Annotated in this window: 50 protein-coding genes and 1 tRNA gene (1 of these 51 running past the window's edge); 27 read left to right on the top strand and 24 right to left on the bottom strand. The window is 64.8% G+C overall.

Annotated elements, in window-relative coordinates; all coding sequences use genetic code 11:
* The 3 genes in view from zwf to tkt are tightly spaced (at most 3 nt apart) and all read right to left on the bottom strand, a layout consistent with a single transcriptional unit that may run on beyond the window.
* Window positions 1–666, bottom strand: the 5' portion of a protein-coding gene (zwf, locus tag ACOQFP_RS16935; RefSeq protein ID WP_421584966.1) for a glucose-6-phosphate dehydrogenase. It extends 891 nt beyond the left edge of the window; only the first 666 of its 1,557 coding nucleotides appear in the window; it begins with the start codon at window positions 664–666; its stop codon lies off the left edge, out of view.
* A gap of 3 nt (window positions 667–669) precedes the next feature.
* Entirely contained in the window at window positions 670–1,794 is a 1,125-nt protein-coding gene (gene tal, locus ACOQFP_RS16930; RefSeq protein WP_421584965.1) for a transaldolase, read from the bottom strand.
* Between the two features lie 3 nt (window positions 1,795–1,797).
* Window positions 1,798–3,897, bottom strand: a complete 2,100-nt coding sequence (tkt, locus tag ACOQFP_RS16925; RefSeq protein WP_421584964.1) for a transketolase — start codon at window positions 3,895–3,897, stop codon at window positions 1,798–1,800.
* 414 nt (window positions 3,898–4,311) lie between these two features.
* Here tkt and ACOQFP_RS16920 point away from each other — a divergent pair, with 414 nt between their 5' ends.
* Complete coding sequence (locus ACOQFP_RS16920) at window positions 4,312–5,322, top strand: heme o synthase (protein ID WP_421584963.1); 1,011 nt, start codon at window positions 4,312–4,314, stop codon at window positions 5,320–5,322.
* A gap of 23 nt (window positions 5,323–5,345) precedes the next feature.
* Here ACOQFP_RS16920 and ACOQFP_RS16915 read toward each other — a convergent pair whose 3' ends face one another.
* Complete coding sequence (locus ACOQFP_RS16915) at window positions 5,346–6,311, bottom strand: quinone oxidoreductase family protein (protein WP_421584962.1); 966 nt, start codon at window positions 6,309–6,311, stop codon at window positions 5,346–5,348.
* 135 nt (window positions 6,312–6,446) lie between these two features.
* On the opposite strand from ACOQFP_RS16915, the gene ACOQFP_RS16910 reads away from it, so the two are divergent.
* Entirely contained in the window at window positions 6,447–6,818 is a 372-nt protein-coding gene (locus ACOQFP_RS16910; RefSeq protein ID WP_206488535.1) for a hypothetical protein, read from the top strand.
* 161 nt (window positions 6,819–6,979) lie between these two features.
* On the opposite strand, the gene ACOQFP_RS16905 is transcribed toward ACOQFP_RS16910, so the two are convergent.
* Genes ACOQFP_RS16905 through mptB form a run of 4 tightly spaced genes read right to left on the bottom strand, consistent with a single transcriptional unit; the run spans window position 6,980 to window position 11,416 of the window.
* Entirely contained in the window at window positions 6,980–7,966 is a 987-nt protein-coding gene (locus ACOQFP_RS16905; RefSeq protein ID WP_421584961.1) for a COX15/CtaA family protein, read from the bottom strand.
* A gap of 56 nt (window positions 7,967–8,022) precedes the next feature.
* Window positions 8,023–8,823, bottom strand: a complete 801-nt coding sequence (locus tag ACOQFP_RS16900) for an ABC transporter permease (RefSeq protein ID WP_206488537.1) — start codon at window positions 8,821–8,823, stop codon at window positions 8,023–8,025.
* A complete protein-coding gene (locus tag ACOQFP_RS16895) occupies window positions 8,820–9,764 on the bottom strand; it encodes an ABC transporter ATP-binding protein (protein ID WP_421584960.1) in 945 nt (314 codons plus the stop codon). The genes ACOQFP_RS16900 and ACOQFP_RS16895 overlap by 4 nt, the downstream gene beginning before the upstream one ends.
* The gene (gene mptB / locus ACOQFP_RS16890) at window positions 9,761–11,416 is read right to left on the bottom strand and encodes a polyprenol phosphomannose-dependent alpha 1,6 mannosyltransferase MptB (protein WP_341243378.1); all 1,656 of its coding nucleotides are present in this window, start codon (window positions 11,414–11,416) and stop codon (window positions 9,761–9,763) included. Before mptB ends, ACOQFP_RS16895 begins: the two co-directional genes overlap by 4 nt.
* Window positions 11,417–11,744: 328 nt before the next feature.
* On the opposite strand from mptB, the gene ACOQFP_RS16885 reads away from it, so the two are divergent.
* The 7 genes from ACOQFP_RS16885 to ACOQFP_RS16855 are packed head-to-tail and all read left to right on the top strand — an operon-like array spanning window position 11,745 to window position 18,120.
* A complete protein-coding gene (locus tag ACOQFP_RS16885) occupies window positions 11,745–12,503 on the top strand; it encodes a helix-turn-helix transcriptional regulator (RefSeq protein ID WP_421584970.1) in 759 nt (252 codons plus the stop codon).
* Window positions 12,500–13,945 (top strand): Fe-S cluster assembly protein SufB, encoded by a 1,446-nt coding sequence (sufB, locus tag ACOQFP_RS16880; protein WP_206488539.1) that lies wholly within the window; start codon window positions 12,500–12,502, stop codon window positions 13,943–13,945. Before ACOQFP_RS16885 ends, sufB begins: the two co-directional genes overlap by 4 nt.
* A gap of 24 nt (window positions 13,946–13,969) precedes the next feature.
* Window positions 13,970–15,160 (top strand): Fe-S cluster assembly protein SufD, encoded by a 1,191-nt coding sequence (gene sufD / locus ACOQFP_RS16875; RefSeq protein WP_341243379.1) that lies wholly within the window; start codon window positions 13,970–13,972, stop codon window positions 15,158–15,160.
* A gap of 40 nt (window positions 15,161–15,200) precedes the next feature.
* Entirely contained in the window at window positions 15,201–15,977 is a 777-nt protein-coding gene (sufC, locus tag ACOQFP_RS16870) for a Fe-S cluster assembly ATPase SufC (RefSeq protein WP_206488540.1), read from the top strand.
* A 2-nt stretch (window positions 15,978–15,979) separates the two neighbouring features.
* Complete coding sequence (locus ACOQFP_RS16865; RefSeq protein WP_421584959.1) at window positions 15,980–17,272, top strand: cysteine desulfurase; 1,293 nt, start codon at window positions 15,980–15,982, stop codon at window positions 17,270–17,272.
* Window positions 17,273–17,761, top strand: coding sequence for a Fe-S cluster assembly sulfur transfer protein SufU (sufU, locus tag ACOQFP_RS16860; RefSeq protein ID WP_421584958.1), 489 nt, complete (start codon window positions 17,273–17,275; stop codon window positions 17,759–17,761).
* Window positions 17,758–18,120 carry a metal-sulfur cluster assembly factor gene (locus tag ACOQFP_RS16855; protein ID WP_206488543.1) on the top strand — a complete coding sequence of 121 codons (363 nt, stop codon included), beginning with the start codon at window positions 17,758–17,760 and terminating at the stop codon, window positions 18,118–18,120. The genes sufU and ACOQFP_RS16855 overlap by 4 nt, the downstream gene beginning before the upstream one ends.
* A 41-nt stretch (window positions 18,121–18,161) precedes the next feature.
* On the opposite strand, the gene ACOQFP_RS16850 is transcribed toward ACOQFP_RS16855, so the two are convergent.
* From ACOQFP_RS16850 to ACOQFP_RS16840, 3 genes are read right to left on the bottom strand one after another with little or no spacing between them, the layout of a single operon-like run.
* A complete protein-coding gene (locus tag ACOQFP_RS16850) occupies window positions 18,162–19,124 on the bottom strand; it encodes a Ku protein (protein ID WP_206488544.1) in 963 nt (320 codons plus the stop codon).
* A 52-nt stretch (window positions 19,125–19,176) separates the two neighbouring features.
* A complete protein-coding gene (locus ACOQFP_RS16845) occupies window positions 19,177–20,322 on the bottom strand; it encodes a lycopene cyclase family protein (RefSeq protein ID WP_206488545.1) in 1,146 nt (381 codons plus the stop codon).
* Window positions 20,319–21,104, bottom strand: coding sequence for an SDR family oxidoreductase (locus ACOQFP_RS16840; RefSeq protein WP_341243374.1), 786 nt, complete (start codon window positions 21,102–21,104; stop codon window positions 20,319–20,321). Before ACOQFP_RS16840 ends, ACOQFP_RS16845 begins: the two co-directional genes overlap by 4 nt.
* A 155-nt stretch (window positions 21,105–21,259) precedes the next feature.
* Here ACOQFP_RS16840 and ACOQFP_RS16835 point away from each other — a divergent pair, with 155 nt between their 5' ends.
* A complete protein-coding gene (locus ACOQFP_RS16835) occupies window positions 21,260–22,891 on the top strand; it encodes an ABC-F family ATP-binding cassette domain-containing protein (protein ID WP_206488547.1) in 1,632 nt (543 codons plus the stop codon).
* Window positions 22,892–22,909: 18 nt separating this feature from the next.
* Here ACOQFP_RS16835 and ACOQFP_RS16830 read toward each other — a convergent pair whose 3' ends face one another.
* Together ACOQFP_RS16830 and ACOQFP_RS16825 are read right to left on the bottom strand one after the other, a co-directional pair.
* On the bottom strand, window positions 22,910–23,476 hold the full coding sequence (locus ACOQFP_RS16830) for a TetR/AcrR family transcriptional regulator (RefSeq protein ID WP_206488548.1): 567 nt from the start codon (window positions 23,474–23,476) through the stop codon (window positions 22,910–22,912).
* 114 nt (window positions 23,477–23,590) lie between these two features.
* Window positions 23,591–26,401 carry an aconitate hydratase gene (locus ACOQFP_RS16825; protein ID WP_206488549.1) on the bottom strand — a complete coding sequence of 937 codons (2,811 nt, stop codon included), beginning with the start codon at window positions 26,399–26,401 and terminating at the stop codon, window positions 23,591–23,593.
* 346 nt (window positions 26,402–26,747) lie between these two features.
* Here ACOQFP_RS16825 and ACOQFP_RS16820 point away from each other — a divergent pair, with 346 nt between their 5' ends.
* The 8 genes from ACOQFP_RS16820 to ACOQFP_RS16785 all read left to right on the top strand — a co-directional run bounded on the left by ACOQFP_RS16820 (window position 26,748) and on the right by ACOQFP_RS16785 (window position 35,608).
* Complete coding sequence (locus ACOQFP_RS16820) at window positions 26,748–27,290, top strand: DUF6676 family protein (protein WP_206488550.1); 543 nt, start codon at window positions 26,748–26,750, stop codon at window positions 27,288–27,290.
* 460 nt (window positions 27,291–27,750) lie between these two features.
* On the top strand, window positions 27,751–29,253 hold the full coding sequence (locus ACOQFP_RS16815; protein ID WP_421584957.1) for an NlpC/P60 family protein: 1,503 nt from the start codon (window positions 27,751–27,753) through the stop codon (window positions 29,251–29,253).
* A 258-nt stretch (window positions 29,254–29,511) separates the two neighbouring features.
* Entirely contained in the window at window positions 29,512–30,753 is a 1,242-nt protein-coding gene (locus tag ACOQFP_RS16810) for an AAA family ATPase (protein ID WP_421584969.1), read from the top strand.
* Window positions 30,750–31,748 carry a DUF58 domain-containing protein gene (locus tag ACOQFP_RS16805; RefSeq protein WP_421584956.1) on the top strand — a complete coding sequence of 333 codons (999 nt, stop codon included), beginning with the start codon at window positions 30,750–30,752 and terminating at the stop codon, window positions 31,746–31,748. Before ACOQFP_RS16810 ends, ACOQFP_RS16805 begins: the two co-directional genes overlap by 4 nt.
* The gene (locus ACOQFP_RS16800) at window positions 31,745–32,737 is read left to right on the top strand and encodes a VWA domain-containing protein (protein ID WP_206488552.1); all 993 of its coding nucleotides are present in this window, start codon (window positions 31,745–31,747) and stop codon (window positions 32,735–32,737) included. Before ACOQFP_RS16805 ends, ACOQFP_RS16800 begins: the two co-directional genes overlap by 4 nt.
* Window positions 32,738–32,803: 66 nt before the next feature.
* A complete protein-coding gene (gene fabG1 / locus ACOQFP_RS16795; RefSeq protein WP_341244974.1) occupies window positions 32,804–33,526 on the top strand; it encodes a 3-oxoacyl-ACP reductase FabG1 in 723 nt (240 codons plus the stop codon).
* A gap of 72 nt (window positions 33,527–33,598) precedes the next feature.
* Window positions 33,599–34,423 carry an NADH-dependent enoyl-ACP reductase InhA gene (inhA, locus tag ACOQFP_RS16790; RefSeq protein WP_421584955.1) on the top strand — a complete coding sequence of 275 codons (825 nt, stop codon included), beginning with the start codon at window positions 33,599–33,601 and terminating at the stop codon, window positions 34,421–34,423.
* 102 nt (window positions 34,424–34,525) lie between these two features.
* Entirely contained in the window at window positions 34,526–35,608 is a 1,083-nt protein-coding gene (locus ACOQFP_RS16785) for a ferrochelatase (RefSeq protein ID WP_421584954.1), read from the top strand.
* Between the two features lie 25 nt (window positions 35,609–35,633).
* Here the strand turns inward: ACOQFP_RS16785 and ACOQFP_RS16780 are convergent, their stop codons facing one another.
* Window positions 35,634–36,464, bottom strand: a complete 831-nt coding sequence (locus tag ACOQFP_RS16780; RefSeq protein WP_421584953.1) for a hypothetical protein — start codon at window positions 36,462–36,464, stop codon at window positions 35,634–35,636.
* A 75-nt stretch (window positions 36,465–36,539) separates the two neighbouring features.
* Between ACOQFP_RS16780 and ACOQFP_RS16775 the strand changes: the two genes are divergently transcribed.
* The 3 genes from ACOQFP_RS16775 to ACOQFP_RS16765 are packed head-to-tail and all read left to right on the top strand — an operon-like array spanning window position 36,540 to window position 39,025.
* Window positions 36,540–37,358, top strand: a complete 819-nt coding sequence (locus ACOQFP_RS16775) for a DUF3097 domain-containing protein (protein ID WP_206488796.1) — start codon at window positions 36,540–36,542, stop codon at window positions 37,356–37,358.
* Window positions 37,359–37,405: 47 nt separating this feature from the next.
* The gene (locus ACOQFP_RS16770) at window positions 37,406–37,837 is read left to right on the top strand and encodes an NfeD family protein (protein ID WP_421584952.1); all 432 of its coding nucleotides are present in this window, start codon (window positions 37,406–37,408) and stop codon (window positions 37,835–37,837) included.
* 3 nt (window positions 37,838–37,840) lie between these two features.
* Complete coding sequence (locus tag ACOQFP_RS16765) at window positions 37,841–39,025, top strand: SPFH domain-containing protein (RefSeq protein ID WP_341243747.1); 1,185 nt, start codon at window positions 37,841–37,843, stop codon at window positions 39,023–39,025.
* 14 nt (window positions 39,026–39,039) lie between these two features.
* On the opposite strand, the gene ACOQFP_RS16760 is transcribed toward ACOQFP_RS16765, so the two are convergent.
* Genes ACOQFP_RS16760 through ACOQFP_RS16750 form a run of 3 tightly spaced genes read right to left on the bottom strand, consistent with a single transcriptional unit; the run spans window position 39,040 to window position 40,890 of the window.
* A complete protein-coding gene (locus tag ACOQFP_RS16760; protein WP_421584951.1) occupies window positions 39,040–39,546 on the bottom strand; it encodes a hypothetical protein in 507 nt (168 codons plus the stop codon).
* Window positions 39,543–40,142, bottom strand: coding sequence for a hypothetical protein (locus ACOQFP_RS16755; protein WP_341243748.1), 600 nt, complete (start codon window positions 40,140–40,142; stop codon window positions 39,543–39,545). Before ACOQFP_RS16755 ends, ACOQFP_RS16760 begins: the two co-directional genes overlap by 4 nt.
* 49 nt (window positions 40,143–40,191) lie before the next feature.
* Window positions 40,192–40,890: a TVP38/TMEM64 family protein gene (locus ACOQFP_RS16750; RefSeq protein WP_421584950.1), complete on the bottom strand. Its 699-nt coding sequence runs from the start codon at window positions 40,888–40,890 to the stop codon at window positions 40,192–40,194.
* Window positions 40,891–41,083: 193 nt separating this feature from the next.
* Between ACOQFP_RS16750 and ACOQFP_RS16745 the strand changes: the two genes are divergently transcribed.
* The 3 genes from ACOQFP_RS16745 to meaB are packed head-to-tail and all read left to right on the top strand — an operon-like array spanning window position 41,084 to window position 46,277.
* Window positions 41,084–42,973 (top strand): methylmalonyl-CoA mutase family protein, encoded by a 1,890-nt coding sequence (locus tag ACOQFP_RS16745; protein ID WP_421584949.1) that lies wholly within the window; start codon window positions 41,084–41,086, stop codon window positions 42,971–42,973.
* The gene (scpA, locus tag ACOQFP_RS16740) at window positions 42,970–45,240 is read left to right on the top strand and encodes a methylmalonyl-CoA mutase (protein ID WP_421584948.1); all 2,271 of its coding nucleotides are present in this window, start codon (window positions 42,970–42,972) and stop codon (window positions 45,238–45,240) included. The genes ACOQFP_RS16745 and scpA overlap by 4 nt, the downstream gene beginning before the upstream one ends.
* Before the next feature lie 2 nt (window positions 45,241–45,242).
* On the top strand, window positions 45,243–46,277 hold the full coding sequence (gene meaB, locus ACOQFP_RS16735; RefSeq protein ID WP_241256333.1) for a methylmalonyl Co-A mutase-associated GTPase MeaB: 1,035 nt from the start codon (window positions 45,243–45,245) through the stop codon (window positions 46,275–46,277).
* On the opposite strand, the gene ACOQFP_RS16730 is transcribed toward meaB, so the two are convergent.
* Window positions 46,254–47,318: a nucleoside hydrolase gene (locus ACOQFP_RS16730; protein ID WP_421584947.1), complete on the bottom strand. Its 1,065-nt coding sequence runs from the start codon at window positions 47,316–47,318 to the stop codon at window positions 46,254–46,256. The genes meaB and ACOQFP_RS16730 overlap by 24 nt on opposite strands.
* The gene (locus tag ACOQFP_RS16725; protein ID WP_206488565.1) at window positions 47,315–47,785 is read right to left on the bottom strand and encodes an OsmC family protein; all 471 of its coding nucleotides are present in this window, start codon (window positions 47,783–47,785) and stop codon (window positions 47,315–47,317) included. Before ACOQFP_RS16725 ends, ACOQFP_RS16730 begins: the two co-directional genes overlap by 4 nt.
* A 200-nt stretch (window positions 47,786–47,985) precedes the next feature.
* On the opposite strand from ACOQFP_RS16725, the gene proP reads away from it, so the two are divergent.
* On the top strand, window positions 47,986–49,491 hold the full coding sequence (gene proP, locus ACOQFP_RS16720) for a glycine betaine/L-proline transporter ProP (RefSeq protein WP_206488566.1): 1,506 nt from the start codon (window positions 47,986–47,988) through the stop codon (window positions 49,489–49,491).
* Window positions 49,492–49,527: 36 nt separating this feature from the next.
* Here the strand turns inward: proP and ACOQFP_RS16715 are convergent, their stop codons facing one another.
* The 5 genes from ACOQFP_RS16715 to ACOQFP_RS16695 all read right to left on the bottom strand — a co-directional run bounded on the left by ACOQFP_RS16715 (window position 49,528) and on the right by ACOQFP_RS16695 (window position 55,471).
* The gene (locus tag ACOQFP_RS16715) at window positions 49,528–50,829 is read right to left on the bottom strand and encodes a CoA transferase (protein WP_421584946.1); all 1,302 of its coding nucleotides are present in this window, start codon (window positions 50,827–50,829) and stop codon (window positions 49,528–49,530) included.
* A 19-nt stretch (window positions 50,830–50,848) separates the two neighbouring features.
* The gene (locus tag ACOQFP_RS16710) at window positions 50,849–52,114 is read right to left on the bottom strand and encodes a saccharopine dehydrogenase family protein (RefSeq protein ID WP_421584945.1); all 1,266 of its coding nucleotides are present in this window, start codon (window positions 52,112–52,114) and stop codon (window positions 50,849–50,851) included.
* Between the two features lie 43 nt (window positions 52,115–52,157).
* Window positions 52,158–53,654, bottom strand: coding sequence for a glutamate-cysteine ligase family protein (locus tag ACOQFP_RS16705; protein WP_421584944.1), 1,497 nt, complete (start codon window positions 53,652–53,654; stop codon window positions 52,158–52,160).
* Window positions 53,655–53,783: 129 nt separating this feature from the next.
* Window positions 53,784–55,244: an SDR family NAD(P)-dependent oxidoreductase gene (locus tag ACOQFP_RS16700; protein ID WP_341243753.1), complete on the bottom strand. Its 1,461-nt coding sequence runs from the start codon at window positions 55,242–55,244 to the stop codon at window positions 53,784–53,786.
* A 141-nt stretch (window positions 55,245–55,385) separates the two neighbouring features.
* Window positions 55,386–55,471 (bottom strand) — tRNA-Leu (locus ACOQFP_RS16695).
* A gap of 167 nt (window positions 55,472–55,638) precedes the next feature.
* Here ACOQFP_RS16695 and ACOQFP_RS16690 point away from each other — a divergent pair.
* A complete protein-coding gene (locus ACOQFP_RS16690; RefSeq protein WP_421584943.1) occupies window positions 55,639–57,009 on the top strand; it encodes a M20/M25/M40 family metallo-hydrolase in 1,371 nt (456 codons plus the stop codon).
* 16 nt (window positions 57,010–57,025) lie between these two features.
* Window positions 57,026–57,553, top strand: coding sequence for a YbhB/YbcL family Raf kinase inhibitor-like protein (locus tag ACOQFP_RS16685; protein WP_206488571.1), 528 nt, complete (start codon window positions 57,026–57,028; stop codon window positions 57,551–57,553).
* Window positions 57,554–57,671 lie beyond the last annotated feature (118 nt).

The raw sequence follows: 57,671 nt of genomic DNA, 5'->3' as shown, positions 1-57,671 counted from the left end.
TGCGAGGATGTTCTGCACCGTCTCCTTGCCGAGATAGTGATCGATACGAAACACGGTGTCCTCGGGGAACACTCGATTCACGATCGCGTTGAGCTCTTTCGCGCTCTGCAGATCGTGGCCGAACGGCTTCTCGATCACCACGCGGCGCCAGTTACCGTCCTGGCCCTGCGCCAGCCCGGAGCGTGAGAGCTGCTCGAGCACAACGGGAAATGCACTGGGCGGAATGGACAGGTAGAAGGCGTGGTTGCCGCCGGTCCCGCGGGTTTCGTCGAGTTCGGTCAACGTCCGCGACAGCTCGTCGAATGCGTCGTCGTCGTCGAAGGAGCCCTGGACGAATCGGAAGCCCTCGGCAAGGGTGTTCCACACCTCTTCGCTGAACGGGGTTCTCGCGTGGTCGCGCACGGCATCGTGCACGATCTCGGCGAAGTCCGGGTTCTGCCATTCCCGTCGAGCGAAGCCGACCAGGGCGAAACCGGGGGGTAGTAGCCCCCGGTTCGCCAGGTCGTACACCGCAGGCATGAGCTTCTTACGTGCGAGGTCGCCGGTCACCCCGAAGATGACCATGCTGCACGGACCCGCGATACGGGGGAGCCGCTTGTCTCGCGTGTCGCGAAGTGGGTTGAGCCACTGCGCGGAGTTCAGATCTTCTGTGTCTGCGGCGGGCACAGGTCAGCTCTTCTGACCTGCGCGGGCGAGTTGCTCGCCGGTTGCGTCGAGCAGCTCGTTCCATGCCGACTCGAACTTCTGGACACCTTCGTTCTCCAAGGTCAGGAAGACGTCGGTGAGGTCGATTCCGAGGGCGGAGATCTTGTCGAAGATCTCCTGCGACTCCGGCCCCTTCCCGGTGACGGTGTCGCCGGTGATCTCACCGTGGTCGGCCACGGCGTCCATGGTCTTCTCGGGCATGGTGTTCACCGTGTTCGGGGACACCAGTTCGGTGACGTACATGGTGTCGGGGTAGGCGTCGGACTTGACACCCGTCGACGCCCACAGCGGCCGCTGCGGCCGTCCGCCGCTGCCCGCGAGCTCGTGGAAGCGAGGAGCGACCTCGAAGACCTGCTGGTAGGCGACGTATGCGAGACGGGTGTTGGCCAGAGCGGCCTTGCCCTTCAGGGCCTCTGCCTCGGGGGTTCCGATGGCGTCGAGCCTGGAATCGATCTCGCTGTCCACGCGGGAGACGAAGAACGACGCGACCGAGTGAATCTTGTCGAGATCGTGTCCTGCTGCTCGGGCGGTCTCGAGACCGTCGAGATAGGCATTCATCACCAACTCGTACCGCTCCACCGAGAAGATGAGCGTGACGTTGACACTGATGCCCTCGCCGATGGCTTTGGCGATGGCGGGAATGCCCTCTTCGGTCGCCGGAATCTTGATCAGCAGGTTGGGGCGGTCGACGATCTTCCACAGTTCGACGGCCTGGTCGTAGGTCTTGTCGGTCTCGTGTGCCAGGCGAGGATCGACCTCGATGGACACTCGGCCGTCGACGCCTGCACTGGCCTCGTACACAGGCATCAGGATGTCGCAGGCCTCGCGGACATCGTCCGTGGTGACGGTGCGGATCGTGGTCTCGACATCGGCACCCTCACCGGCGAGCTTGGTCACCTGCTCGTCGTAGGCATCGCCCTTGCTCAGCGCAGCCTGGAAGATCGACGGGTTGGTGGTCACGCCGACGACGCTCTTGGTGTCGATGAGGTCCTGCAGGTTGCCCGAGCGAATGCGGTCTCGGGACAGATCGTCCAGCCACACCGAAATTCCAGCGGCCGAAAGCTCTGCGAGATTCTTGTTCTGGGTCATGGATTATCCCTTCACGTTGGTGATGGAGCGTTGTGCGGCTGCGGTCACGGCCTCGGCCGTGAAGCCGAATTCACGGAACAAGGTGGCAGCGTCGGCAGACTCGCCGTAATGCTCGAGCGAGATGATCTCGCCGAAACCGCCGACGATCTTCCACCACGGCATCGCGATGCCCGCTTCGATCGACACGCGCGCCTTGACCGTCGGTGGGATGACCTGGTCGCGGTAGTTCTGATCCTGGCTCTCGAACCATTCGACACACGGCATCGAGACGACACGGGCCGCGATGCCCTGCGCCTCGAGCTGCTTCGCCGATTCGACGGCGTACTGCAGTTCCGAGCCGGTTCCGATCAGTACGACATCCGGCGTGGCCTTGGACGACTCGACCAGGATGTATCCACCCTTGGAGACACCCTCGAAGCTGGTGCCCGCGAGAACGGGGATGCCCTGACGCGTGAGCGCGAGGCCCACGGGGCCGCTGCTGCTGGACTTGGCGAGCACTGCCTGCCACGCGAATGCGGTCTCGTTGGCGTCACCGGGACGCACGACCGAGAGGTTGGGGATCGCCCGCAGGGCCGCGAGGTGCTCGACCGGCTGATGGGTCGGTCCGTCCTCACCGAGGCCGATGGAATCGTGGGTCCATACGTAGATGGGGTCGATGTCCATCAGGGATGCGAGCCGAACGGCAGGCCGCATGTAGTCGCTGAACTGCATGAAAGTGCCGCCGTATGCGCGGGTCGGGCCGTGCATGACGATGCCGGACAGGATGGCACCCATCGCGTGCTCACGGATGCCGAAGTGCAGCGTCCGGCCGTACGGCTCGGCGTCCCAGTCGTCGGTGGAGATCGACGTGGGGCCGAAGGACTTGGCACCCTTGATGGTGGTGTTGTTGCTGCCCGCGAGGTCGGCCGAGCCGCCCCACAGTTCCGGTAGTACCGGCCCGATGGCGTTGAGCACCTCTCCCGACGCTGCACGCGTGGCGAGGGCTTTGCCGCCGGGCTCCCATGTGGGAAGTGCGTCGGTCCAGTTCTCGGGCAGGTTGCCTTCGGTGAGGCGATCGAGCAGCTTCTTGCGCTCGGGTTCACGCGCGGCCCAGGCCTCGAACGCGGTGTTCCACTCGGCATGTGCCTTGCGGCCGCGTTCCTGCAGTTCACGGGTGTGTCCGATGACCTCATCGGACACCTCGAAGGTCTTCGCCGGGTCGAAGTCGAGGGCCTGCTTGACCTTCGCGACCTCTTCCTCGCCGAGGGCTGCGCCGTGGACGGCCCCGGTGTTCATCATGGTCGGAGCCGGGAAACCGATGATGGTGCGCAGGACGATGATCGACGGCTTGTCGGTGACGGCCTTTGCGGCTTCGATCGCCTCTTCGATCGCGGTGACGTTCTCGCCGCCCTCGACCACCTGGACGTGCCATCCGTAGGCCTCGTAACGGGCCGCCGTGTCCTCGGACAGGGCGATGTCGGTGGAGTGCTCGATCGAGATCTTGTTGTCGTCGTAGAACAGGATCAGGTTGCCGAGTTCCTGCGTGCCCGCGAGCGACGACGCCTCGGAGGTGACGCCCTCCTCGATGTCGCCATCGGATGCGATGACGTAGATGTAGTGATCGAACGGGCTCTCGCCGAGGGCCGGTTCGGGATCGAACAATCCGCGTTCACGTCGCGCTGCCATCGCCATGCCGACGGCGGAGGCCAATCCCTGACCGAGCGGGCCGGTGGTGATCTCGACGCCTGCGGTGTGGCGGAATTCCGGGTGCCCGGGGGTCTTGGACTTGTACGTGCGCAGTGCCTCGATGTCGGACAGCTCGAGCCCGAAGCCGCCCAAGTAGAGCTGCAGGTAGAGCGTCAGGCTGGAATGGCCGCACGAGAGCACGAATCGGTCTCGGCCGATCCAATAGGTGTCGGCGGGATCGTGTCGCATGGTCCGCTGAAACAGGGTGTAGGCGAGTGGAGCCAGGCTCATCGCGGTTCCGGGGTGGCCGTTGCCGACCTTCTGCACTGCGTCCGCCGCCAGAACTCGAACGGTGTCGACCGCTCGGGTGTCCAGGTCCGTCCAGTCACTGGGGTGGTGCGCCGTGGTGAGGACGTCAATATCGTCTGTGATCGACACGAGCAGAAATCTCCTGACATTCGTTCGAGTTGTGCCTGACGAGGAATCGTCGTTCGGCCTCGATTGCACTGTGCCTGCGTGAGCGCGCACATCGTCGATGCCGAAGGATGTCCTCCACCAGCCTAGTTCTGTCCGACCCTACTGTCGTGCCTTCCCCCGGCGATTGCGTGAGGGTCGTTCGGAAGGCACGGTTTTCTCGCTTTGGGTGCCCTGCGAATTGGAGGAGCAAACCCCGCCGTCTACCATCGGTTGTAGTAGGCGCATGTTCGTCGATTGCCGATGACAGTTTTCTCGGTCGGGTCGAGGACGCGTGCGCTCCGGTGTCACGGGCTCCGGAGACAATGACAGCGTGTGCCGGTGGCGCGCAAGCAAGTGGCCGAGCGCCAGAGAACGACAGTCGTGCGAGGAGACGCAGTGCGAATTGGGCAGCAGCCGGGCGGACACGGTTTCGCCGGCGGCCCCGGATTCGGAGCAGGCGACCAGGGTGACGCCGTAGAGGCGACAACACCGGCGGCGTCCGCACCCCGCAGAGCGTTCGCGCTTTTTCTTGCGTACGTCGCGTTGACGAAGCCCCGGGTCATCGAACTTCTTCTGGTGACAACCATTCCCGCGATGTTGCTGGCCGACCGCGGGCACGTGAATCCGTGGTTGATCCTGACCACGCTGTTCGGTGGCATGTTGGCTGCTGCCAGCGCGAACACGCTGAACATGGTGGTCGACGCCGATATCGACAAGGTGATGAAGCGCACCGAGAAGCGGCCGCTCGCCCGCGGTGCGATGCCCGTCTCGCATGCACTGATCTTCGGGCTCGTGTTGGGCGTGTTCTCGTTCTTCTGGCTGTGGGCCACGACGAACTTGCTCAGCGGCGTGCTCGCCGTCGTGACGATCTGCTTCTACATTTTCGTCTACACCCTCGTTTTGAAACGCCGAACCTCACAGAACGTCGTGTGGGGTGGCGCAGCCGGATGCATGCCGGTGATGATCGGGTGGTCTGCCGTGACCGGAACGATCGGTTGGCAGGCGCTGGTGATGTTCCTGGTGATCTTCTTGTGGACGCCGCCGCACACCTGGGCGCTGATGCTGCGCTACAAGGAGGACTACCAGGCGGCCAACGTTCCGATGCTGCCCGCCGTCGCCTCGGAAACCCAGGTCACCAAGCACATCGTGCTCTACGCCTGGGCCACCGTCGCCGCCACTCTCGCGTTGGCACCGGGCTCGGGAATCGTCTACGCAGTGGTCGCCGTTGCCTCGGGGGCGTGGTTCCTCGTCGTGGCTCACCGGCTGTATGCAGGGGTTCGCGCGGGCACTCCCGTCAAACCCCTCAAACTGTTCATCCTGTCCAACGAGTACCTGGCCCTGGTGTTCTGTGGCCTGGCAGTGGACTCGGTACTCGGTTGGCAGACGCTCGCTCAGATCTTCTCCTGAGCGAGCATCCGCCTTCGGCCGGATCAGGGCACCAGCACGATCGACCCGGTCGTCATCCGTGATTCCAGATCGGTGTGGGCCTGCGCCGCATTCTCCAGTGCATACCGTGCGCCGATCTCGACCCTGAGAACGCCTCGTGCGATCGCTGCGAACACTTCATCGGCCCGCCATTCGAGTTCTGCCCTGTTTCGGATGTAGTGCGCGAGCGTGGGCCGGGTGAGAAACAGCGACCCACCGCGGTTGAGCCGTTGCGGATCCAACGGCGGCACGGGGCCGCTGGCCGCACCGAACAGTGCCAGCGTGCCTCTGACTCGAAGCGAGGCCATGCTGGCCTCGAAGGTGTCTGCACCGACGCCGTCGTACACCGCGTGTGCACCCTCGCCGCCGGTGAGTTCGCGCACCCGTGCGGCGATGTCGTCGTCGTACCGCAGCACGTGGGCGGCACCGGCTTGCCTCGAGCGTTCGGCCTTCGCATCCGTGGAGACCGTGGTGATCACGTTCACACCTTTGGCCACTGCCAGCTGCGTCAGCATCAGTCCGACGCCGCCTGCGCCCGCGTGCACCAGAACGGTCTCGCCTTGCCGAGCGCAGTAGGTCGATTCGACGAGGTAGTGCGCGGTCATCCCCTGCAGGAGGGCCGAAGCGGCCTGATCTGCAGGAATTCCGTCGGGAACGGCGATGGCCGCCGCGGCGTCCACCAGAACGTACTCGGCGTAGCTACCCGGTGCCGCGGCCCAGGCCACGCGATCACCCGCCGTGAAGTCGGTGACCTCGGATCCGAGCTGCTCGATCACTCCTGAACCTTCGTCACCGGGCACATAGGGGAGCGCCCGTGGGTACAGACCGCTACGAAAGTAGGTGTCTATGTAGTTGACTCCCACGGCGTCGACTCGCACCAGAAGCTGACCCGGCCCGGGGGTCGGTGTGGGAATCTCGACGACATTCATGACCTCGGGGCCGCCGGTGTTGTCTATTCGAATGGCACGCATGAAGACCGTTGTACACCGGCCGGACGCACGTGCCCTCGGAGGGTGCGCGGTGGCGGAACGTCGGTAGAGTTACCGCTCGGTAACGAGCCGATGGGTCGATGTGGAGACCGTGAACGACCTCGGTATCGTGTCGGCATGGCAACCGAAATCGACAGCGCGGGCACCGAGAAGACCGAGTCGAACTCCATACCCAAGGCAACTCTGGCTGCGGTGAACAGCTTCCTGGCCGATCATGGCAATTCGGCGAGCGTGGTGATCCAGCCGATAGGTCGAGCCGGAACGAGGCTGACCATGGTCGGTGCCGACGGCGTGCTCGGAGATCAGGTGGTTGCGTCGAGCGCTGTGGCGCGCGCAATCGTCGACAGCGTCGATCAGCTGACCGAGGCGGAATGGGACCGTGAGCTGGTCAGCTCCGTCAATCCGGCACGCGGGCACTACGAGAAAATGGCCGGGTGGGTCGCCCGTCAGAAGACGTTTCCGAAGGCCCGCAACCAGGCGATCGTCTGAGCCGAAGAAAGTCCCGAAAATTGTTGGATCCGGCGGGAACCAACGCGGTATCGGCTGCGTCGAAGTCAGTGGAGGGGCAGTCGGTCATCTGAGGGGGAGGTCGGCTGCCCCTCCACCCCTGTTCGAGTTCGGGCCCGTCGTCTCGGCCGAATGCCAGGGTCTCAGGATCCGACTGCTACGCCTTCGGTGTTCTGGGTCGGTGCCGCCGCTGCCGGTCCTCGGGTACGGCAGGCAGCCCACACGGCTGCGGTCGCGGCAGTGCATGCACCGGCTCCGGCTACGTGAAAGGCCACCAATACGGCTGGCACTCCGGTGAAGTACTGCACCAACCCGATCAGAGACTGCGCGAGCACCAGTGCGATCAGAACGTGGAGGCGACGCTTGACCACCTGCGGCGCACCAACCGCGTACAGCGCGAAACCCAGTCCGATCAGCAGCGCCAGGTAGCCGATCAGAAATTGCGAATGTGCGTGCACGAGCGTCACGATTTCGATGCCGAGGCGGGGTACGGGTTCTTCGATACTCTTGTCGCCTGCGTGCGGACCGGCTCCGGTCACCATCGTGCCCGCGACCAGCACACCGGTCAGTGCTAGTGCCGATAGTCCGGTGAGCGCACGAAGCGCAGCCGGGACGGTCGGCGTCGACTCCGGTGCGGTATCGCTTTCGCCGATCTTGGCATACAGCAGAGTGGCAAGCCAGACCATGCCCATCGAGACGACGAGGTGTACCGCTACCGTCCACCACAGCAGTCCGGTCAACACGGTGAAGCCGCCGATCACCGCCTGGACGACGGTGCCGAGGGGCATCAGCCATGCGAAGAGCAGGACCTCCTGGCGGCGACGCGCACGAACGACTCCGAGAACCACTGCGGCAGCGGAAATGACGACGACAAATGCGAGGAGCCGATTACCGAACTCCACCGCCTGATGCAGCACCGGTACCTCGGACACCCCGACGGGCGTGAAGCTCCCGGGAAAACACTGCGGCCACGTGGGGCAGCCGAGACCGGAACCGGTCACTCGCACGACAGCACCGGTGACGGCGATGCCGCCCTGCGTCAGGATCGCGATGAACGCGAGCACTCGCTGCACTCGAAGGGACGGCAAAGGGAGGAGATCGACGACGCGCAAGAACGCTCTGTACAGCACCCCACGATGGTAAACGCCGGTCAACTACACAGCGTCGTTGGGTTGTCCGACCTTGTTCAGGTGAACTTGAACGTGCGGACTGCAAGCGTGCTGCACACTGCTGCCCACACCAGCAGGACGACCACTCCGAACACATCGAAGGACGAGGCAACGCCTCGGCTCAGGGCTTCACCGAGCGCCCCCGACGGAACGATGCGTGCGACGTTCTGCAGCCCCTGGGGAATTTGATCGTCGACGAACACCGCGCTGCCGATTCCGAGCATCACGAACCAGGCGATGTTCGCCAATGCCAGGACGATCTCTGCGCGCAGCGTGCCGCCGAGCAGCAGACCCATCGAGGCGAACGTGACGGTCCCCAGTGCGATGATCACGGCACCGAGCAACAGACCGGTCGAGGTCGGACGCCAACCGAGTGCGACGCCGATCGACCCGAGCAGAGCAGACTGCAGGATCACCACGATCACCACGGCAGCCGATTTGCCGCCGATGATGCCCCATCGCGGTAGCGGGGTGGCACCGAGCCGCTTCAATGCGCCGTAGCGCCGGTCGAATCCGACCGCGATGGCCTGGCCGGTGAACGCCGTCGACATGATGGCCACCATCATCACCGCAGGGACGACCTGCGCAACTCGGTCCTCGCCGAGTGCACCGAACGGCAGCAGGGTCAGCCCGACGAGCAACGTGATCGGAATGAACATCGTCAGCAGCAGCTGCTCACCGTTGCGCAGCAGCAACTTCAGTTCGAGGCGGGTCTGCGCCAACAACATGCGCGAGGCCGAGGACGGTTGCGGTCGCGGCGCGAACAGACCTGTCTCGAATCGATTGTCGGCGAGTCGGGCGTCTTTGCGCACCGTCATTTCCTCAACTCTCTACCGGTCAGCTCGAGAAACACGTCCTCGAGTCGGCGCTGATCGACCTGCAGCTCGGTGGCCAACACATCCTGCTGCGCGCACCAGGATGTGACGATCACCAGGATCTGCGGCTCGATAACACCTGACACCACGTACGAACCCGGCGTCGTTTCCGACGGTACATAGCCGGGTGGGAGCGCCGCGTCGAGCATGGACAGTTCGAGGCCGGGGGGAGCGGTGAAACGCAATTGCCCTTCGGCGCCCTGTTTGGTCAGTTCCGACGGCGAACCCGAGGCCACCACGCGGCCGTTGTCGATGATCGTCAGCCGGTCTGCCAACTGCTCGGCCTCGTCCATCAGATGCGTGGTGAGCAGAACGCCCACCCCGTCCCGCCGGAGTGCGTCGATCAACTCCCACACCAACAGTCGAGCTTGAGCGTCGAGCCCGGCGGTCGGCTCGTCGAGAAACACCAGCTCGGGCCGCCCGACGATGGCGCATGCCAGCGCGAGTCGCTGTTGTTGGCCGCCGGAGAGGCGCCGGTACGGGGTGCGGACGACCGACGTCAGGCCGAGGCACTCGAGCAACCATGCCGGATCGAGTGGGTCGGCCGAGTACGACGCCACGAGCTGCAGCATTTCGCCGGCCTTGGAACCTGGGTAGGCACCGCCGCCCTGGAGCATGACCCCGATCCGCGGTCGCAGTTGCGCCGATTGTTCGATGGGGTCCAGGCCGAGTATTCGCACCGACCCGCTGTCGGGCACGACGAATCCTTCGCACATCTCGACCGTGGTCGTCTTCCCGGCACCGTTCGGACCGAGTAGCGCGAGGACCTCGCCGGGGCCGATGCTCAGGCTCAGGCCGTCGACGGCAGTGGTGCCGTCGTACGACTTGCGTACGTCGGTCAGCTGTACGACGGAGTTTGTCGCATTCGACGTCTCGTGGATCACGAGGACTCAGCGTATTCCTCGGCACTGCGGTCACGTGCCGGTGGTCCGGTGCGGGTGGGCCACGGCATTCGCTTCCGCGTCAGCAGGTACAACACGGCGATGGCCACGATCGTCATCACTGCGGCCTGCACTATCTGGAACGGTAGGTACTCGCTGCCGTTCGGCATCAGGATGACGCTGACCAGGGAGGAGAACGCGATGGCGGGCCGACGAAAAGACGGCGTGGTGGCCCAGGCCGCGAGCGGAATGACCGCCCACAGCAGGTACCACGGCTGGACCACGGGAAAGAGCAGGACGACGGCACCGAGCGCAACGCCGAGCGCGCCGACCGGATGCAATCGACCTCGCAGAACGGCTATCAGCATCCGGACGACGATGACGCCTGCGACGACGGCGGCGATCGGTCGGGTGAGACTGAGCACAGCGGTGGTGTGATCACCCAGGCCGAGCAGAACTCCGACGAAACCGGTGCCGAGGCCGAGGATGGTCGGGATCGACATCCAGCTGCGTACCACCCCGGCCGTCCCGAGGGTGTGAATCCAGCCGAAACCGAGCCCACTGCCCAAGCTCACGGCCACTTGGACGATGACTGCGATAGAGCCGAGCAGCAATGCGGCACAGACGACGGACTTGAGGGTGCCGCCCCATCGCCTCGACAGCGCCATCCCCACAAAGCCGAGCGCGATGAGCGACGGGATCTTGACGGTCGAGGACAGGGCGATCAGGCCGGCTCCACCGACGAGGAATGCGATGTCGGCCTTGCGCATCGTGCCGGTGTGTTCGATGGCTCGCAGCGCGAGTTCGGTGCCGGCGAGCATCAGCCCGATCATCAGCGCCTCGTTGTGGATTCCGGCCACGAGGTGGAACAGCACCAGTGGGTTCGCAGCACCGAGCCACAGGGCTGTGACCGAGGCGACGCCGCATCGTCGGGCCAGACGCGGCAGCGCCCAGACGATCAGGGCGACGCCCACGAGGGCGAGGAGGCGATGCAGAAAGATGCCTGCGACGATGTTCTCGCCGGTCAGATAGGTGATGCCGCGACCAACCCACAGAAACAGCGGGCCGTAGGGGGCGGGTGTCTCACGCCAGATGTTGGGAACGGTGCGGGTCAGTACGTTGTCGGCGCCGAGCGCGGTCTGAGGTCCCACTTCGTAGGGGTCGAGTCCGCGGGCCGTGATCTCGCTCTGTGCGAGGTACGAGTACACGTCGCGCGAGAACATCGGTGGTGCCACACACAGAGGCAGAATCCACAGCATCAACGTGCGGTCCATCTGCGAACGCGTCAGGCGCCGCGGCACGTTTCCGGATCGAGTGCGCCCGAGGGCGAATCTGCCGAGCAGCAGCCACGCCAGCACGACGAGCACGGTGCCGGTCATCGTCACGGTGAGGGCAGAGGTGGCCATGCGTGAGGGCAGGCTGAGGAATCGAACGCCTGCGATCGGGTTCTGCAGTACCGGCTGCGCGCCCGCACCGAGGGCTCCGATCGCCATCAACACCGTGCCCGCAGCGCCGAATCGGCGGATGTTGCGGAGCTGAACCGTCTCGGCGGAATCGAGCCCAGGCGCTTCGCGCTCGTCGCCGTGCAGAGTGGCGACTCCGCCACCCGGTGCGGTTGCGTCGAGGCCGATGACGCGGCGTGCCGGGGCTACCAGGTATCGACCTAACAGGTGCGCAGGTGTTCTTCTCGAGCCGTCGGAGGCGGCAGCTGAACCTGCGCTGCCCGTGAGAGGTGAGCTCTCGGAACTCTGCTCACTGTCGGTCGATGGCACAGTGGGAGCGTAGTCGTGTCGCTGCGGGTGCCGTACACCGTCCTCCTGACCGGGCCGGCGTGCGCAGCGTGACCGGCATAGGGCACCCTTGGTGGACCATCCACCTCAATTCCGTCACACTGGTGTTGTGAAAACAACCGAGAGCTCGTTCGCGCGTCCGGGAAGTGTCGATTCCTCGGCCGCCGGCGCACGCACGCCGTCGGTTCGGCAGGTGCCGCTGCCCGAAGGTCAGACCAGAGCCGCAGTGGTCACGCTGTTGCTCGAAGAGGGTCCCATCACGGCCTCCGACATCGGCAGTCGGCTGGGGTTGAGTGCGGCAGGCGTGCGCCGCCACCTCGACGCACTCATCGACGCGGGCGAAGCTCGTATCACCACTCCTGCCGGCGCACGCCAGCGCGGCCGGGGTCGACCGGCCAAGTACTTCCAGCTCACGGCGGCCGGTCGCAACCGGCTCGGCCACACGTACGACGATCTCGCCGGTGCTGCGATGCGGCAACTGCGCAAGATCGGTGGAGATGCAGCCATCGAGACGTTTGCTCGCCAACGGGTGAACACCATCGTGGCCGATGTCGAACCCGCGACCGGGTCCGATGCGGATGCCGTCGAACACGCAGCAGAGCGCATCGCCGACGCCTTCAGCGCGGCCGGGTTCTCCGCTACCACCCGCCAGGTGGGCAGCGGTGTGCAGATTTGCCAACACCACTGCCCGGTATCGCACGTCGCCTCGGAGTTTCCGGAGCTGTGCGAGGCCGAACAGACCGCGTTCGCGGAGATCCTCGGCACCCACGTGCAACGGCTGGCCACGATTGCCAACGGAAACTGTGCGTGCACCACGCATGTGCCGCTGACGGTGACGCGGTTCGCCGAGGACCGAACCGATCACTCCGATATCGATAGTCCCGACAAGAAGACTTCCGACACACAGCCCCGTGTCGGAGAACGTCCACGCCTCCGGAAGGAGCCCGCATGACCGTCACACCAGACCAGGTGACACCCGCCGCGCCGCTGACCCAGGACGAGACCATCGCCTCGCTCGGGTCCTACGGATACGGCTGGGCCGACTCGGACGTAGCCGGTGAAAGCGCCAAGCGCGGTCTTTCCGAGGCCGTCGTCCGAGACATCTCGGAGAAGAAGAGTGAGCCCGAGTGGATGCTCGAGGCGCGCCTCAAGGCGCTCAAGACGTTCGACCGCAAGCCGATGCCGAACTGGGGCTCCGATCTCGACGGCATCGACTTCGACAACATCAAGTACTTCGTTCGTTCCAGCGAGAAGCAGGCTGCCAACTGGGAAGACCTGCCGGAGGACATCAAGAACACCTACGACAAGCTGGGTATCCCCGAGGCCGAGAAGCAGCGTCTGGTGTCCGGTGTTGCCGCGCAGTACGAGTCCGAGGTCGTCTACCACTCGATCCGTGAGGACCTCGAGGCGCAGGGCGTGTTGTTCCTCGATACCGACACCGCGCTCAAGGAGCAGCCCGAGCTGTTCCGCGAGTACTTCGGAACGGTCATTCCCGCAGGTGACAACAAGTTCTCCGCCCTGAACACCGCGGTGTGGTCCGGTGGATCGTTCATCTACATCCCGCCGGGCGTCCACGTCGACATCCCGCTGCAGGCCTACTTCCGGATCAACACCGAGAACATGGGTCAGTTCGAGCGCACGCTGATCATCGTCGACGAAGGTGCGTACGTGCACTACGTCGAGGGCTGCACGGCCCCGATCTACAAGTCGGATTCGTTGCACTCCGCCGTGGTCGAGATCATCGTGAAAAAGGGTGGCCGCTGCCGGTACACCACCATTCAGAACTGGTCCAACAACGTCTACAACCTGGTCACCAAGCGGGCCAAGGCCGAGGCAGGCGCAACGATGGAATGGGTCGACGGCAACATCGGCTCCAAGGTCACCATGAAGTACCCGGCTGTGTGGATGACCGGCGAGTACGCCAAGGGTGAGGTTCTCTCGGTGGCGTTCGCAGGCCCGGACCAGCACCAGGACACCGGCTCGAAGATGCTGCACCTGGCACCGAACACGTCCTCGAACATCGTGAGCAAGTCCGTCGCTCGTGGCGGTGGACGGACGTCGTACCGCGGCCTGATCCAGATCAACAAGGGTGCACACGGTTCACGCTCGACGGTCAAGTGCGACGCGTTGCTCGTCGACACGATCAGTCGGTCCGACACCTACCCGTATGTCGACATCCGCGAGGACGACGTGTCCATGGGCCACGAGGCCACCGTCTCGAAGGTCAGCGACGACCAGTTGTTCTACCTGATGAGTCGCGGCATGACCGAGGACGAGGCGATGGCGATGGTCGTGCGCGGCTTCGTCGAGCCGATCGCTCGCGAATTGCCGATGGAATACGCGCTCGAGCTCAACCGGCTCATCGAGCTGCAAATGGAAGGGTCGGTCGGATAAGTGAACAACCCCCTCACCGGAGTCATGGGTGCCGTGGCATCCGAAAATCCAGAGTCGGCCAAGGAAGACAAGTCGAAGCTCGTCGCGAACAAGGGCGCTCAGTTCACGTCCTACGACGTCGATGCGTTCGAGATTCCGTCCGGCCGTGATGAGCTCTGGCGTTTCACGCCGCTGCGTCGACTGCGCGGCTTGCACGACGGTTCCGCGGTGGCCGACGGCGCTGCGCAGGTCACCGTCGGCGCGCCGGATTCGGTGACCGTCGAGACGGTCGGCCGAGACGACGACCGCCTCGGCAGGGCTGGAGTTCCAGCCGATCGCATTGCGGCGCAGGCGTTCTCGGCATTCACCGGCGCAACTGTCGTCACCGTGCCCAACGAGGTCGAGGTGGCCGATCCCATCGAGATCACCATCGACGGGCCCGGCCCCGATCGGATCGCCTACGGGCACGTTCAGATCGAGCTCGGCACGTTCGCTCGCGCAACCGTCGTGATCGATCAGCGCGGTAGCGGCACGTACGCCGAGAACATCGAGTTCGTGCTGGGAGACAGCTCGCAGCTGCACGTGGTGCTGATTCAGGACTGGCAGTCCGACGCCGTACACGTCGCGGCTCACCATGCGATGCTCGGACGCGACGCCGTGTTGCGGCACTACAACGTCAGCCTCGGCGGAGACCTGGTGCGCATCAGCCCCACTGTGCGCTACAGCGCACCCGGCGGCGACGCGAACATGCTCGGCCTGTACTTCGCCGATGCGGGCCAGCACCTCGAGCAGCGACTGCTGGTCGATCACTCGGCCCCGCACTGCAAGTCCAACGTGATGTACAAGGGTGCACTGCAGGGCGAAGTGGGCCCGGGGAAGCACGATGCGCACACGGTGTGGATCGGCGACGTTCTCATTCGAGCCGAGGCCGAGGGAACCGAGACCTACGAGCTCAACCGGAACCTGGTACTCACCGACGGCGCTCGCGCCGATTCGGTACCCAACCTCGAGATCGAGACGGGCGAGATCGTCGGTGCCGGCCACGCCAGCGCCACCGGTCGCTTCGACGACGAGCAGCTGTTCTACCTGCGTGCTCGCGGTATCTCCGAGGAGGTGGCCCGCCGACTGGTGGTTCGCGGCTTCTTCCACGAGATCATCGACAAGATTCCGGTCGCCGCCGTCCGCGAGCGTCTGGACGCTGCCATCGAGACCGAACTCGCCATCGTCGGCGCGTAGGTCCCACCCGAACCTTTCTCGACTGCACAAAGGAACTTTGATGTCCACACTCGAAATCCGCGACCTGCACGTCAGCGTCGCCAACTCCGACTCGACCGCGGAGCCCATCAACATCCTCAAGGGTGTCGACCTGACCGTGAAATCCGGTGAGACGCACGCGATCATGGGACCCAACGGTTCCGGCAAATCCACCCTCTCGTACGCCATCGCCGGCCACCCGAAGTACACCGTCACCTCGGGCACCATCACGCTCGACGGTGAGAACGTGCTCGAGATGAGCGTCGACGAGCGCGCTCGCGCCGGACTCTTCCTGGCCATGCAGTACCCGGTGGAGGTGCCGGGCGTGTCGATGTCGAACTTCCTGCGCACCGCCGCCACCGCTGTGCGCGGCGAGGCACCCAAGCTGCGGCACTGGGTCAAGGAAGCCAAGACGGCGATGAGCGAGCTCGAGATCGACGCCAGCTTCCTCGATCGCAGCGTCAACGAAGGCTTCTCCGGCGGCGAGAAGAAGCGCCACGAGATTCTGCAGCTCGGCCTGCTCAAGCCCAAGATCGCCATCCTCGACGAGACCGACTCCGGCCTGGACGTCGACGCGCTGCGCGTGGTGTCCGAGGGCGTCAACCAGTACAAGGAGCGCGAGGACGGCGGAGTTCTGCTGATCACGCACTACACCCGAATTCTGCGCTACATCAAGCCTGATTTCGTGCACGTCTTCGTCAATGGCGAGATCGTGAAGTCCGGCGGAGCAGAGCTGGCCGACGAGCTCGAGGCCAACGGGTACGCCGGATACACCCAGGCCGCGACCACCGGAGTATGACCATGGCTGCACCGGCAGCTGTGGCGGTGGCGGCATCGTTCGATGTCGCCGCAGTTCGCCGCGATTTCCCTATCCTTTCGCGCACCGTCCGTGACGGAAAGCCCTTGGTGTACTTGGATTCCGGCGCTACCTCGCAGCGCCCGGTCCAGGTACTCGACGCCGAGCGCGAGTTCTCGACCACATGCAATGCTGCGGTACACCGCGGTGCGCACCAATTGGCGGAAGAAGCGACCGACGCCTACGAGGGTGCGCGCGGTGCCATCGCGTCGTTCGTCGGGGCCGATGTCGACGAGATCGTGTTCACCAAGAACGCGACCGAGTCACTGAACCTCGTCACGTACGTGCTGGCGGATCGGAGATTCGACCGGCACCTCGGTCCAGGTGACGAGATCGTCGTCACCGAACTCGAGCATCACGCCAATCTCGTGCCCTGGCAGGAGCTCGCCGCTCGCACAGGTGCCACCCTGCGGTGGTACGGAGTCACCGACGACGGTCGAATAGATCTCGATTCGCTCGAACTGTCTTCGGCGGTCAAGGTGCTGGCGTTCACCCATCAGTCCAACGTGACCGGTGCCGTGGCTCCGGTCGAGGAACTGGTGCGTCGGGCCAGAGCGGTGGGCGCGCTGGTGGTGCTCGATGCCTGCCAGTCGGTGCCGCACATGAAGGTCGACTTCCACGCGCTGGACGTCGACTACGCCGCATTCTCCGGCCACAAGATGCTCGGGCCCTCCGGAGTCGGTGTGCTCTACGGCAAGGCTGCTCTGTTGGACGCGATGCCCCCGTTCATCACCGGCGGCTCGATGATCGAGACCGTCACCATGGAGAAGTCGACATTCGCACCGCCTCCGCAACGCTTCGAGGCAGGAGTGCCGATGACCTCGCAGGTCGTCGGTCTCGGCACCGCCGTGAGGTATCTGGAGAACATCGGGATCGACGTCATCGCCGCGCACGAGAAGGCTCTGGTCGCGGCGACTCTCGCCGAGTTCGCGAAGATCGACGGGGTCCGCGTCATCGGCCCGACGGAGAACATGGACCGGGGTTCGGCCGTTTCGTTCGTGGTCGATGGCATTCATGCCCACGATCTCGGACAGATTTTGGACGACGAAGGTGTCGCCATTCGCGTGGGGCATCACTGCGCGTGGCCGCTGCACCGCCGTTTCGGCGTGGCCGCGACCGCACGTGCATCTTTCGCGCTGTACAACACGATCGACGAGGTGCAGGTGCTCGGCCAGGCGATCAGACGTGCGCAGTCGTTCTTCGGCACCGCGCACGCAGGCGGGGGAGGAGAACTGTAGATGCGGATGGAACAGATGTATCAGGAAGTGATCCTCGATCACTACAAACACCCGCACGGCCGTGGGCTCAGAGAGCCGTTCGGCGCGCAGGTTCACCATGTGAACCCCACCTGCGGCGACGAGGTCACGCTTCGCGTGCACATCGACAACGGGACCGTCGTAGATGTTTCGTACGACGGCCAAGGCTGCTCGATCAGCCAGGCAGCGACCTCGGTTCTCACCGATCAGGTCGTCGGCCTGACGGTGCCGGACGCGCTGAACACAGTCGACGCATTCAGCGAGATGGTCGGTGGCAGAGGTAACGTCGACGGTGACGAGGACGTCATCGGTGACGGGATCGCGTTCGCCGGGGTGGCCAAGTACCCGGCCCGCGTGAAGTGCGCGTTGCTGGGATGGATGGCTTTCAAGGACGCGGTTGTTCAAGTAATGGACGCAGGTTCGGCAGCCCCAACGGGTGAGTCGGCACTTTCCGGAGGACAGCAATCATGACCGATGCAACAGAAACCACCCCGGCGGAATTGACCGCCGAGGAAATCAAGGTGCTCGAAGACCTCGAAGAAGCAATGCGCGATGTCGTCGATCCCGAGCTCGGGATCAACGTCGTCGATCTGGGTCTGGTGTACGACATCAAGATCGACGCGGAGGACATCGTCACCGTCGATATGACGCTCACCTCGGCGGCGTGCCCGTTGACCGATGTCATCGAGGACCAGGCGCGGGGAGCGCTGGTGCGCAGCGGACTGGCCGCGGACCTGAAGATCAACTGGGTCTGGATGCCGCCGTGGGGTCCCGACAAGATCACCGACGACGGCCGCGAACAGCTGCGGGCACTCGGCTTCACCGTCTGATTCGAGAACTGGCCGGCTGATTCGAGAACTGGCCGGCTCGGTCACGCGCCCTTTGCTTCAGCGTTTTTCGAGTCGGCGTTCTTGTCCTCGGTCTTGCTACGAGTCGTATTCTTCGCTGCGGCCTTCTTGGCCGGAGTCTTCTTCGCCGCTGCTTTCTTGGCGGGTGCCTTCTCGGCCGAAGCCGACTTCGATGCCTGCGAGGATCCCGGTTTCGCGTTCTTACCGGCGGCCTCGACGCTGCGCTGAAGCGCAGCCACCAGGTCGACGACCTCGGCATCCTCGCTGTCGTCGTCTTTGTCCGTCTCGGTGTGGATGACTTTTTCGCCGCCGTTGGCGAGCGTCTCGTCGATGAGTTTGCGCAGCTCGATCTGGTAGTCGTCGGTGTATTCGGTTGGGTCGAATTCCGAGGACATGCTCTCCACCAGCGATGTCGCCATCTTCACTTCCTGCGGCCGCGCCGATGCCGCATCCTCGAGCGAAGGGAACTCTGCGGCCCTGACCTCGTCGGGCCACAGCAGAGTCTGGATCACCAACACGTCATCGCGTACTCGCAGCGCGGCGAGCCGGGTCTTCTGCCGCAGCGTGAAATGCACCAGCGCGGTGCGTTCGGTTTCCTCCAGCGTCTCCCGCAGCAGCACGTATGCCTTCGGGGACGAGGAGTCCGGCTCGAGGAAATAGCTCTTGTCGTACAGAATCGGATCGATCTGCTCGGTCGGCACGAACTCGAGAACCGGAATCTCGTGCTTCTCCGCGGCCGGAAGTTTGTCGAAGTCGTCGTCGGTGAGAATCACGCGTTCGCCGTCGGGGGAGTCGTAGGCCTTGTCGATATCGGCGAACTGGACGGACTTGCCGCATTCTTGGCAGATGCGGTCGTATTTGATGCGGCCGCCGTCCTTGGCATGCACCTGATGGAACCGGATGTCGTGTTGCTCGGTGGCGGAGTAGACCTTGACCGGGACGTTGACCAGTCCGAAGGCGATCGAGCCCTTCCAAATGCTGCGCATGTGTCCATGATCGCCGACGGGGCGTCCGTGTGTCGACCGTTGGGACGAAAAGTCAACGGCTGTGCAGTGGTCGCGCTACCGTGCGCGCGATAGCAATCCTGGCAGAGGGCGACAGTGTGGGAAACATCTTCAGCATCGCGGTCATAGTGCCGACAGCGTCGTCGTGTCCGGAGAGATACGAGCGCTGCAGTTCGACCGGAAGCGAGAAGAAGCTGGAGAAGAACTGCGGCACCATCTCCGGTTGGAGATTCAATGCGGTGCGGAGCCCGAGATTACGGAGCTTCTGAACCGTCCACAGGCGCACCGGGTACCTTCGCCGCGACCGGGCACCGCCGCGGAACCGCTCGACCAGCTGATCCGCTGAGGCGAGCGATGCTGCCACGCTGTATCCCGTCGCCGGGTGCATCAGATTCGATCGAGAACCGAACAGAACCGGACCGCCTCGGCCGGCTCGCAGCCGTGACCGTGGTGGCGGTTCGACCGAGAAACGCACTCGCTCGACGTCCTCGTTGCCGGTCGGTTGCAGGTTGCGGTGGGTCAGCCGATGGAGCAATCGGGTCCGGAGAACCGCGAGATCGAGAGCGGGCCGCCCCACCAGACAGGTCTCTTCGAGCAGGATCCGATCCTCGTCGAGCGCAACGGCGTACAGAAAGCTGGGTGCTTCGTCGGGGTGCGCGCCGTTGTCGTTGCGCCAGTCCATGAACCAGGCGTCCGAGCCTTCGAGGATCGGTTCGCCGCGTCGTCGCTCGAAGACGAGGCCGTATGCCGTCTGCTGCGCGAGGTCGCGGGAATCGAGCGTTCCGCGGGCGTCGACGACGTGGCCGGCATCGAGGGTCGTCCCATCGGCCGTCGTCACGCGAGATCCTGTGACGTCGATGGCCGTCCCTGCCAGTACTCGCACCTGGTCGATGGTCAGGGCTGTCTGCAACGCACGGGTGTCCAACACGCAGTACATGCGATCGATGATCCGGCGGCGGTCGGTCCATACCGCAGGCTCGGCGGCCCGCGATGCGATCGTCGATTCCGGTAGCCACGACGGCAGCTCGTCGGCCCAGGCCGCGTACGTCGGCGTCCAGGTCCGCATCGGGTGCGGGTCGAGGGCGACCACATCCAGGCCCGCGGCGGCGCAACGATGCGCGAGGGCCCTGCCTGCCGGGCCGAGCCCGACCACCGCGACGTCGGCCGAAAGCTTGCTCACATTCCGCCGGTGGCGAGCAACCCACCGTCCACACGCACGGTCTCACCGGTGATCCACGAGGAAGAGTCCGAGGCGAGGAAGGCGACCAGCTGAGCCACGTCCTCGGGGTTCCCGAGGCGCTTCATCGGGTAGCCGGCCGATGCTGCGTCCTCTCCGCCTGCGACCAGGGCCTCCGCGAACTTGGTCTTCACAACCCCCGGTGCGACGGCATTGACGCGGATCTTCGGGCCCAGCTGCCAGGCAAGTTCCTCGGTGAGGCGGATCAGGGCGGCCTTGGATGCTCCGTACGCAGCAATCACGCCGGTAGAGCGGATTCCCGCCACACTCGCGATATTGACGACTGCGCCGCCGTGCTCGCCCATCCAGGCGTGAAACGCTTGCTGGACGAACCCGAGAGTGGCCACGACGTTGGTGTCGAAAATTTTGCGCACACCCTCGAGGTCTGCGTCCATCAGCGATCCGTAGACCGGATTGATCCCGGTGTTGTTGACGAGGATGTCCAGCGAACCGAATGTCTCGATGGTCTTCGCCACCGCGCTGCGTCGGTGCTCCGGGTCGCCCGCGTTGCCGTCGAGCGCGAGAACGGCGTCGCCCAGTTCGGCTGCCGCCGCCGTCAGAGGTTCGCGTTTGCGTGCGGTGATCGCCACGTTCGCGCCGCGGGCGAGAAGCTCGGCGGCGATGGCTCTGCCGATGCCGCGGCTGGCTCCGGTGACGAGCGCGGTGCGTCCGGTGAGATCGAGGGTGGTGCTGGATGTGGTGCCTGTTTCGGGAGCGTCGGTCATCGATCAGACGTTACCGGTGTCACCGTGGATCCTGGGGTAGGGCATGTCGATGCTGAGCTAAAATGGAGGTTTGCTGTGCCGCCCTGACGGTACGGCTGTGTTCGCTCGTCGGTCGACGGGCGAGGATCTGTACGGCAATCGCTAGGAGCTCACGCGTGATCACCGCCACCGACCTGGAAGTTCGTGCCGGTGTGCGGACCCTTCTATCCACCGAGGGGCCCGCGCTCCGCGTGCAGTCGGGAGACCGCATCGGGTTGGTCGGCCGCAACGGAGCAGGTAAGACGACCACGCTGCGAATTCTGGCCGGCGAGGGCGAGCCGTACGCCGGTGAGGTCGTGCGCACCGGGGACCTCGGTTATCTGCCGCAGGACCCCAAAGAAGGCGATCTCGACGTGCTGGCCAAAGACCGTGTGCTCTCTGCCCGCGGCCTCGATACGTTGCTGCACCGGATGGAAAAGCAGCAGGCACTGATGGCCGAGGTGGCCGACGAAGCATTGCTCGACAAGGCCGTGCGCAAATACGGTGAGCTGGAGGAGCGGTTCGCCTCGCTCGGCGGATACGAGGCCGAGAGCGAAGCGGCACGAATCTGCAACAGCCTGGGTCTGCCCGACCGAATTCTCGGACAGGCGCTCAGGACGTTGTCCGGCGGTCAGCGTCGCCGAGTGGAATTGGCTCGAATTCTGTTTGCCGCGTCCGACGGGAGTGGTGGACGCTCGAACACCACGTTGCTGCTCGACGAGCCGACCAACCACCTCGACGCGGATTCGATCACCTGGCTGCGCGGCTTTCTGCAGAACCACGAGGGCGGGCTGATCGTCATCAGTCACGATGTGGAACTGCTGGGCGATGTCGTCAACCGGGTGTGGTTCCTCGACGCTGTGCGCGGCGAGGCCGACATCTACAACATGAACTGGAAGAAGTATCTCGACGCGCGCGCCACGGACGAGCAGCGGCGCCGACGCGAACGCGCGAACGCGGAGAAGAAGGCCGGTGCCCTGCGCGTCCAGGCCGCGAAAATGGGGGCCAAGGCGACGAAGGCCGTTGCCGCACAGAACATGGCGAAGCGGGCAGACAAGCTGCTCGCCAATCTCGATGCCGAGCGCGTGTCGGACAAGGTCGCGCACATTCGTTTCCCCGAGCCCGCACCGTGTGGCAAGACGCCGTTGATGGCGAAGAACCTGACCAAGATGTACGGGTCGCTCGAGATCTTCGCCGGAGTCGATCTGGCGATCGACCGTGGCAGTCGAGTGGTGGTGCTCGGACTCAACGGTGCGGGCAAGACGACCCTGCTGCGGATTCTGGCCGGTACCGAAAAAGCCGACACCGGAGAGATCGAACCCGGCCACGGAATGCGCGTCGGGTACTTCGCGCAGGAGCACGACACGCTCGACGACCACGCTTCGGTATGGGAGAACATCCGACACGCGGCACCCGATACCGGGGAGCAGGAACTGCGCTCGCTGCTCGGCGCGTTCATGTTCACCGGCCCCCAGCTCGAGCAGCCGGCCGGAACCTTGTCCGGCGGTGAGAAGACGCGTCTGGCATTGGCCGGGTTGGTCTCCTCGGCCGCGAACGTGTTGCTGCTCGACGAGCCGACCAACAACCTCGATCCGATCTCACGCGAACAGGTGCTCGACGCGCTGCGCAGTTACAAGGGTGCCGTCGTTCTCGTCACCCACGATCCCGGTGCCGCCGAGGCGCTCTCACCCGAGCGGGTGATTCTGCTTCCCGACGGTACCGAGGACCACTGGTCGCAGGACTACCTGGAACTGATTCAGCTGGCCTGAGCCCGGCATCGGTCCTACTCAGTCTCGTCGGCGGACCGACTCCTCGACCAGATCGAGGATTGCCGCCAGGTTCGTTCCGCCTTGCCCGGACGCGATGCGGGCTACCAAGCCGTCGAGGACGAGATCGAGATAATCGGCCAGGACGTCGTTGGGTACGTCGTCACGCAGCCTTCCGGCCGTCTTCTGACGCTCCAGTCGTCCGAGTGTGGCGTCGGTCAGTTCTGCCGACCGCTCGGCCCAGCTGGTCCGAAAATCGGCGTCGGTGCGCAATCTACGGGTGATCTCGAGCCGCGTTCCCAGCCACTCGAATTGCTCGGGGCGATCGAGCATGTCTCGCATCACCTGGACCAGACCCTGAGTTGCGGCAACCTCGGCCATGCGCCGGGCGTCTTCCTGCGCCAACGCCAGAAAGAGGCCGTCCTTGTCTTTGAAGTGATGAAAAATTGCTCCACGCGACAAGCCGGTCGCCTCTTCGAGACGCCGTACCGTGGCACCCTCGTAGCCGAATTCGCCGAAGCACTTGCGCGCGCCGTCGAGAATTTCGCTCCGGCGAGCGGCCAGATGGTCTTCGCTGACCTTGGGCACGTGTCGATTCCTACTTTCGATGGACAGGCCCCGACCGATACGGCGATGGGCCCGGAAACACGATCACGGTTCCGGGCCCATCGCTGTGCGAGGCGTACGTCAGACGACGTGTACTCAGCCTCTGATCATGTTGCGCAGCACGTACTGCAGGATGCCGCCGTTGCGGTAGTAATCGGCTTCACCCGGGGTGTCGATACGAACGACGGCGTCGAACTCGACCTTGGTGCCATCGCTCTTGGTGGCGGTGACTGCCATGGTCTTCGGCGTCGTGCCCTCGTTCAGCTTCGCGACGCCGACGATGTCGAAGGTCTCGGTGCCGTCGAGCTTGAGCGACGACGCGCTCTCACCGGCCGGGAACTGCAGGGGAACGACGCCCATGCCGATGAGGTTGGAGCGGTGAATGCGCTCGAACGACTCGGTGATGACGGCCTTGACGCCCAGGAGCGAGGTGCCCTTGGCCGCCCAGTCACGGGAGGATCCGCTGCCGTACTCCTTGCCGCCCAGGACGACCAGCGGGATGCCGGCCTTCTGGTAGTTCTGCGACGCGTCGTAGATGAAGGACTGCGGTCCACCGTCCTGCGTGAAGTCACGGGTGTAGCCACCCGAGACGTCGTCGAGGAGCTGGTTCCTGAGGCGAATGTTCGCGAAGGTTCCGCGAATCATGACCTCGTGGTTACCGCGCCGCGAGCCGAGCGAGTTGTAGTCCTTGCGCTCGACACCGTGCGAATCCAGGTACTGCGCCGCGGGCGTACCCGACTTGATGGGACCGGCCGGGCTGATGTGGTCGGTGGTGACCGAGTCGCCGAGCAGTGCCAACACGCGGGCACCGGTGATGTCCTCGACCGGGGCCGGGTCCATCGTCATGCCGTCGAAGTACGGAGGCTTACGCACGTACGTGGACTCGGGGTCCCACTCGAACGTATCGCCCTCGGGAGTCGACAGGTTCTGCCACCGGCTGTCGCCTGCGAAGATGGTCTCGTAGGACTTGCTGAACATGTCCCGGTCGATCGAGGACTGGATGGTCTCCTCGATCTCCTGTGCGGACGGCCAGATGTCCTTCAGGAACACGGGATTGCCCTCGTGGTCCTCGCCCAGTGCGTCGGTCTCGAAGTCGAAGTCCATCGTGCCCGCCAGGCCGTACGCGATGACCAGCGGCGGCGAAGCCAGGTAGTTCATCTTCACGTCGGGGGAGATGCGGCCTTCGAAGTTGCGGTTGCCCGACAGCACTGCGGTGACCGAGAGGTCGTTGTCGTTGATCGCCTTCGAGATCGGCTCGAGCAGTGGACCGGTGTTGCCGATACACGTGGTGCAGCCGTATCCGCCGAGGTAGTAGCCGAGCTTCTCGAGGTACGGCCACAGGCCGGCCTTCTCGTAGTAGTCGGTGACGACCTGCGAACCCGGTGCCATGTTGGTCTTGACCCAGGGCTTGGTGGACAGGCCCTTCTCCACGGCGTTGCGAGCGAGCAGTGCCGCGCCGAGCATGACCGACGGGTTCGAGGTGTTGGTGCAGGAGGTGATGCCTGCAACCACGACGGCGCCGTGATCGAGAACGAATTCCCCGGCCTCGTCGGTGGTGACCCGGATCGGCTTGCTCGGGCGGCCTTCGGAACCGTAGGCGGCAGAGCGAACGTCGACCGAGTCCTCTTCGGCGAAGCTCAGCGATGCGGAATCACTGGCCGGGAACGACTCGTCGAGGGCCTCGTCGAGCTTGGTCTCACCCTCGTGCGCCGGGTGGTTCTCCTCGACGTAGTTGTGGATGTCCTTGCGGAACGCAACCTTGGAATCGGACAACAGGATTCGGTCCTGCGGGCGCTTCGGGCCTGCGATGGACGGGACGACCGTGTTCAGGTCGAGCTCGATGTACTCGGAGTACACGGCCTCGTTCTTCGGGTCGTGCCACATGCCCTGTTCCTTGGCGTACGCCTCGACGAGAGCGAGCTGCTCGTCGCTGCGGCCGGTGAGGCGCAGGTAGTTGATGGTCTCCTCGTCGATCGGGAAGATCGCTGCGGTGGAACCGAACTCGGGGCTCATGTTGCCCAGGGTGGCGCGGTTCGCGAGCGGAACCTCGGCCACGCCCTCGCCGTAGAATTCGACGAACTTGCCGACGACGCCGTGCTTGCGCAGCATCTCGGTGGCGGTCAGCACCACGTCGGTGGCCGTGACGCCGGGCTGGATCTCACCGGAGAGCTTGAAACCGACGACGCGGGGGATGAGCATCGAGACCGGCTGGCCGAGCATGGCGGCCTCGGCTTCGATGCCGCCGACGCCCCAGCCGAGCACGCCGAGGCCGTTGACCATCGTCGTGTGCGAGTCGGTGCCGACGCAGGTGTCCGGGTAGGCCTGGCCCTTGCGGGTCATCACGGTCGGTGCCAGGTATTCGATGTTGACCTGGTGCACGATTCCCATGCCGGGCGGGACGACCTTGAAGTCGTCGAAGGCGCCCTGGCCCCAACGCAGGAACTGGTATCGCTCGCCGTTGCGCTCGTACTCGAGGTCGACATTGCGCTCCAGTGCATCCGCTCGGCCGAAGACGTCGAGGATGACCGAGTGGTCGATGACCATGTCGGCGGGGGAGAGGGGGTTGACCTTGTTGGGGTCGCCGCCCAAGGTGGTGACGGCTTCACGCATCGTCGCGAGGTCGACGATGCACGGCACACCTGTGAAGTCCTGCATGATGACGCGCGCGGGGGTGAACTGGATTTCGATGCTCGGATCGGCGGATGGGTCCCACGATGCGATCGAGCGAATGTGGTCGGCGGTGATGTTGGCACCGTCCTCGGTGCGAAGGAGGTTCTCCGCGAGGACCTTCAGTGCGTAGGGCAGCTTCTCGGCACCGGGCAAGGCCGACAGTCGGAAGATCTCGTACGAGTTCTCGCCGACTTCGAGGGTGCCCTTTGCACCGAATGAATCATTACTTGCGGTCACTTCAGCTCCACTCGTCTATGCGGCACACCGCCGACGGGGCTGTGTCGACGGTTGAAGCGAGGCATTGTCCGAGGGTCTCGGCCTCGATTCTCGGGCTGAGAGTTCGGGGCGGACGCTCGATCGATGTCTCGTTGGAAGTCTAACAGTACGCTTGTCCTGTGAAGACCTGCGGTCCGAGTCTCCGGGTGTGTCGAGAGACGAACCCGCATGACGATCCTCACGCAGTGGTCCGCGCCGCGCAATGAAGGGCGTCCTCAGTTTCGATGTCGATGCCGCAGGCCTACCCGGCCGGGCCGAGACCGTCACGTAGGGTTCGACTCGATTGTTCCTACCGACTGGACGAGAGATGTCTGATCCGATTCACGCTGTTTCCCCACTTGCCACCGATATCCCGGCAGGTCTGGACGTCGACAGCATCGTCGCCACCGTCCGCGAATCCCGCGTGAGCGCGCCTGCCGACGAGGAAGCAGGGTTGTCTGCCGCGGTGGCACGCGCCGAGGATCACGGAATCGACCTGTCCATCGTGATAGTGCCGAACGACCCGCGTCACGACTCGCAACTGCGCGATCTCGCCACTGCGGTCGGTGCGCGCGAAGGCGGGACCGTCCTGGTGCTCAGTCCGGGACAGGTGGGCACCTTCAGTGACTCCATCAGTCGGGTCACCCTCGAAGCCGGACAGGACCGCACCTACACCGGCAATCATGTCGTCGCTGCCGACAACTTCGTCGACACGCTCGTCGACGACCAGACCCCGTGGGGCTTGCTCACCGGTGGTCTCGTGGTTGTCGTTGCCGCCGTGGCGACCCTGACGGCCGTGGTCAAGGCACGCAGATATCGCTCTGCCGCAGCCTCGACCGAAGCCGCGGAGCGAGACTCCGCCGAGCGCTGAACGAGATGTGAACAAGCGCTGAACCCACGCGCCGTCGTGTCGTTCGACTGACCGACGCACACCTCGCCCGAGTCGGTCTCGATCCCGGCCCGAGGGCCACGCGAAAAAGTCGAAAAAATTGTTTTCGGTAAACGCCGAGTTCACGGCGTCGTGCCTGGTCGAATCACAAATGTGTCATTTGTGACTGGAGTTTCTTTAGGGTGCAAAGTGTCGTACGGTGCCATTGGCACTGCTGGGGAAGGAGTGTCGCAGAAGGCGGTTGTCATCCGTGGGGAACTCGGGAGGCCACTGCTTCGGGTGTGACTGACGTGGTACACACCTGTCGTATCGCTGCGTGTTTCTTTCCTGCCCGACGAAACGCTCACCGCCCACTGCGATCGGGGTGGAGGACGGGGAGCACCTCGACGGCACGACGGTTCGACGCGAACCCGAGTGAATGCCGGACCCGAGGGAGACATTCGTGATCCGACGTCACATCCGCGGCACTCACCGCAGAGCGGTGATCCGTACCCGATTCGTGCTGGTGGGCGCAGGCCTCGTGCTCGCATTGATGGCCACCCTGCCGGGCGTTGCCGCCGCAGTACCACCGCCACCGCCCAATCCCTCGGACAGCGACCTCGCCGCTGCAGGCAGCGCCGTCGACTCGCGACTGGGTCAGGTGGGCCAGTTGATCGACGCGATCGCGTCCGCCAATCAGCAACTCGCGCAACTCGACGACGAAGTCGCCTCGAAGCGCGAGGGCGTCAACAAAGCACTGGTCGATCTGCAGAATGCACGCGACGCAGCCGATGTCGCAGCGGCGGTGGTGAGCGCAGCCCAGCAGGCGCTGGCAGATGCCGGAACCCAGATCCAGGCAGCGCAACGCAAGTTCGACGAATTCGCGAAGTCCAGTTACACCCAGGGGTCCGGCGTCGCGTCGATGGCCTCGTTCCTCGGTTCCAGTGGACCCGAGGACATTCTCGACCGCGCCCAGGTGCTCAGGGTGCTCTCGAGCAGTCAGAACGCCGTGCTCGACGGTTTGCAGCGGGCACGTACCGAGCAGGCCAACCGCGAGTCGGCCGCACGTGAATCCAAGCAACAGGCCGACGCAGCAGCATCGGAAGCCGAGACCAAGAAGGCCGAGGCCGAGCAGGCCATCGCCGAGGCGCAGGCGGCACTGCAGACCGAGGCCGACCGTAAAGCGGCCATCGAATCGCAGCGTGACGCAGCGCAGTCGGAGCTCGATCTCGCGCGATCCAATGTGGCTGGGCTGCAAGATCAGCGGGCCGCGTACGGTGCCTGGGAAGCGCAGAAAGCCGCCGAGGACGCTGCCGCGGCGGCTGCTGCAGCCGCCGCACGTGAAGCCGCGGCGCAGGCAGCTGCCCGGGTGTCGGCAAATCTCGCGGCTCAGCAGCGCGCGGCAGCCATCGCCGAGGGCCAGCGATCACATGTCGACGTCGACGAGGATTCGAGTTCGTCGACGAACAATTCGAGCGGCACTACTGCGACCACGCCGACACCTACCAAGCCGAAAAAGCCCACGACCCCCTCTGTGACGGGAAGTGCTGCAGTCGAGCTGGCCATCGACCGCGGTATGAGCCAACTCGGAGTTCCCTATTCCTGGGGTGGCGGCGACGAGAACGGCCCGACGAAAGGCATCAGGGACGGCGGAGTCGCCGACAGCTACGGCGACTACAACAAGGTCGGCTTCGATTGCTCGGGCCTGATGATCTACGCCTTCGCCGGACTCGGCATCTCGTTGCCGCACTACACCGGCTACCAGTACACGGCCGGTAAGCAAGTTCCGTCCTCGGAGATGAAACGCGGCGACATGATCTTCTACGGTCCCAACGCCAGCCAGCACGTCGCGCTCTACCTCGGAAACGGCAAGATGCTCGAGGCTCCGCAATCGGGCTCGGTGGTCAAGGTGTCCGATGTGCGTTACAGCGGCATGACCCCCTATGCAGTGCGAATGGTCTCCTGAGCGAGCCACATCTGCGGCATCTCTTCGCGCCACACGTGCCTGGGGTCGTTGCGCCGGCTCCGCTTGGGGGTGCCTTTCGGCGCGCTCGACGATGACCTGGAATAGTTGATCGCGGCGGTGTCGAAACGCGCCCGACGATGATCGACTGAAAGCGGTGAATTCTTGGTGACATCACGTGACGGCCGGATTTCGAACGACGAGGACTCGACGCGAGCCGAGCCCTCGACACCGAATCCACAGGGTGGGGAGCCGAAGCGGGTGGACAGCCCAGGCTTGGCCGAGGACGTTCAGCTCCTCGAGAAGGCCGTGTACGAGGTCAAGCGGGTGATCGTCGGTCAGGACCGCCTGGTAGAGCGAATCCTGGTGGGACTCCTCGCCCGCGGGCACGTCCTCCTCGAGGGTGTTCCCGGCGTCGCCAAGACCTTGGCCGTCGAGACGTTCGCGCGGGTCGTGGGCGGTTCGTTCTCGCGAGTCCAGTTCACCCCCGACCTGGTGCCGACCGATCTCGTCGGCACTCGCATCTACCGTCAGGGCCGGGAGGAGTTCGACACCGAACTCGGACCTGTCGTGGCGAACTTCGTCCTGGCCGACGAGATCAACCGCGCACCTGCGAAGGTCCAGTCGGCATTGCTCGAGGTCATGGCCGAGCGACACGTGACGATCGGCGGCAAGACGTTCCCGATGCCAGACCCGTTCCTGGTGATGGCGACTCAGAACCCCATCGAGAACGAGGGGGTCTATCCCCTTCCGGAAGCTCAGCGCGACAGATTCCTGTTCAAGATCGTCGTCGACTACCCGACGGTCGAAGAAGAACGCGAGATCGTCTATCGGATGGGCATCAAGGCACCGGAGCCGAAGCAGATCCTCGACCCGAGCGAACTGATTCGGCTGCAGAATCTGGCCGGCTCGGTGTTCGTCCACCATGCGCTCGTCGACTACGTCGTTCGGGTCATCTCCGCCACCCGTACCCCCGAACAGTTCGGTCTGGACGACGTGGCCAACTGGATCGCCTACGGTGCCTCTCCCCGTGCGACGCTGGGCATCATCGCGGCATCGAGAGCACTCGCGCTGCTACGCGGCCGCGATTACGTGGTTCCACAAGACGTGCTCGAAGTCATTCCCGACGTACTCCGGCATCGCCTGGTGCTGTCCTACGACGCTCTCGCGGACGAGGTGACGCCCGAGACGGTCATCTCTCGTGTGCTGCAGACCGTCGGCCTGCCTCAGGTGTCTCCACAGGCAGTGCCCGTCCAGCACGGTAACGGGGCCGGTTCGGACGCTCCGCACTTCGACGGACGCCAAGGCGGACCTCAGGGGCAGTACCCGGCCCAAGGGCCCTTGCCCGCCCCCGGCCAGTTCCCTGCTCCGGGTCAGTTCCCTGGACAGGGGCAGGTCCCCGGGGCCCAGCAGCACCCACAGGGTGGTCAGTTCGGGCAACCGGCACCGGCGATGCAGAAGCCGTCCGGTGACGGATCCTCGATCGGTACGCAGGGTCAGTGAGCGGATCCGACACCGCTCCAGTGGCCGAGGCCCGTGCCGTCGGTTCACGGCCGCCCTCGTTCCGATCCGGTGAGTTGCAAGACCCGAAACTGGCAGCGGCATTGCGAACGTTGGAGCTGACGGTGCGCCGTCGGCTGGACGGCGTTCTGCACGGCGATCACTTCGGGCTGATTCCCGGCCCCGGTTCCGAACCCGGTGACGCCCGGGAATATCAACCCGGTGACGACGTTCGGCAGATGGATTGGTCGGTGACCGCGCGCACCACCCACCCGCACGTGCGTCAGTCCATCGCCGACCGCGAGCTCGAGACGTGGCTCGTGGTGGATTTGTCGGCCAGCCTGGATTTCGGTACGGCAGGGTGCGAGAAGCGAGACCTTGCGGTCGCGGCCTCGGCGGCGATCACTCATCTGACCGGCGGCGGCGGAAATCGAATCGGAGCGGTGGTGGCCACCGGTGCGACCACGACGCGCATCCCGGCTCGCGGTGGCCGGACACATACCCAGTCGATGCTCAGAGCCATCGCCACCACGCCGTCCGCAACAGACGGTGTGCGCGGCGACCTGCGAGCGGCGGTCGAGGCTCTGCGTAGACCCGAACGTCGGCGTGGGATGGCCGTGGTGATCAGTGACTTCCTCGGTCCCATCGACTGGGAGCGGTCGCTGCGCGCCATCTCGGCCCGACACGACGTGTTGGCCGTGGAGGTACTTGATCCGCGCGACCTGGAGTTGCCAGACATCGGTGATGTGGTGTTGCACGATCCGGAATCGGGCCGTACCCGCGAATTCAGCACGACCCCACGGCTGCGTGCAGATTTCGCGCGCGCAGCGGCAGCGCACCGCGACGAGGTGGAGAAGGCGCTCCGGCGGTGCGGTGCACCTCGACTGACGCTGCGTACCGACGGTGACTGGATCGCCGATGTCGTCAGGTTCGTCACCGCACGCAGGCACACCATCGGTGCCGGTTTCACCAATACCGCTCGGGCGGGTTCGCGATGAGCCTGACCGATTTCGCGTCGCCGTGGTGGCTCGGGTTTCTCCTCGTCGTCATCGCGCTGACCGCAGGCTACATCTGGGTCCAACGACGCAAGCAGAAGCACGTTCTGCGTTTTTCCAATATGGAACTGCTCGAGTCCGTCGCGCCTGTGCGGCAGAACCGGTTGCGACATCTACCCACCGCGCTGGTGTTGGTCGGTCTGATGTTCCTCACCGTCGCGCTGGCAGGTCCGACCGCGGACGAGCGCGTCCCACGCAACCGCGCGACCGTCATGCTCGTGATCGACGTGTCACTGTCGATGGAGGCCACCGATGTCGAGCCGAGCCGCCTGGCCGCTGCGCAAGATGCGGCGAAGTCCTTCGCCGATGGTCTGACTCCCGGCATCAATCTCGGGTTGGTCGCGTTCGCAGGCACTGCGTCCGTCTTGGTGTCTCCGACAGCCAATCGCGAAGCCACCAAGTCCGCGATCGACAAATTGCAGCTCAGTGAGCGAACGGCGACCGGTGAGGCGATCTTCACCTCACTGCAGTCGATCGACACCCTCGGGGCGATACTCGGCGGCGGTGACGCGGCGCCACCCGCTCGTATCGTGCTGCTCTCCGACGGCAAGCAGACGGTGCCGCAGAATCTCGACGACCCCCGGGGCGGCTACACCGCTGCACGTGCCGCCAAGGACAAGGGCGTGCCGATCTCCACGATCTCGTTCGGAACCAGCTACGGCTCCGTCGAAATCGACGGCGACGGCGGCCCCGAACGAGTTCCGGTACCGGTCGACGACCCGTCCTTGCGAGAGATCGCAGAGCTGTCGGGCGGTAGCTTCTTCACTGCCTCGTCGATCGAGGACTTGCGTCAGGTGTACGACACCTTGGAGGAGCAGATCGGTTTCGAGATCACCCGCGGGGACGCTTCTCGTCCGTGGCTGATTCTCGGGGTGCTGTTCATCTCGTCGGGATTGGGTTCGGCATTGGTGATGCGGCAGAGATTGCCGTGATCGCTGTTATTACTCACCAGTAAGTTTCGCTTTGTCATTCCAGGACGAACAGATAGGTTGCTAGGCATGTCCACACCTGACTTCATCGCGCGATCGGTACTCGTCACCGGAGGTAACCGGGGTATCGGTCTGGCCATCGCCCAACGACTCAGTGCCGACGGACACAAGGTGGCCGTCACCCACCGCGGCTCCGGGGCTCCCGACGGATTGCTCGGGGTCGTCTGCGACGTCACCGACTCCGACTCCGTCGACGCCGCCTTCAAGGAGGTCGAGGAAAAGCACGGGCCCGTCGAGGTTCTCGTGGCCAATGCCGGCATCACCGACGACACCCTGTTGATGCGGATGACCGAGGACCAGTTCCAACGTGTGATCGATGCGAACTTGACAGGTGCCTTCCGTGTTGCCAAGCGCGCCAACCGCGCCATGCTGCGTGCGCGTTGGGGCCGGATGGTCTTCCTCAGTTCGGTCGTCGCCCTCGGCGGTGGGCCGGGTCAGATCAATTACGCAGCGTCCAAAGCCGGTGTCATCGGCATGGCTCGGTCGATCACCCGTGAACTCGGTTCGCGGTCGATCACGGCGAACGTCGTGTCTCCGGGATTCATCGAAACGGACATGACCGCGGAGCTGTCCGACGATCTCCGCGACAAGGCGAAAGAGTTCATTCCCCTTCAACGGCTCGGCCAGCCCGAGGACGTCGCCGCAGTGGTGAGCTTCCTCGCGGGCCCGGACTCGGGTTACGTGTCCGGTGCCGTTATTCCCGTCGACGGCGGTATGGGCATGGGCCACTGAGAGTTCGTCAAGCACAAAACTTTTCGGCTGAACATCATAGATTCTCATCGTCGAGGTAAGGAACACAGCACTATGGGCGGATTGCTCGAAGGCAAGACGATTCTGGTCACCGGCATCATCACCGATGCCTCCATCGCATTCCACGCTGCTGCCATGGCGCAGGACCAGGGCGCGAAGGTGATCATCACCGGTTTCGATCGGCTCCGGCTCATCGACCGCATCGCGCAACGTCTGCCCAAGGAGGTGCCCCCGGCGATCGAGCTCGACGCCACCAACGAGGAGCACCTCGCTGCGTTGGCCGATCGCGTCCGCGAGGTGGCACCCGAGGGCATCGACGGGGTTCTGCATTCGATCGCATTCGCGCCCCGCACCCTGATGGGCCCGGATGCCAAGCCGTTCCTCGACGGTCCCGGCCCCGATGCCGCGAAGGCCTTCGAGATCTCGGCGTGGAGCTACGCGTCGCTGGCGCGTGCAGTGCTGCCGGTCATGAACGAGGGCGGCTCCATCGTCGGTATGGATTTCGACCCCCGCACGTCGATGCCGTACTACAACTGGATGGGCGTGGCCAAGGCCGCACTCGAATCGGTCAATCGCTACGTCGCCCGGGAAGTGGGCGCTGCCAAGCGTATTCGCTCCAACCTCGTCGCTGCCGGGCCCATCAAGACCCTCGCCGCCAAGGCGATCGCCGGTACGGCAACCGACGATGCCGCGAAGATGAACCAACTGAACGTCTACTGGGACGGCGCTGCCCCCATCGGCTGGGACGTCAACGACCCGACCGTCGTGGCCAAGTCCATCGTCGCGTTGCTCTCGGATTGGCTGCCCGGCACCACCGGGTCCATCGTCTACGTCGACGGCGGAGCCAGCCACAACACGTATCTGCCCGACAACATGTGACGCCGCGGTGGGCGGAACCGTACGTGGTCTCGCTCACCGTTGGTTTCGTTCGCAGATCGGACCTGTGTCGAGGCCGGTCTGCGACAGGGGCACAATGGATTGATGACCACCCCTGGAGAATTCGACGCGCTGTTGGTGCTCTCGTTCGGCGGCCCGGAACAGCCGAGCGACGTTCGTCCGTTCCTGGAGAACGTCACTCGCGGACGCGGTGTGCCGCCGGAGCGTCTGGACTCCGTCGTCGAGCACTACATGCACTTCGGTGGAGTGTCTCCGATCAACGAGCTCAATCGTGAGATCATCGCGGCGCTTCGCGCCGAATTCGATTCGGCGGGAATCGATCTGCCGATCTACTTCGGAAATCGCAACTGGCACCCGATGATCGAGGACACCGTTACGGCCATGACAGCGGACGGGGTCCGATCGGCGCTGGTGTTTCCGACCTCGGCGTGGGGCGGCTACTCCGGGTGCAGGCAGTACCACGAGGACATCGCTCGCGCTCGCGCCGCAGTCGGCGAGGACGCACCACACCTGCTCAAGATCCGGCAGTACTACGACCATCCGTTGATGGTCGACGCCTTCACCGACGCCGTTGCGGCCGCGCGTGCTTCGCTGCCCGATCAGTGCCGCGCCGGTGCTCGGCTGGTCTTCACCGCGCACTCGATTCCCTCTGCCGCCGACGCCAACGCCGGTCCTCCCGAGGACGGCGGCCACCTCTACAGTCGCCAGGTGGCCGAGGCATCGCGACTGGTCGCGGCCGCGTCCGGCGTCGAGGACTACGACCTGGTGTGGCAGTCCCGTTCCGGACCACCGCAGGTTCCGTGGCTCGACCCCGATATCTGTGATCACCTCGAAGCGCTGTCGGCACGGTCGGTCGAGGCGGTGATCGTGTGTCCGATCGGATTCGTCTCCGATCATCTCGAGGTGGTGTGGGATCTCGATACCGAGGCCGAGGAGAAGGCCCGTGAACTCGGAATGGAGTTGGCCCGCGCCGGCACTCCCGGATCGGATGCGCGCTTTCCGATGATGATCCGTGAACTCGTCGAGGAATATCGCGTCGGCGGACAGTGCCGCCGCCTGGGCCGCGTGCCCGGCTACGGCTCCACTCTCGACGGCGTCCGCTGCGCCGTCGGCTGCTGCGAACAACCGACCAGACCGGCTCGTCCTGCGGCGGCGGCCACCCGCTAGCGGCCGCTCCAACCGTCGAGGGGCATCACGCGGAGTGCAGTGCCGCGTCGATGCTCGTCGCGACAGCGATGGTGCGAGCGGTGCGCACTGCCGCCCACAACGGTCGAAGGAGTTCCTCGCGCGCGGCCGCACCCATCGCGGTGGGGGCCTCCGAGGGGGCGGACCCGGACGCTACGGTCAGAATGGCCGCTACCCGATCGGCCGATTCCAGGACCCGAAATGCCCTGTCGGACATCTCGGCTGGGTAGCGGTGGCGGGCCGCCTCGGCCATCAGGGCGGCGATGCGGGTGCGGGGATCGCCGTCGAGCGTTCGGGTGGGCAGTGCCTGCATCTGCGCCAGCGCATCCGCCGCGCCGCGTACGGCCTCGCGCATCTCGTATTCGGCCTCACCCAAGCCCTGTTCGCGGTGACCGTGCTCGGGAACGACGATCGAATACACCGTCCAGCGCAGCACATCGGGGCCCTCGACTACTGGCACCAGTCCGATTCCCGGGCAGCCGGAAGTTCCGACGGTCACCGCTTGGCCGGAGTTCAGCGCCGCGCGTGAGAAGTCGGTGTTCGCGGGCAATCCGGTCACCGCACCGGGAGCAGGCAAGACGAGCCGGACCGTTTCCTCACCGACGGCCGGTTGTGGCACCGCACCTGCGGTTGCCCTGATCGCCTGCAGCAGTCCGGCGATGGATTCGGCGTAGCCGGGGTGCGGCAGCCCGAAGGCCTCGGCCGCGGTCGCATCGCCCGCACCGACGAGATGCATCGGAGCCCACTCGAACATGGCGTCGATGACGTCGTCCGGTGAGCTGGCACCGGCCAGCCAGGAACTGGTCCACAGGGCGAGGCTTGCACTGGAAGAACACACGACTCACGAGCATAGGTCGGCGTGGCGAACTGTGCTCGGGCACCGGTATCGCTAGCGTTGTTCGCCGTGAACGACATGTACGGCGGAGACATTCTCAAAGGGCACAGTCGGATGCGCAAGGTCCCGGCACCGGAGGTGTCGGCCGAGCGTGGACTGGTGGTCGAGGATGCCGGTTCAGGTTATTGCGGGGCGGTGGTCGGGTTCGAGCGCACCTACGACGGCGACTTCGTTCGACTCGAGGACGGTGCCCGCACGACGCGTCTGTTCGCCCTGCGCGAGGCGGCATTCCTGATCGACGGACGTCGAGTGACTCTGATCCGTCCGAAGCCTGCCGCTGCGGCGCGACAGCAGACGCGCTCGGCCTCCGGTTCGACCAAGGTCGAGGGCCTGCGGGCTCGGACGGCGCGTGCGAGTCGGATCTGGGTCGAGGGTGTGCACGACGCGGCCCTCGTGGAAAGTGTGTGGGGGCACGATCTTCGGGTGGAGGGCGTGGTCGTCGAGCATCTGGAGGGTCTCGACAATCTGGGGGAGCGGTTGGCCGAGTTCGGTCCGGGGCCGGGGCGTCGCGTCGGAGTGCTGGTGGATCACCTGGTGACCGGCTCGAAGGAATCGGCGTTGACGAGGTCGCTCGGCGAACATGTGCTCGTCACCGGTCATCCGTTCATCGATGTCTGGCAGGCGGTCAAGCCGTCCGCCGTGGGTATCGCTGCGTGGCCGAGGATTCCACGCGGCGAGGACTGGAAAACGGGGATCTGTCGGGAGCTGGGCTGGGGAAGTCCGCGAGAGGGCTGGCGGCGGGTGTACTCGTCGGTGTCGAGCTTTCGGGATCTCGAGGCACCGTTGATCGGGGCTGTCGAACAACTGGTCGACTTCGTCACCGAACAACCCTCCTGAGCAGCTGATCCACCGCCGGATGTCCGTTTCGTGTCAGGATGGAGGCTGTGGCAGCGCTCATTTGGCTCATAGCGGCAGTGGTACTGGCCGGTGCCGAAGCAATGACAGGCGACTTCTTTCTTCTGATGATCGCCGGTGGTGCCCTGGGCACTGCGGGCGTCTCGGCTCTGACCGATTTCCCGGTGTGGGTCGATGCGATCGTCTTCGGTGTGCTTTCACTGGCATTGGTGCTCGGGTTGAGGCCGATTCTGTTGCGGCGCTTCGCACATCCGCCCGACACCCCGATGGGCGTGGCCGCGCTCACCGGAAAGAGTGCGGTCGTTCTCGAACAGATCACTGCCCACGAAGGTCAGATCAAGCTCGGTGGTGAGGTGTGGTCCGCTCGTCCTCTCGACGAGACCGAGGTCTACGCCCCTGGTACCACCGTGACCGTGATGGAAATTGACGGCGCTACCGCCGTCGTATGGAAGGGACCGTAGCCAGTGGAAGCACTCATCGCACTGGCTGTCATCGTCGCGTTCGTCGCGGTGCTGATGGCCAAGTCCATCTCGATCGTCCCGCAGGCCGACGCCGCCGTCATCGAACGGCTCGGCCGCTACACGCGCACCGTGTCCGGCCAGCTCACGTTCCTCGTGCCGTTCGTCGACCGCATTCGTGCCAAGGTCGACCTACGCGAGCGGGTCGTGTCGTTTCCCCCTCAGCCGGTGATCACCAAGGACAACCTGACGGTGTCGATCGACACCGTCGTCTATTTCCAGGTGACCAACCCGCAGTCGGCCGTGTACGAGATCAACAACTACATCGTCGGTGTCGAGCAGTTGACCACCACCACTCTGCGTAACGTCGTCGGCGGCATGACGCTGGAGGAAACCCTCACCTCGCGTGATTCGATCAACGGCCAACTGCGCGTCGTGCTGGACGAGGCGACCGGCCGTTGGGGTCTGCGTGTGGCTCGAGTCGAGCTCAAGAGCATCGATCCGCCACCGTCGATCCAGGAGTCGATGGAGAAGCAGATGAAGGCCGATCGTGAGAAGCGAGCGACCATCCTCACCGCCGAGGGACATCGTGAGTCGGCGATCAAGACGGCCGAGGGCGACAAGCAGAGTCGAATTCTCGCGGCCGAGGGTGGCAAGCAGGCAGCCATCCTCACCGCGGAGGGTGAGCGGCAGTCTCGGATACTGCGGGCGCAGGGTGACCGGGCCGCGAAGTACCTCGAAGCGCAGGGCCAGGCCAAGGCTATCGAGAAGGTGTTCGGTGCGATCAAGGCAGGCAAGCCGACGCCAGAACTGCTCGCGTATCAGTACATGCAGACGCTGCCGCAGATGGCGCAGGGTGATGCGAACAAGGTGTGGATGATCCCGAGCGATTTCGGCGATGCACTCAAGGGATTCGCCAAGACTCTCGGTGCGCCCGGAGAGGACGGGGTGTTCCGGTACGAGCCCAACGAATCGGACGGCAACGAGCCCAAGCCCGAGGACGACTCGGACGAGGTCGCCGAATGGTTCGAGACCAAGACCGATCCGGCGGTGGCCGAGGCGGTCAAGGCGGCAGAGGCGGTGGCGCGCAAGCCGGTCGACACCTCGTTGGCGGCGGCCCCTGAGCTGTCGAAGGGATTGGACATCGGTGCTCTGTCGGCGTCGCCGGAGGCGGAGCCGGAACAGCGCTGAGGCACGGCTTTCGGTCAGTTGATCAGAGCGGTGCCCACGCCGCCTGCTGCCAGTGCCCACAGCACACTGGCGAAGGTGCCGATGATGAATTGTTCGGAAGCGTGGGACTCGCGGAGTTCGGGGTAGCGCGCGAGTCCCTTGACGGCCAGCACGATGGCGATGCCCTCCGGCCAACCGGCGAGGATCGACACTGCCACGGCCACGCGTTCGAGGACGCCGATGATCAGTCCTCCACGGAGCGGCTCGACCGGATCTTCTCCGGTCGAGTCGTTCTGTCGTCGGGCGACCCGAAATACCGTCGGTACGGCCGCGGTGCCGCCCATCGCGGCGGCGAGCACGCTGAGGACTATCCCGACGGCGTGGCCGAGACCGTAGGCAGGCCCGGCCACGATCGCCAGGATCGCCGCGACGGCCAGCAGTGTCGTTGCGATCGTCGTGGGTAGCCACCGGCGAGCGCCGGTGCCGGGGACGACCGCGGCGAGTGCGGCCAGTGCGAGAAGAACGAGGGCGATGATGATCATGGCCGGTGACTTCCTGTGGTGTTCGCGGCGTCGAGCAGTCGAGCGGCGAGGGTACGGCCTGCGGTTTCGATGTGCCAGCCGGCGACCGAGAGCCGTTGTGACATTGCTTGCTTGCTGATTTTCAACTGTTCTGCTGCGTCGGTTTGCGACAGTCCGCGAGCCATGAGCGCGACCGCTTCCCGGCCGGGATCCGTGCGTCGATCGATGAGCAGGGCCACCAGGGTCGATGCCGTCTCCGCGTCCTCTGCTGCGGCGGGGTCGGGTCCGCTGACGGCAAGCGCCACGGGTGCGTTCTTTGCTCTGTTCACGGCGTCACGAGCTGCCTCGAAGGCCGGCCCGCGGCCCGCGCGCGTGGTTTCCGGGAGTGGAAGCTCGACGGGCCCGATGCCGATTCCCACGGTCCAGTGCCGTGTGGATATCAGTTCGAGGGCGATGGTCACGACGGTGTCTGCGTTGTCGGATACCGCCTGTACTTCGTCGCCTGCGGTGCGATCGAAGGGCCGAATCAGCTGGTGTTCACGATATCGGTCGAGGAGTTCGGGCACTCGGTCGATATCGCGTCTACTGCGACGTTGGTCCACGGTCAGCACGAACATGTGACAAGGTTAGATCGTTGATACCACTTGGTCAAGCTTCCAGGCTTGATTACTTAGAGTCAAGCTTCTGGACTTGACCAACTCCCTCGGATTCGGACTCGAGGCCCGACTTGCGCGACAGTCGCCAGTCGACGAACAGGCCGGTGAGGCCGATCGCGATGCACACCGCGGACACCACCAACAGTGCTGGATGCGAATTGCCTCCGATGGCTCCGCCGATCAGGACTATCCCGAGAGTGCCCGGCAGCATGCCTGCCGCCGTTGCCGCCGCGAACGGCACAACACGCACCGCCGACACACCGCAGGCATAGTTCACCAACGAGAAGGGCACCGGAGCGATCAGCCGCAGTGAGCCCACAGCGAGCCACCCACGTCGGCGCAGGCTGTCGTCGATCGAGTCCAGGGCCGAGTGCGACATCCGTGCTGCCACTGCTTCCCGACCGATCGCACGGACCAGAAGCAGAGCCACGATCGCGCTGACCGTCGACGCCCCGATGGTCACTGCCAAACCGGTCAGCGGTCCGAACAGGACTCCGGCGCTGAGCGTGAACAAGGTTCTCGGCACCGGCGCGATGGTGACGAGCGCATGGACCGCGCAGAACACGAGCGGGAACGCAGGACCGACGGATATGCCCCATTGGCGAATCTGATCGATACTCGGATGAGGTACCAACACGGCCACGAGGGCGAAGACGATGATCATCACCACCAACGCGAGCAGTCGGAGGTCGCGCAGGTGCCGGGTCACGAGAGGTCAGCGTACCGGCGTGAAGTGACACTCGGTTTCTTCTGGACAGCCGAACCGTGCCACCGCGGACCTCGAACGCTGCGCCGGCAGCACCGAACGTGAGGTGAACCTCACGATAGCCTGCAACGAAGTGGGGTTAGCATCACTTCAAGTCGGGCGCAGTACCACCCGCCGAACCGAGGGAGCAGCACACGTGTCCATCGCGTCGCACGAAGATGCCGCACGCAGCGCCCATGCGGCCTGGCAACGAGCAGTGGCCGGTGTGTTGGCCAAATCGCGCCGGGTCGACACGTCCGAGCTGCCCGCCGATCCCGAACACCTACTCGATTCGACGACCTACGACGCCATCACGGTGTCCCCGCTGTACACCGCGCTCGACGAGCGCCCGGAAGGTCCTCTGCCCGGGCAGTTTCCATTCCTGCGGGGCCGTGACCGGTATCGGGACGTCAACGCGGGTTGGAAGGTGTGCACCCGCCACGGCTCGGTCCGCGGAGACGGCGCCGACGACGCCACGACGCTCAACTCCCAGATACTCGATTCGCTCGCCAACGGCACCAGTGCCCTGTGGTTGACGGTCGGAGCCGGTGGTGTCGATCCGACGGCATTGCCGGAGGTTCTGCAGGGAGTATTCCTCGAGCTCGCGCCGCTGACGATCGACGCGCAGGGCGAGGTGAAGGCCGCAGCGGCAGCGTTGTTCGCAGTACTGGACGCGGCCGACATCGACGATCGCGCCGCTGTGGACATCCGGCTCGGAGTGGACACTCTCACCGCTCGCGTGGGCGAAACCCAGTCGATCGAGATGGCCGACGCACTCGATCTGATCCGCGCCTGCGTCGCCCGAGACGAGTCGGTTCGCGCGATCACCGTCGACGGCACCGTATTTCACAATCTCGGATCCGCTGACGCTCAGGAGCTCGGCGCGTCTATCGCCGCGGGCCTGGAATACCTCCGGTCCATGACGGCTGCCGGAGTGAGTATCACGGAGGCGCTGCGGCAGGTCGAATTTCGATTCGCTGCCAGCGACGACCAGTTCCTGACCATCGCGAAATTCAGGGCCGCACGCATTCTGTGGGCACGCATCGCACAGGTCTGCGGAGCACCGGATGCCGGTGATGCCCCACAGCATGCGGTGACCTCGGAAGCGATGATGTCGCAGCGTGATCCATGGGTGAACATGCTGCGGACCACGCTGGCGGCGTTCGGAGCAGGCGTCGGCGGCGCGGATTCGGTGACGGTCCTGCCGTTCGATGCGGCCCTGGGCGGTGGGGCAGCAGGAGTATCGAAGACATTCGCCGCGCGCATCGCCAGAAACACTCAGTTGTTGCTCCTCGAGGAGGCCCACCTCGGCCGTGTTCTGGATCCGGGTGCGGGGTCCTGGTACATCGAGGATCTCACTGCCTCGGTGGCCGCGAAGGCATGGGAGTTCTTCCAGAGCGTCGAGGCGACGGGCGGATTCAGCGCCGCCGTCGAAAACGGTTCACTCGTGGCGGCGCTCGAGAAGACCCGCGCCGAACGTGATTCCGATGTCGCCCACCGAGTGACCCCCTTGACCGGCGTCAACGAATTTCCGAATCTGGCCGAGGCACCACTGACTCCACAGCAGAGCGCCCCGCAGGGCTCGCGCACGGTCTACCGCTACGGCCGAGCATTCGAAGCTCTCCGCGATCGTTCCGATGCCTTTCTCGCCGAGCACGATTGCCGCCCCACAGTGCTACTGATACCGCTGGGGAGCGTCGCCGAACACAACGTTCGAACCACGTTCGCGTCGAACCTGTTGGCGTCCGGCGGAATCGAGGCCGTGAACCCCGGGCCGTTGACCGTGGACGCCATCGCCGGATCGGTCGAGGCCTCCGGAGCCTCCGTCGCCGTGGTGTGCGGCACCGACACCAGATACACCGAGGAGGCCGCCACAGCCGTGGATGCACTGCGCGCGGCGGGTGTTTCACAGGTACTGCTTGCCGGACCGGAGAAGATCTTCGCCGGCATCGAAGGCGCGTCACGCCCCGATGGCTTCCTGACCGCGAAGGTCGATGCCATCGCCGTGCTGACCGAACTTCTCGACACGCTGGGAGCGAAGAAGTGAGTACCGACGAGAACCGAATTTCGCACACCATCGGCAGCTTCGCCGATGTGCCCCTTGTCGATCCCGACGAGCCGACGCCTCCGCCACCGTCGTCGGAGGACGTCGCTGCCCACGTGGAGCAGGGCGCGAAGGCCAATTTCTACACTCCCGAGCAGGTCGTGTGGACGACGCCGGAGGGCATCGACGTCAAGCCGGTGTTCACCGAGGCCGATCGTGAGGCCGCCGAGGCCGAGGGCTACCCGTTGCACAGCTATCCCGGTGCCCCGCCGTTTCTCCGTGGGCCGTATCCCACGATGTACGTCAACCAGCCGTGGACCATTCGCCAGTACGCCGGATTCTCCACCGCGGCCGAGTCCAATGCGTTCTACCGCCGCAACCTCGCGGCCGGCCAGAAGGGCTTGTCGGTGGCGTTCGACCTGGCCACCCATCGGGGTTACGACTCCGATCACCCGCGAGTACAGGGTGACGTCGGAATGGCCGGAGTGGCCATCGATTCCATCTACGACATGCGTCAGCTGTTCGACGGAATCGACCTCGGCAGTGTCTCGGTGTCGATGACGATGAACGGTGCCGTGCTACCGATTCTTGCGCTGTACGTCGCAGCGGCGGAGGAGCAGGGCGTCGGCCCGGAGAAACTCGCCGGGACCATCCAGAACGACATCCTCAAAGAGTTCATGGTCCGCAACACCTACATCTATCCGCCGAAGCCGTCGATGCGCATCATCTCGGACATCTTCGCGTTCACGAGCGCGAAGATGCCGAAATACAACTCGATCTCCATTTCGGGCTACCACATCCAAGAGGCCGGTGCCACAGCCGATCTCGAACTCGCCTACACCCTCGCGGACGGTGTCGAATACATCCGGGCCGGTCTCGACGCGGGCATGGACATCGATACGTTCGCACCGAGACTGTCGTTCTTCTGGGCCATCGGAATGAACTTCTTCATGGAGGTCGCCAAGCTGCGTGCCGGTCGACTGCTCTGGGCCGAGCTCGTCCAGCAATTCGAACCCACCAGCGCCAAATCGCGTTCGCTGCGGACCCACTCGCAAACCTCGGGTTGGTCGTTGACGGCACAGGATGTGTTCAACAACGTCGCGCGCACGTGCGTGGAAGCCATGGCGGCCACCCAGGGCCACACCCAGTCGCTGCACACCAACGCACTCGACGAGGCCCTCGCTCTGCCGACCGATTTCTCGGCTCGCATCGCCCGCAACACGCAGTTGCTCATCGCACAGGAGTCCAACACCGTCCGTCCGATCGATCCGTGGGGTGGCTCCCACTACGTCGAGTGGCTCACCCACCAGCTCGCGAACCGAGCGCGGGCGCACATTGCCGAGGTCGAGGAAGCGGGAGGGATGGCGCAGGCCATCAGTGAGGGAATTCCGAAGCTGCGCATCGAGGAAGCAGCTGCCCGCACGCAGGCCCGCATCGACTCCGGCCGCCAGCCGCTGGTGGGCGTCAACAAGTACGTGCCCGACGAGCCCGACACCATCGAAGTACTCAAGGTGGAGAACTCGAAGGTGCGCCGCGAGCAGATCGAGAAGCTCGAGCGACTTCGCGCCGAGCGCGACACCGCCGAGGTCGAGGCGGCACTGGCGAATCTGACCAGAGCTGCCGCGTCGGATCAGCCGGGCATGGAGAACAACCTGCTGGCCCTGGCCATCGATGCGGCACGCAAGATGGCCACCGTGGGCGAGATCTCCGAGGCGCTCGAGAAGGTCTACGGGCGCCATCAGGCGGAAATCCGGACAATCAGTGGTGTGTACCGCGACGAGGCAGGCAAGTCCGAGAACATCACCCGCGCGACCGCGCTGGTCGAACAGTTCGCCGAGGACGAGGGCCGCCGGCCCCGTGTGCTGGTGTGCAAGATGGGTCAGGACGGGCACGACCGCGGCCAGAAGGTCATTGCCACCGCATTCGCCGATATCGGCTTCGACGTGGACGTCGGTCCGCTGTTCCAGACGCCGGAGGAGGTGGCCCGTCAGGCCGCCGACAACGACGTCCACGTGGTCGGTGTGTCGTCACTGGCGGCTGGTCACCTGACGCTGGTCCCTGCGCTGCGTCAGGCGTTGGCCGATGTGGGCCGTGAGGACATCATGATCGTCGTGGGCGGCGTCATTCCGCCCGGCGATTTCGACGAGCTCTACGCTGCGGGCGCCGCCGCGATCTTCCCTCCGGGCACGGTCATCGCCGATGCGGCGATCGGGCTGGTGGAGAAACTCTCCGTGTCGCTCGGCCACGCGCCACGCGAGGCCAACGCCTGAACATGGGAGCTCCGAACAAAGGCCTGGGTTCTCCCGACGGTGCGGGGTCCAACCGTGGCCGCAGCATCGACATCGACGCGGTTGCCGAATCGGTCCGAGCGAACGAGCGATCCGGTCTGGCCAGAGCCATCACGCTGGTCGAATCGACACGGTCGGATCATCGGGACCTGGCGCAGCAATTGCTGCTGCGCGTACTGCCGGATGCGGGCGGCTCCCACCGGGTCGGGATCACGGGAGTGCCGGGGGTCGGCAAGTCGACGTTCATCGATGCGCTCGGTATGCGCCTGATCGAGAACGGGCACCGCGTCGCGGTGCTGGCAGTCGACCCGTCGTCGACGCGAACCGGCGGCTCGATTCTGGGTGACAAGACCAGGATGTCACGCCTGGCAGTGCAGGAGAACGCCTACATTCGGCCGTCTCCTACCTCGGGCACTCTCGGCGGAGTGGCCCGGGCGACCCGAGAGACGATCGTCCTGCTCGAAGCCGCCGGTTTCGACGTCATTCTCGTCGAGACGGTTGGCGTCGGTCAGTCCGAGGTCACCGTGGCCAACATGGTGGACTGCTTCACGTTCCTCACCCTTGCACGTACCGGAGATCAGTTGCAGGGCATCAAGAAAGGCGTTCTGGAACTCGCGGATCTGGTAGCGGTCAACAAGGCAGACGGCAAACACGCGACCGATGCGAAGAACGCAGCGCGGGAGTTGGCGGGTGCTCTGCGACTGATCTATCCACACGACGCGGTCTGGAAGCCGCCCGTATTGACGATGAGTGCCATCGAGGGCACCGGACTCGACGAGTACTGGGATACTGTGCTGCGGCACCGGCAAGTGCTCACCGACGCAGGGGAATTCGCGGAGAAGCGTCGCAGGCAGCAGGTCGATTGGACCTGGACGATGGTCAATGATCAACTGCTGCGTCGGCTGGCCCGGAATCCATCGGTCGAGGCAATTCGCGGCGACGTCGAATCCCGTGTGCGCGACGGTTCCTTGACCGCCGCGCTTGCGGCCCAGCAGTTACTCGACGCGTTCGATTCCTGAGTCTCGTGCTGCGGGATACAGCCGTGCTGCGAGCGCTCCGACCCGTTCGATCAGCTCGTCGAAGAATGCCTGCGGATCGGTGTGGGTTGCGATCGCGGCATTGGGCTCCTTACCCCACATGCCGCGCCAGTCCGCGACTGTCGTTCCGCGCGTGAGGGTTCCGGTGAGTTCGACATCGACGGTGGCATGTCGATAGGTGGCGATGCCGGGTTCCACGGCAACTGCGGCCGCAAACGGATCGTGCATGTGCGCCAAGAATCCCTGATCGTGATCGCGATGGAATTCCATGTAGAACCGCACTGCATCGGAGAAGTGCCGCACGATCGGATTCGGTGCGGTCGATCGAACGTGCGGCGCGTCGGCCGGCGAGATGACCTCCGGCACCGGGCTTCCGGCGCGTACGGCAAGTCGTCGGATGTGTTCGGGAGTCATCTCGATGGTTTCGGTGATGTCGAGCGCACACACGATCGGTCGTCGTTCCGGCGGCAGTCCGGAAAAGGCGGCGAACACCTCGGCGGCAGCCTCGGGGTCGACGGCAATGTTCCATTCGCTCGTCGGCGTGGTGTTGCCCTGGTGCTGGAACGCCCCGCCCATCAGCACCAACCGATTCAGCAGTCGAGGCAGTTCGGGATCACGGCGAATCGCCAGTGCGAGATTGGTCAGCGGCCCGGTGACGAGGCCGGTGATCTCGCCCGGTCGTGAACGCACCAGTTCGATCCACATCCTCGTGGCGTCTCGCGAGGACAGTGAACGCTGTGAGACCGGCAGTTCGGCGTAGCCGATGCCCTGCGGTCCGTGAGTGTCTTCGGTGGTCATCAGTGGTGCCACCAACGGAACTTGTGCGCCGAGTGCGACTTCGATGTCGTCCGCTCGGCACAGATCCAGCCAGGCCAGGTTGTTCGCGGCAACCTGATTCACCGGCACGTTTCCGGCGGTGGAGGCGATTCCGAGTATCTCCGCGTCTTCGGTCGCGAGCAGGTAGAGCAGCGCGAGCGAGTCGTCGATGCCGGTGTCGACGTCGACGATCAAGGGGGTGTTCACGACGCTACTTCGGTGGTCGGGACGTGCCGGACCGGGAAATTGACCGATCGTGCGATGAAGCACTTGGCCGACGCGGCAGCGTGCAGTTCCTCGGCGCGGTGGGTCATCGACGGATCGGCGATCGTGACGGTCGGGGCGAGCGTGACCTCGACGAACTGCCCGGATCCGTCGGATTGCTCGGTCATCACACCGGTGGGGGAGTCGACGTAGTCGGTGACGGTCACGCCGGAGGCCGCGGCAAGTCCGAGGTACCACAGCATGTGACAGCTCGACAGTGACGCCACGAGCAGCTCTTCCGGATTCCACCGTTGCGGATCGCCGCGAAAGCTCGGATCGGAACTCGCGTGGAGATCCGGTTTGCCTGGAGCAGTCACGAGGTGATCGCGGTCGTAGGTCGTGAGGCCGGACGTTCCTTCGCCGCGGTTGCCCGTCCAGTGCACAGTCAGCCCGTAGTTGTGGTTCGGCACAGGCCCATACTGCCAGCTCCGAGCTGAACGGGTCCGCTGCGGCCCAGCCGTGTATGTCCGCATTGACTCAATTGCCCCAATTGTCAACGTGCTGTGGCATATTCGTCGATCGGTAACTCGCCTGGGCCGATGCTGCCCGAGTGTCGCGGACTTGCCGGCGGGCATTGTGATCGTGTCGTTTTACTGGCTAACGTTGATGAATGACGGTAGCGCAAGGACCTGACACAGCCCCACCCCGGAAGCGGTGGGGACGGCGACACGTCCAGCATCTTCGGCGCAACGCGTTCTCCGAGCGCATGCGGCACAAGCCTGCACTGTCAGAGGAGAGCATCACCGTCGTAGATCAGCCGATGCTCAAGCGTGCTGTGTCGGCCGCCGCCCTCGGCAACACGATGGAGTGGTTCGACTTCGGCGTCTACGGCTATTTGGCAGCAACTCTGGGCAAGGTGTTCTATCCCGATGCCACCCCTGCGGTCCAGCTGATTTCGACGTTCGCAACGTTTGCCGCGGCATTCGTGGTGCGGCCGCTCGGCGGGCTGTTCTTCGGACCGTTGGGGGACCGGATCGGTCGGCAGAAGGTTCTCGCCGCCACGATGATCATGATGTCGATCGGCACCCTTGCCGTCGGGCTCATCCCCAGCTATGCCAGCATCGGGATCTGGGCACCGATCCTGCTCCTCGTCGCACGATTGGTTCAAGGGTTCTCCACCGGCGGCGAGTACGGCGGTGCAACGACATTCATCGCCGAGTATTCACCGGACAAGCGGCGTGGATTTCTCGGTAGCTGGCTCGATTTCGGGACCTTCGTCGGATACGCCATGGGATCCGGCTTGGTGACGATACTCAACGCCGTCCTGGGGGACTCCACGATGGTCGAATGGGGCTGGCGCATACCGTTCTTCGTTGCCGGGCCGATGGGCATCGTCGGCCTGTACCTGCGGCTGAAACTCGAGGACACCCCTGCGTTCCGCAAGCAACTCGACGAGCACGACAGCAAGGTCAAGGCGCAGGAGAGTGGCCGGAAATCGATCGGGAAGATCTTCACCGATCACTGGCGGGCTCTGCTGATCTGCATGGGAATCGTTTTGTTGTACAACGTGACCAACTACATGGTGACCTCGTACCTGCCGACGTACTTCACCGAGGTGATCGGACGCAGTCAACTCAGTGCCGATCTGCTGGTGCTCTCGGCGATGATCGTGGTGGTGTCCATCATCGTCTTCGTGGGCAGGCTCACCGACAGAATAGGCCGCAAGCCGGTGTTCGTGTTCGGGGCCGTCGGCCAGATAGTTCTGGCCGTGCCCTGCTTCCTGCTGTTACGTGGAAGTGGGTGGGTCGGCCCACTGGTTGCCTGCCTGGTGCTCGGCATCGTCCTGGCGTGCTTTGCCGCCCCGAGCGCGTCCACGCTGCCGGCGTTGTTCCCCACCCGGATTCGCTACGCAGCGCTCTCGATCGGATTCAATCTGTCGGTCTCGATCTTCGGTGGAACGACTCCGCTGGTGACCTCTGCTCTGGTCAGCGCAACCGGTAGCGCGATGGTTCCCGCGTACTATCTCATCGTCAGCGGCGTCGTCGGTCTCATCGCACTCGGATTCCTGCGTGAGTCCGCCACCCAACCTCTCGACGGGTCGCCACCCCAAGTGGATTCGGCCACGGAAGCAGCCGAGCTCTACAGCGAGGTATCGGCGGTCACCGCCCGCCCGTGATTCGCCGGGACCACCCCGCACCGAGGCTGCTTCACCTCACAACCAGGTTGCCTCGTCGGCTCCCCAAGGGCGTGCCGGAAACGGGTAGTCGGGATAGTCGTCGAACACCGGCCTCGCCGCAGTGATACGTCCGTTGGTCACGACGCAGTCCGGCGGCGGCGTTCGACGCGGACCGTGATGTCGTTCTCGCCCGGGTAGTTGGAGAAGCCATGCTGCTGTTCGGGCCAACGACACCTCGATCGAGGCGCTCGACCCTGTCCCGCTCGCACGGTCGGCCAGTTCGCCGACGATTCCGGCGGCAACGAGGTACCCGCTCGCATGGTCGAGCGCCTGAGCCGGGAGTCGCCCGAGTTCTCCGCCGCTGCCTTCGAGCACCGCAATGCCGGAAGCGGCTTGAACGAGGCTGTCGAAACCCCGCCGCCCGGACCACGGCCCGTGAGTACCCCAGGCGCTCACCCGCCCGTGCACGACGTCCGCTCGGTGCTCGAGGCCGAAACGTTCGAGTGCGCCCGGTCGGTACCCGGTCACCAGAACGTCCGCGGAGTCGAGCAATCGCTGGACGCGCGCACATCCGTCGCGGGTATCCAGATCCACCGAGGCCGAACGTTTGCCCTGCCCGTTCTCCAGGTGCTGCCACTCGATTTCGGGACGGTGCGGCGAATCGATGCGCAGCACCTCGGCACCGAACAGTGCCAGCGCACGGGTGGCCACCGGGCCGGCGATCACCCGCGTGAGATCGAGTACGCGGACTCCTGCCAGCGGAGCGGCGGCAGTGCAGCCCCGGAACTCGGGCATGCGGTAGCCGGCCGTGTCGGTGGCGTCTGTGCGCGAGATCAACGGTCCGAGGCGTGCCGCTGCACCGGCCGGGTGCGCGCGCCACTGCTCCTCCGTTCGAACCTGCACCGCAAGGGCGCCGTGCCGAGCACCTGCCCGTTCGAGTTCGGCACCGGTCATTCCCGCCACTCGGTCGGCGAATCGATCTGCGCCGCAGTCGATATCGAGTCCGACAGCATCGAGCAGCGCCGTTCGGTGATGGGGATAGTTCGCGTGTGTTCGGACCCAGCCATCGGACACCGGGAAGAAACCGGACAGATCGGCGAACGGCTGCACCGGTGCACCGCCGATCCGCAGCACCGAGTCGCCCATGAACGAGGCGGCTATCCGATCGGGTGACGCACTCGGTGCAGCTTCGCGCGTGTCCGTTCCGCCGGCCGGACGAAGACCGAGAGCAGTGCGCATTCTGCCTAATTCGGCCGCGAGGGCTCCGACCGACTCCGCCGCGACACGGCCCACCGGCAGGGTCGCGGCGAGTAGATCAGCGCCCGGTCGATGCTTCATGACCACTACTGACTGCGGGTCAGTTGCGCTTGGCCCAGATCTCCATCCCGGCCGCATTCAGGCGATCGATGAGCACGTCTCCGATCGCCGTGGCCGGCGTGAGAACACCGCTCGCTTTCGGTAGAGCATCGCCTCCGAACACCAGCGCCAATGCCGACTCCGCGAGCATGACTGCCGTCGCCTTGTACCCGGGATCGCCCGAGGCCTTGACGCGGGCTCGGTAGCGGGCACCAGAGGTGGTGAGGGTGTACAGGTCGACGGTGAAATGCCCCTTCTCACGGACTTTTTCGCTGGGTCCGGTGCCTGGCTTTGGGAGAACGCGGTCCAGTATCTTTCCCGGCAGAACCGTCATGGCGGACACGCCGACGAACAGTCCGACCGACAACGCACCGGCGAGAAGGGGACTGGCGAAAGACGATCCGACGCTCATCACTTCGCTGTAGCGAAACTGCTTCCCGTAGGCCCAATCGCGAAGGGCGTTGCTGCGCCGCACCACGCGTGTGTTGTACGAGGCCATCACGAAGGGCGCTTTCCAGCCGCGCACACTCGGGTCGATTTTCTTACCGTCGATCAGCACGGTGTCGAGTTGACGACCGAGCTGTGGCTCGAGTCCACGATCCGGGCTGAGCGAGTACGGCCGAGCGGCGATGCGCCGGGCCTGTTTGTTCTTCTTCATCGCTTCGATCTGCCCGCGCAGGGAGTCGATGGTGCCGCCGCTGACCCCGCCGGACATCGAGGTGACCACCAGAGTCGTGTCGGTCAGTTCGCCGGCGTTGTCTGCGGTGACAGCCTCGTACAGCGCATGTACGCCGATGTCGGACGGGACGGAATCGAATCCACACGAGTGGACGATGCGGGCACCGGTGCGTTGTGCGATCTCGTGGTTGGCGTCGATGCTCGCGCGCGCGAACAGGACCTCGCCGGTCAGATCGACGTAGTCCGTCCCAGCCTCGGCACAGGCGGTGGCCAGCGCCAACCCGTACTTCGCGTACGGGCCGACCGTCGTGATGACCACACGCGTCGAGCGGGCCATGGCTTCGACGGACGTGATGTCGGTGGCGTCGGCCTCGATCACGGACCACTGTGCGGCCTTCGGGCCGAGTTCTTTCTGCGTGGCCTGTACCCGAGCGGTCGAGCGTCCGGCCAGCGCGATGCGTGTCTCGGCCGGAGCGTGCTCGGCGAGGTACTTCGCAGTCAGTCGTCCGACGAAGCCGGTGACACCGTAGACGACGATGTCGTAGGTGCGATCGGGGCCGGTGGTCGAGTCCGAAGCAGGCGAATTCATAACAGCGACACTAACGCGGTTACCGAGGTGAGTCGACGTGCCCTCAATTGCTCCAGCTGTGCACCGGCTCTCCGGAGTTCATCAGCGTGACGTAATCGCCCAACATCCCGGCCAGAGCCCGATCACGCTTCTCGCCTGCGCGTTCCCGGGCGACCACTGCATTTCTCTGCCAGACCGAGCCGGACTGTTTGGCCAGGCACCGGGCTTCGATCACGCCGAGATACCGGGCGCGGACATTCGCATCCACGCCGTAGGCGGTCAACCCGGCGTCGGCCATCGGTAGCAGCCGACGCAACACCAGCTCCTGCGGGCTCACCCAGCCGACCTCGGGCCAGTACAGCATCGAATCGAAACCGCCCCGCGCTGCCGAATGGACGTTCTCCTCGGCAGCGTCGAAGGACATCTGGGACCACAGCGGTCGGTCGGCATCGGCCAACGCGCGCACCGTCCCGTAATAGAACGCAGCATCGGCGAGCGTATCGACCACCGATGGTCCGGCCGGCAGTACGCGGTTCTCGAGCCGGATGTGGTGGCCGTCGCCCGATCGGTCGTAGATCGGCCGGTTCCATCGATACACGGTTCCGTTGTGCATGCGCAGCTCGGACAGCGACGGCGTCTTTCCCTCGGCGAGAGCGGCCTTGGGGTCCTCGTCGTTGCAGACGGGAAGCAGGGCAGGGAAGTAGCGCGAGTTCTCCTCGAACAGATCGAAGATCGACGTGATCCATCGCTCGCCGAACCACACCCGCGGCCGAACACCCTGGTTCTTGAGCTCCTGGGGGCGGGTATCGGTGGCCTGCTCGAACAGTGGAATGCGCGTTTCGTGCCATAGTGCGCGTCCGGCGAAAAACGGTGAATTTGCGGCCAGTGCCACCTGCACACCCGAGAGTGCCTGTGCCGCATTCCAATACGACGCGAACTCATCCGGGGCAACCTGCAGGTGCAACTGCACCGACGTGCACGCGGCCTCGGGGAGGATGGTGTCGGTGACGATGTCGAGGTCTTCGGTGTCGCCGGAACCGGGGAGCCGAACGCCGCCGATCTTCAGCTCGATGTCCTCGCCTCGCGCGGCGAAGATCTGTTGATTGAGCAGGTCGTATCGCGGATTCGCCGAGAGCCATCGATGCTCGAAGTGCTCCTCGTCCAGCGTCGGAAGCATTCCGATCATGGCAAGGTGGCTGCCCGAGGTACGCGCACGTTCGTCGGCCGCATTCAGCGACCGCCGCAGATCCGTCTCGAGCTGGGCGATGGATTCGCCTCGCAACGGCCGCGGTTCGACATTGATCTCGATGTTGAACTGGCCCAGTTCTGTCTGATAATCGGGATCGGCAATGGCGTCGAGCACCTCGGCATTGGCCATCGACGGTGCCATGTCGTCGTCGACGAGATTGAGCTCGATCTCCATGCCGATCTGAGGTTCCCCGACGTGAAAAGTCTCGTCGGCCAGCATCATCGCCAGGGCGTCGAGACAGTCCTGCACTTTCTGGCGAAATTCGTGCCTGTCCTGCCGGGTGAATTTACGACGCTCGACGTCCTCGCCCATGGTGACCGCCTATCGGTGCGTCTGAAGGGCCGCCCGCTCACGCAAGACGGCTTCGGCTTCCCGAGTATCGCAGCCTGCGTTCATCCGGGGGCGACCCGGGCGAAATCATCTTCCCGGCGCGCGTCGGGTTCACCACGGGGACGGTCGATAGTCCTTGAGAAAGGCACCGTACAGATCTGTTCCGAGTTCTCCTTGCACGATCGGGTCGTAGACCCGAGCCGCCCCGTCCACCAGGTCGAGGGGGGCGTGGAATCCCTCGTCGGCCAGACGCATCTTGGTCGGATGCGGGCGTTCGTCGGTGATCCAGCCGGTGTCGACGGCAGTCATCAGAATTCCGCTGTCCAGCATTTCCTTCGCACTGGTTCGTGTGAGCATGTTCAGTGCGGCCTTGGCCATGTTGGTGTGTGGATGTCCTGGCCCCTTGTACGCGCGGCCGAACTGGCCTTCCATCGCCGAGACATTGACAACGTATTTGCGCCGAGCGTTCGAGGCCTCCATCGCCGGGCGAAGACGCGAGACGAGGATGAACGGAGCAACGGAATTGCACAGTTGTACCTCGAGCAGTTCGACCGGATCGACCTGCTCGACGGTGTGGATCCAGCTGTTCGTCTCGGCAAGATCGGGTACCAGACCGCCTGCGTCGATCGCGAGGCCGCTCTCGATTCTCTCGGCGGTGACCGAACCCGCGACCATGGCGAGCGAGGCCACGTCCTGAGCGCTGAGTGCGGCGGCAGGTTGCCCGCCCAAGGCAGTGGTCGGTAGGGAGCTCGCCAAGGATGCCGGGTGGGCATCGCTGGTCTTGCCGAAGGTGATGCGTTCGGGGCCCGACCCTTCCGTCAGGGCGGCGGGGAGGGGTTCGGCCTCGGCGTCGGCCAGTGCACTGTAGGAGCCGGGGGAGCGCTTGACCGTTTGCGCGGCGTTGTTGATCAGAATGTCGAGCGGACCCTCGGCTGCGACCGAATCTGCCAGCGCCACGACCTGAGCCGGATCCCGCAGATCGATTCCGACAACACGCAGTCGATGCAGCCACTGATCGCTGTCGTCCATGGCGGCGAATCGCCGTACCGCATCGTTGGGGAATCGGGTGGTGATCGTCGTGTGGGCACCGTCGCGGAGCAGTCGAAGTGCGATGTACATCCCGATCTTCGCGCGACCTCCCGTCAGTAGGGCGCGTCGGCCCGACAAGTCGGTGCGAGCATTGCGCTTACCGCGGTTGAGCGCGGCGCACTGCGGGCACAGCTGGTGATAGAACGCGTCCACATCGGTGTACCGCTGCTTGCAGATGTAGCAGGGGCGAGCCTTGATCAGTGTGCCTGCGATCTCGCCCTCGGCGCGAGAGGTCAGCGACAACCCCGCCGTCTCGTCGTCGATCCGGTCCGGTGAACCCGTTGCGGTCGCAGCCACGACGGCACGGTCGGCGGCGTTGACGGCATTGCGCGCGGCGATGCGTCGAGCACGCTTGAGATCTTTGAACATGGCACCGGAGGCGCGCTGAACGGCGATCGAATCAGGGTGATTCTTGTCCAGTTCCGCGGCCTGCTTCAGTACCCGAAGGCACGTTTCGAGCTCGGTGGGGTCGATCGAGTCCATCGTCAGTCTCCTAGCATCGGCCCGGTCGAGCCGTCGAAGCGAACCAACGAAAAAGACCCCGATTCCGAAGAATCAGGGTCCGTTTCGTCTGTCTCAACTCAGATCCGTGAAAATCTTTGTCTGTCAGTAACTTTCAGACGGTGTCCGAGGGGGGACTTGAACCCCCACGTCCGTTAATAGGACACTAGCACCTCAAGCTAGCGCGTCTGCCATTCCGCCACTCGGACAAGTGCAACTACTGTCGCGTGTTCTGTTCCCGCACTCACAGCCGGCCGCTGTGCGCTGCGTAAGATTATCCGACGGGTTCACGATAACCCAAATCCCCACGTCAGTTGATGCGCGAGGCCTTCGCCGAGTAGTGCCGGCGGCCGATTCGGATGGTAGGAACAAGGGTGTGCCCAACGATGTGAGCAACCCCGGAAACAGCACCGAGCCGAACCCAACGGTCGCTCTCGACGAAGTCGTCGACCTGGTCAGTTCCCTCATCCGGTTCGACACCTCCAACACCGGAGAACTCGACACCACGGTCGGTGAGAAGGAATGTGCCGAGTGGGTGGCCGGAAAACTCGAGGAGGTCGGTTACGAGACCGAGTACGTCGAGTCCGGCGCACCCGGTCGAGGCAATGTCTTCGCCTGGTTGCGCGGTGCCGACCCCGCCCGAGGCGCTCTGCTTGTGCACGGACACCTCGATGTCGTCCCCGCCGAACCCGCCGACTGGAGTGTGCATCCTTTCTCCGGTGCCGTCGAGGACGGATACGTGTGGGGCCGCGGCGCGGTCGACATGAAAGACATGGTGGGCATGGCGCTGGCGCTGGCTCGGCAGTTCAAGTCGAACGGAACCGTCCCACCTCGCGACATCCTGTTCGCGTTCCTCGCCGACGAGGAGGCAGGCGGTAAGTACGGATCGCACTGGTTGGTCGAGAACCGACCCGATCTGTTCGAGGGCGTCACCGAGGCGGTTGGCGAGGTGGGCGGATTCTCGCTGACCGTTGCGCGCCCGGACGGCTCCGAAAAGCGCCTCTACATGGTCGAGACGGCGGAGAAGAGCCTGGCCTGGATGCGGCTCACGGCGAAGGCGCGAGCAGGGCATGGGTCGTTTCTGCACGAGGACAACGCCGTGACCTACCTGGCGGAGGCCGTCGCAAGGCTCGGCAATCACACGTTCCCGTTGGTCCTCACCGAGTCCGTATCGCAGTTCCTGCACGCGGTATCCGAGGAGTCGGGCCTCGACTTCGACCCGGAGTCGCCGGACATCGACGGCACCCTGCTCAAGCTCGGAAGCATCGCCCGCATCGTCGGAGCGACCCTACGAGACACAGCGAACCCCACGATGCTCTCCGCCGGCTACAAGGCCAACGTGATCCCGCAGACGGCCACTGCGGTGGTGGATTGCCGGGTGCTGCCCGGGAGACAGGCAGCATTCGAGAAGGAGGTCGACGAGTTGATCGGCCCCGATGTCGAGCGGGAGTGGATCACGAAACTCGAGCCGTACGAAACCACCTTCGACGGAGATCTCGTCGACGCGATGAACGAGGCCGTCCTGGCGCACGATCCGAACGGTCGAACCGTTCCCTACATGCTGTCCGGAGGAACCGATGCGAAAGCGTTCGCCCGCATCGGTATTCGCTGCTTCGGTTTCGCTCCGCTGAAGCTCCCGCCGGAGCTCGATTTCGCGGCGTTGTTTCACGGCATCGACGAACGAGTACCCGTGGAGTCGTTGGAGTTCGGTACACAGGTACTGGAACACTTCTTGATGCACAGCTGAGACGAAAGGAAACACTGTGGCGTACAACCCATACGACTCGCTTCCGGATCTACCATCCTTCGAGCTGACGTCCGAGGACGTCGAGGACGGCAAGGCTCTGGCCACTGCGCAGGCCAGCGGGATCATGGGAGCCGGTGGTCACGACACCTCTCCGCAGCTGTCCTGGTCGGGATTTCCCGAGGGCACCAAGAGCTTCGCTGTCACCGTCTACGACCCGGACGCACCGACGGCATCGGGGTTCTGGCACTGGGCTGTGGCGAACATCCCGGTGGAGACGACCTCGCTGGTCTCGGGCGCAGGTGACGACGGCGGTACCGGTGTTCCCAGTACCGCGGTGACGCTGAAGAACGACGCGGGCCTGTTCCGCTACATCGGTGCCGCTCCGCCGGAAGGTCATGGACCGCACCGGTACTTCATCGTGGTTCACGCCGTGGACGTCGAACGTCTCGAAGTGGACGAGACGGCCACTCCCGCGTACCTCGGCTTCAATCTGTTCTCGCATGCCATCGGTCGTGCGGTGATCACGGGCACCTACGAAGCCTGACCCACCCCTGTCGTGCGCCTTTTGCGTACCTCTGGATACGCAAAAGGCGCTCGACTGGGGTGGGTCAGGCTTCCTAGGTGCCCGTGATCTCCGCACGACCGATGGCATGCGAGAACTG

The organism is Rhodococcus sp. MALMAid1271, assembly GCF_049195265.1.
Classification (GTDB): domain Bacteria; phylum Actinomycetota; class Actinomycetes; order Mycobacteriales; family Mycobacteriaceae; genus Rhodococcoides.
The sequence above is the reverse complement of the archived record's forward strand: the minus strand, read 5'-3'. Positions and strand labels throughout refer to the sequence as shown.

Bases quoted from the DNA above. Each gene is read 5' to 3' on its own strand.
- tal (WP_421584965.1), bottom strand. From the start codon at position 1,794: ATGACCCAGAACAAGAATCTCGCAGAGCTTTCGGCCGCTGGAATTTCG.
- ACOQFP_RS16915 (WP_421584962.1), bottom strand. From the start codon at position 6,311: ATGCGTGCCATTCGAATAGACAACACCGGCGGCCCCGAGGTCATGAAT.
- ACOQFP_RS16910 (WP_206488535.1), top strand. From the start codon at position 6,447: ATGGCAACCGAAATCGACAGCGCGGGCACCGAGAAGACCGAGTCGAAC.
- ACOQFP_RS16900 (WP_206488537.1), bottom strand. From the start codon at position 8,823: ATGACGGTGCGCAAAGACGCCCGACTCGCCGACAATCGATTCGAGACA.
- sufB (WP_206488539.1), top strand. From the start codon at position 12,500: ATGACCGTCACACCAGACCAGGTGACACCCGCCGCGCCGCTGACCCAG.
- sufD (WP_341243379.1), top strand. From the start codon at position 13,970: ATGGGTGCCGTGGCATCCGAAAATCCAGAGTCGGCCAAGGAAGACAAG.
- sufC (WP_206488540.1), top strand. From the start codon at position 15,201: ATGTCCACACTCGAAATCCGCGACCTGCACGTCAGCGTCGCCAACTCC.
- ACOQFP_RS16865 (WP_421584959.1), top strand. From the start codon at position 15,980: ATGGCTGCACCGGCAGCTGTGGCGGTGGCGGCATCGTTCGATGTCGCC.
- sufU (WP_421584958.1), top strand. From the start codon at position 17,273: ATGCGGATGGAACAGATGTATCAGGAAGTGATCCTCGATCACTACAAA.
- ACOQFP_RS16855 (WP_206488543.1), top strand. From the start codon at position 17,758: ATGACCGATGCAACAGAAACCACCCCGGCGGAATTGACCGCCGAGGAA.
- ACOQFP_RS16850 (WP_206488544.1), bottom strand. From the start codon at position 19,124: ATGCGCAGCATTTGGAAGGGCTCGATCGCCTTCGGACTGGTCAACGTC.
- ACOQFP_RS16840 (WP_341243374.1), bottom strand. From the start codon at position 21,104: ATGACCGACGCTCCCGAAACAGGCACCACATCCAGCACCACCCTCGAT.
- ACOQFP_RS16820 (WP_206488550.1), top strand. From the start codon at position 26,748: ATGTCTGATCCGATTCACGCTGTTTCCCCACTTGCCACCGATATCCCG.
- ACOQFP_RS16800 (WP_206488552.1), top strand. From the start codon at position 31,745: ATGAGCCTGACCGATTTCGCGTCGCCGTGGTGGCTCGGGTTTCTCCTC.
- fabG1 (WP_341244974.1), top strand. From the start codon at position 32,804: ATGTCCACACCTGACTTCATCGCGCGATCGGTACTCGTCACCGGAGGT.
- inhA (WP_421584955.1), top strand. From the start codon at position 33,599: ATGGGCGGATTGCTCGAAGGCAAGACGATTCTGGTCACCGGCATCATC.
- ACOQFP_RS16785 (WP_421584954.1), top strand. From the start codon at position 34,526: ATGACCACCCCTGGAGAATTCGACGCGCTGTTGGTGCTCTCGTTCGGC.
- ACOQFP_RS16775 (WP_206488796.1), top strand. From the start codon at position 36,540: ATGTACGGCGGAGACATTCTCAAAGGGCACAGTCGGATGCGCAAGGTC.
- ACOQFP_RS16760 (WP_421584951.1), bottom strand. From the start codon at position 39,546: ATGATCATCATCGCCCTCGTTCTTCTCGCACTGGCCGCACTCGCCGCG.
- ACOQFP_RS16755 (WP_341243748.1), bottom strand. From the start codon at position 40,142: ATGTTCGTGCTGACCGTGGACCAACGTCGCAGTAGACGCGATATCGAC.
- meaB (WP_241256333.1), top strand. From the start codon at position 45,243: ATGGGAGCTCCGAACAAAGGCCTGGGTTCTCCCGACGGTGCGGGGTCC.
- proP (WP_206488566.1), top strand. From the start codon at position 47,986: ATGACGGTAGCGCAAGGACCTGACACAGCCCCACCCCGGAAGCGGTGG.
- ACOQFP_RS16715 (WP_421584946.1), bottom strand. From the start codon at position 50,829: ATGAAGCATCGACCGGGCGCTGATCTACTCGCCGCGACCCTGCCGGTG.
- ACOQFP_RS16710 (WP_421584945.1), bottom strand. From the start codon at position 52,114: ATGAATTCGCCTGCTTCGGACTCGACCACCGGCCCCGATCGCACCTAC.
- ACOQFP_RS16705 (WP_421584944.1), bottom strand. From the start codon at position 53,654: ATGGGCGAGGACGTCGAGCGTCGTAAATTCACCCGGCAGGACAGGCAC.
- ACOQFP_RS16700 (WP_341243753.1), bottom strand. From the start codon at position 55,244: ATGGACTCGATCGACCCCACCGAGCTCGAAACGTGCCTTCGGGTACTG.